A 57,671-nucleotide genomic window follows, 5' to 3' on the forward strand; every position below is an offset into this window, starting at 1 on the left:
ATAACAAATTAAGACCTCATCTAGCATTAAAAATGAAAACGCCTGATGAAGTACATAAGAAAAAATCCCGATCACCTGAGGCAATCGGGATTATTTAAAATCCGTCAACTTATTTTAGGACGTTACATAACTATTGAATAATCAATCTTTGTACGCCTCTCTTTTCTTTGCTTTCAACCATTATTAAGTAAACACCAGGTGTTAAGTAGTCGGTTTTTATTTGCTTCGATTGGTCTGAGATGGTTTGTGTTAAAACGACTTGTCCCATCAGATTGGTAATCTGTAGTTTTTTCGAGTCTCTAGAATTGTCTTTTTGTATTACTACTATATAATCGTTTGCCGGGTTAGGATACACATCAAAAAACAAGGTTTTCGGTAATGACAATGTATTTACGCCTAGACCTGAGTCTGCCACAAAAACAGGAAGTGAGCTAGATGTTCCTAAATTCCACATCCACCAGCTTTCTGATGTAATAGCGGGAATATTTGATGTTCCGTTTTTTGCAATGGTAGTGTTTGTTGTTCCTATAAGTCCGCCTTTATACGCTTCTATGTTTTGATTTTCGGAAAGGCGGGAATCAAAGCAAACCCATTGTTTTAAGCCTTTATCCCAAATTTGCACATCATCTCCACTTGTATTGTTTGCAACCGATGGTTGGTTGTAGTTTGTTTCCAACTCTCCCGTAATGAATATACTATCACCAATGCTGGTTATGTCTCTCAAATAAGTTCCATAATTATCTACATTTATACCTCCACCAAGGGGTTTTGCTTTAGCGCTATCTTGACTATAATAAGCAATATTGTTTATTCCTCCTGCTCCTGAGTAGGTACCACCAAAATCGCCACCGAAATATACATCCCCATCATTAGCCACATGTACCGATCTAATTTTATTGCCGCTTCCAAAGCCATGAATAACTGTAGCGTTTGTTCCATCGTATTTATAAAGGCTTTGTAAATTGGTAAAGTATAACGAACTATCTATGGAAGACACATCAAACGCATTATACAATTGATATGTGAACGATGTATAAACTAGAGGATTTCCTGAAAAGGTTTTATTTATCCAGTTTGTACCATCAAATTCATACAAATCTTCGGCTAATACGAAATACTTTCCTCTTATAAAACCACAACCCCAAGCATCTTTGTTACTGCTGGAGCTAGGTATTCCTGAACCAATTTGAGTAAATGTGTTTGTAGTTTCATTGTACTCAAATAAAAAATTAAAATAATTATTTCCGCTTATCGTTTTTGCCTGAAATACCGCAAGTAGCGATTGGTTGTTTTTGTGTCCTATTGCAGCCGGAATAACATTTGTATGCGATGCAATAGAAGGTATTTTAAAGGCAGTATCTATTAATCCGGTTTGTAAATTAAACTTTGCCAATTTTGCATTAAAGCTTTGTGAATAGTTAAAATATATTTTATCATTTATTGGCCTTACTTGTCTAAAATTTTCTGCTGCATTCGAAAAACTAGGCTTTATTCCATGATATAGCCTATCTGCAATATTCGATTTTTTAGATTCAATTAGAAGTGCATCTGTCGTTTGTAAAACATATATATCCCCATTTTTTGCGTCTGCTGTCATTCCAATAATTGAAAAACTCGATGCTGTAGTTGGATTGTTAATTGTAGCCCATTTTCCGGAATTATATCTGGCTATTTTTTTTGCATTTACTTGTTGGTTTAATGTGTTGTCCCAAAAATATAAGTCAGCAGAAGAAGTAGAGCCTACAAAAATTCCAGTAGAGGCTACTGATATGGCAGAAACCGCTGCATTGGAAGTAGATGAAGAAAATCGTGTGGTAGCTGTATCCCAAGCAGCTCCGTTATACATTAAAATACCATAATAATTTTGACCATTGTATTGAGAAAAGGTGCCTCCCACATAAATTATATTATTATACACATCTATACATGAAATAGTTGTGTTGTTTGAACCATACGTAATTGGCACACCGGAGGCCCCCAATTGACTTATGCTACCGTTGTGGTATTTGGCTATGCTCTTTATATTTTGTGCACTAGGCTGGGAGGTAAGTTTAATGGTCGTAAATGCACCAACAAGATATAGGCTGTCTAAATTTTTCTTTATTTTTTTTACTTCAGCATTAGTGGTAATATAGTTTGTTATTGCCGTTGCAGTAGCTTTGTATGTTATATAATTTCCGCTTGAATTTGCTGAAGTAGAAAAATAAATATCGCCATTTAAAACAGCTATAGATTTTACTTCAGCATTTGATGGAGATAATGATGGAAATGCAGCTGTTGTAACTGAGCTCCACTGTTGTGTAGTAAAATCATATGCCGCCAATTTATCAAACGATGTGGCTCCTATTTTAGTAAAAGTACCCACTATATATAACTTATTTTGGTCTATAACCGCTGCTTTTACTTCTCCATTGGGCTCATCTGCCAATCTATACCATCTTCTTGTATTTTTCTCATATAAAGAAATATTCTTTGCAGTATCGCCATATGCGTTTCTAAACTTACCTACAACCACAACGTAATTACCCGTGTTTACAATTTCTTTTACAGCTACAGCGGGGGAGGAAAAATTGGGATCGGAAAAGCCTGAACCTAGGTGTTGATAATAAGAACCTCCACTATAGCAAGATGTTTGTGCAAAATAACTTAAGGAGAAAATACAGGATAATAACAGTAAGGTTTTTTTCATATTTTATGTTTTTATTTATAACACAATATATTAAAAAATTTATTTTTAGAAACTGATTATTATTACATTGAATAAATATTTTCAATGCACTCTATATTAAAGTTATTTGTTCTAGACTTCTTTCAAATCGACACTGTTTCAATATCTATTTAAGTATGAGTAAAACGGACTACATGTTATCTGTGCCACTTCTTTGGGGGCTAATACACGGCTACAGAAAAGGATTTATTATACAAATAGCGTCTTTGCTGGCATTGTGTATAGGTGTATTGGGAGCTAGGTATGTAGGCGATTTAATAGCACCACAAATTATAAACACTCTTGGTGTTGATTTAAAAAGTGGAAAATTAATTGGATTTGTTTTCGGTTTTTCCATTATTACTATTTCTATTTTATTACTTGCAAAGCTACTCGAGCTTCTTATTAAAATTGCCATGTTGGGGATCATTAACAGGCTGATTGGTGCTTTGTTTGGGCTACTAAAGTGGTATTTGATTGTAAGTGTTTTTGTTGCAGTGTATGAGCGATTGCATGTTTATAAGCATCAAGAAACAAGTAAGAATGATGATAAATCGTATCTATATCCGCTCTGCTTTAATACTGGTAATTATATAATTAGTTTAGGGGATAAGTAACACACAAAGAAAAACGATAAAATTCTTGACAAACTAAACACTGTTTATTATATTTGCGGTGTAATTATTTTTCAAATGGGAATTAGCGAACGTAAGGAACGAGAAAAAATAGAGATGAAAAGCCTTATTTTAAAGGCAGCCCAAAGGCAGTTCCTAGAATTGGGGTATGACAAAACAAGTATTCGCTCGATTGCAAAGGAGATAGAATTTAGTCCTGCTACGCTTTATTTGTACTATAAAGATAAAAACGAACTGCTGTACGATTTGCATACAGAAGGGTTTAAACTGCTTTTTGCGAGAATGGTTCCGTTAGCAAATATAAAAGACCCTATGCAACGGATATACAAAACCGGGCTTGCATACTTGAATTTTGCTTTTGAAAATCCGGAATACTACGAGTTAATGTTTATGATGACAGCTCCTATGGAGTGCATGACTGATAAAGATTGGAAAGAGGGTGATCAAGCGTTTGGGTTTTTAGTGTCTTCTATAGAAGAATGCAAACAAAAAGGACATTTTAAAAAGCACGAATCGGGTAGCTTAGCTTATTTGCTGTGGAGCAATGTTCATGGATTAGCTAGTTTGAAAATAAAAGATAGAATGCGTGTGTGTGACGAAACAGGCAATAAGGCTGATGTTTACACAGCTTACGAATATTTTTTTAATATGATAAAGAAGAACTAAAAAAATTTATCTCAACACTAAACACTGTTTATAATAATTACATATAAAACAAAAATATGAAACACTCTATTAAGCTTCATCTAATCACAATTTTTATGCTAGTTGCTAGAACGCTATTGGCGCAAGAACAAGCAAGTACGCAAACTATAAAAGGGCAAATTACAGATAAGGTAACGCATGCGCCTATACCTGGGGTAACAATTGTATTGCAAAAGCACACTCCGCTTAAGGGCACCACAACTGATATTGATGGATATTATAAATTGACGGGCGTTCCGCTTGGACGACAAGAAATTAAAATTTCTTTTATTGGTTACAATGAACTGGTTATTCCGAATATATTGGTAACAGCGGGAAAGGAAGTGGTTATTAATGTAGAGTTGGAAGAAAATATTAATCAGATGAATGAAGTTGTGATAAGTGCAAATTCGAAAGATAAAACGCTTAATGAGATGACTAGTGTATCGGCACGCACATTCAGTATGGAAGATGTTACACGCTATTCTGGTTCTAGAAACGACCCCGCTCGCATGGCATCAAACTTTGCAGGTGTAAGTAATTCGGATGATTCGCGCAACGACATTGTTATTCGAGGTAATTCACCTACCGGTATTTTATTTAGAATAGATGGTGTTACAGTATCTAATCCAAATCACTTTTCTACATTGGGCACTACTGGTGGACCAGTAAGTGCATTGAACACAAATGTTTTAAAGAGTTCGGATTTTATGACATCGGCTTTTCCTGCAGAATATGGTAATGCCACAGCCGGAGTATTTGATTTGGGTTTTAGAACCGGCAATACGGAACGTCATGAATTTACTGCACAAATAGGGGCTTTTACAGGATTGGAACTTTTAGCAGAAGGACCAATTTCTAAAAAAAATGGTTCTTCTTACTTGATTGGCTATCGTTATTCTTTTGTCGATTTTGCTCGTAAAGCGGGTATTCCGGTGGGAACGAATGCTACTCCTCAATACCAAGATGTGTCTTTTAAAGTGTCATCAGGTGCAGGAAAGCTAGGTAGAGTTTCTTTGTTTGGTTTGGTTGGATTAAGTAAAATAGATTTTTTAGCAAATGAAATTGATAGCAATGATTTGTTTGCAGACCCATCTCAAAACTCTTATTTCTATTCGAATATGGGAATGGTGGGTATTAATCATTCGATAAATATTGGTAGCAAAACATTTTTAAAAACAACTGTTGCCACAACAATTAATGAAGCACAATATATTCAAGAAGCAATACTCACAGATGGTAGTACCGCCAGAAACATTGAAAACAAAGACACATACACAAATTATTTTTTCTCGTCAATTCTTACACATAAAATAAACTCTCGTTTTAATTTAAAAGGAGGGGTGTATGCACAACAACAGAATATGAATTTATTTTTACGAAGCAGACAAAATAAGCCAGACTGGATTGTTATGAGAGATTTTGGCGATGGGGCTTTGCTTGCAGAAGCTTTTGTTCAAGGACAATATAAATTTACAGATCAATTAAAAGCAAACGTGGGTTTACACACACAAAGCTTTTCCCTAAATAATACCAGCGCTATAGAACCTAGAGCAGGATTGGTGTATCAACTGAACGAAAAAAATTCTATCAATCTTGGTTACGGCATGCACAACCAAATTCAACCACTGCCAATATATTTTTTTGAAACTACTTATGCCGATGGAAGCCGCAATGCAACCAACAAAGATTTAGGCTTTACGCGCAGTCAACATTTTGTGTTAGCATATAATACTACCCCTATAAAGGATTACAGAATACGCGTTGAAACGTATTATCAATTAATTGACAATGTACCTGTAGAACCTACTAACAGTAGTTTCTCGATGCTTAATACCGGAGCTTATTTTATTTTTCCGGATAACGATTCGTTGGTAAATACGGGAACAGGAAATAACTATGGAGTAGAACTCACTCTTGAAAAATTTTTTAGTAACGGCTTTTATGGTTTAATTACTGGCTCTTTGTACGATTCAAAATATAAAGGCAGTGATGGTGTTGAACGAAATACAGCATTTAATAATAAATATGTGTTGAATGTATTGGGTGGTAAGGAATTCATTGTGGGAAAATCGAAACAAAACGCTATAACGGTTGATTTTAAAGTAACTACAGCGGGCGGACGTTTTTATACGCCAATTGATTTGCAAAAATCTAAACTAGCAAATGAAGAAGTGTTGGCGGGAGACGATTATGCATTTACCAAACAAAACACCCCTTATTTTAGAGCTGATTTAAAATTTGGATATAGGTTTAATAGCAACAAAAGAAAAGTGTCGTATCAATTCTTTTTTGATATGCAGAATTTAACCAATAACAAGAATGTGTTTGTACAGCGCTATAATAGGCTTAATCAGAAGGTAAACACACTATACCAAAGTGGATTTTTTCCAGATTTAATGTTTAGAGTGCAGTTTTAATATTAAATAGACAGTTGAAAAGACAACTGACTAAACTAAAAACTATACCTTTATGCCTATATTTTAGACAGATGCAACCACTAGTAAAGTACAATTTGCAAATAATTGCTGATAAGATTTATAACCCAAACGACCTTGTTCGTGCTATAGCTGCTTGGCGTTTAAAAGACAAGAAAATTGTGTTTACCAATGGCTGCTTTGATCTGTTGCATCTTGGGCACATTGATTATTTGAGTAAAGCTGCGGATTTAGGTGATGTATTAATTGTAGGTGTAAATTCAGACGATAGTGTAAGGCGATTACAGAAAGCTCCATCTAGACCTATTCAAGATGAAAAAAGCAGAAGCACAATTATTGCAGCATTACATTTTGTAACTGCTGTAGTAGTTTTTAACGAAGACACTCCCTATGAATTAATAAAACATATTCAGCCGGATGTTTTAGTAAAGGGAGCTGACTACACTCTAGATAAAGTAGTGGGTAGAGATATTGTTGAAACAAGAGGCGGAAGGGTAGAGTTGATAAACTATTTGGAGGGTTATTCAACAACAAGAATTGAGAATAAAATAAAACTAACTAACTAATGTTATTTCACCCAATCACTTGATTTGAAAAACATCTATAGAGTATTCTGTTGTAAAAAGTGATTACAGCCCTCGTTCTTTATCTGAATGCGATTGTACAACGTCATTTTTGCGAATAGATTTTAGATGTATAGACTACAAACTACATTAATAAATGTAGAAAGAGGTTTTGGGAGAAACCTTCATCTTTTAAAAATCAATCTCAATCAGCATTGGACAATGATCGGAATGTTTAGCTTCTGGAAGGATTACAGCTCGTTTCAACTTGCTTTTAAGCGACTCACTTACCAATTGATAATCGATACGCCAACCTAAATTTTTTGCACGTGCATTAGCCCGGAATGTCCACCATGTATAGTGATGTGGATCTTGATTAAAAACACGAAAGGAATCTACAAAACCACTCTTCATAAAAGTATCAATCCATTCGCGCTCTTCAGGCAAAAATCCGGATGAGTTGGCATTGCTAATCGGATTGTGAATATCAATTGGCTTGTGACAAATATTATAATCTCCGGCTATAATTAAATTAGGGCGAGTCTTTTTAAGTTTGTCAATGTATTTTTGAAAGTCATCTAGCCACACCATTTTAAATGCTTGTCGCTCATCACCACTAGAGCCGGATGGCATGTACACACTCATTACCGATACATCGCCATAATCAACGCGCAACACGCGACCTTCGGCATCATACTTTTGTATGCCACATCCAACTTCTACATGCGTAGGTTTTTGTTTGCTGAATATGGCAACACCGCTATAGCCCTTTTTTTCGGCCGAATGCCAGTAGTGTGCGTACCCTAGGTCTTCTAATACTTTGGTATCAATCTGTTCTACATTTGCTTTAATCTCTTGCAAACAAACAATATCGGGATTTACTGATTTCAACCAATCAATCCAACCTTTGCTCATAGCGGAGCGTATGCCATTTACGTTGTATGTAATTATTTTTTTCATCGCGTGTAAAAATATAAATTAATCTTCCGACTTGTACATTTTCTTGTATATATCAAACATCGGTTTGTTGTCAATTTTACTTTTAATCCAAACCAAAATATCAAACTCGTAAAAGAAATACGACTCGTATCTGTCTTGCCTTTGTTTAGATAAATCTCTATATAAATTTCGGAAAGCATTTTTCGTTAAATCTCCGTTTCTACCTGCACCATGCCACATAAACTTCAGAATAATTTGTGGACTCGTTTTCTCATTCAACTTTTTCCTATATAGCCACATATAAATTGATTTGGCAAGTGAGCTTATGTAAAATACATCCTTCTCTTCATACCTAATAATTAGTGTAATTATTTTTGCATACAACCCTAAATTAACAGATGAATATTGATGACTATTTTTATTTATTAACCCAATCAACTCTTTTACTTTTTTAAATTTGTTTAAATAGAAATAGGACACAAGTAGGGTTAAAAAGAAGTTAGATATAGTTGCCGAATCAATTTTAGCAGAATGTGTTTTAAGAAAAGCTTTGGCATAGATAATCTGCCTATAACAACTTACCCTACTTTTAAGAGACAGATAGCAAATAAGTTCCTCCGATAAGCACCTAAGCATATACCCTTCAAAAGATAAAATATTAAAAGATTCGTTTACATAACAAAGCTGTTTTGTATTCTCTATTATTTGCAACGCTTCGTTTACTCGTTTGTTTTTAGCTGCAATCTTTGCTAAATTTAACATGCTGGCAATCCGATTTTCCGCCCGGAAGAATGGCGACTCTCCCATTTCAGCATAAACATCAATTTTCTTTTTCAAATTTATATATGCATTCACAAAATCAAATTTTGCAAACGAAATTGTATACAACAATTGATAATAAACTTCTTTGCTTCTTAAACTGGCGGGTACTTTATTTATTTTATAACGAGCCGTAAGCTCGTCAATTTCTTTTGACAATAAATAACTTGGGATTTTGTCGTGAGCAGCATGTGTATCTTGAATTCGAATAGAAAGATTAAAATAACTATTGATTTCTTGTAGCTCTTGATTAATTGCTTCTGAGGCAGTTAAGACTTCTGCTATTTCATGTGCATATTCCTTATGGCTTCGATGAGATAACAGTAAATTTTTTTTGATTCGCGTAGAATATGCTAAAAACTCCATAATTGACGATTCCCTACTTCTCTTAATAATTCTATCGCATTGTATTAATGCCTCTTCCGGCAGGGACTTAGATTTAAGTATCTCAATATTTTGAAATCCATTTGTAACTTCAAACAAAATACTTTTCTCTGAATTATAATTTCTTAAGGCTTTTAGAATAAGGTTAGTTAAATACTGTTTTGTTTGAGAAAAATTTTCTTTCTTGATTATTTTAGACAACAACAACTTAAGTTTTTTCTCATCATATTCATTTTGTTGCTCAATGGCATCCATTAATTTAATGTAGGTAGGATTATCAGATTGCAGCTTAGCGAATTGCTTTATGTAGCGCTTTTCGCCCTTGTTTAATGTTTTAATAATATAGAATAGGTATTTATTATTAAAGTTGGAAACCATATTTTTAATATTATAATAATCTAATTTACAATTATTTATATTTAAATAATACGTATATAATACATATAATTTAAAACAAATGTTAACCAGTATGATGTCAAATTATTACTAGATTCGGCAATGATTTATTTTGCAAAATATTACATCAAACTATTCTGTCTATTTTTCTTTCTATCACTCTGTACGAATGTATATGCGCAACCTCCTTATTTTTCTTGGGGTAAATCAGGAGCTGGAGCCGGATCGAACGACCCTAGCTGGGATGTATCAATAAACAGTAAAGGAAGCATATTCTTCGTTGCTAATTACCTTGACGCAAGCACAGATTTCGACTCCGGAGCTGGCACTGCAACACTTACAGCTGTTGGGGGGAATGATATTGCCGTTGTGAAATACAGCAGTGGCGGTAGCTATACATCTATGTGGGGTATTGGCTCAACAGGAGAAGATACAGCCAAAAGCATAACGATAGATGGAAACGACAATTTACTAATTGCGGGTACATTTAGTGCTACAGCAGATTTTGACCCAAGCGGCAGCACAGCCAATCTTACATCTAATGGTAATTTAGACATTTTCTTTGCAAAGTACGATAGCTCTAGTACCTATTCCTGGGCTTATAATATTGGGTCAACAAGCAAAGATGCTGCTACTGCAATTGCTGTAGACGGAAGCAGTAACGTTTATGTAGCAGGGTATTTCCAAGGAACGATGGATCTTGATCCGGGAGCAGGAACATCTACCGTGAGTTGTGCGGGGGGCACAGATGCATTTGTTGCTAAATACAATAGCAGTGGGGTTTATCAATGGGGGTTTGCAATTGGCGGAACAAGTGGAGACAACATTCTTAGTTTAGAAATTGATGGTAGCAGCAATGTTCTGGTAAGTGGATATTTTAATGGCACTATCGATTTAGATCCGGGGGTGGGTACTGCAACAGTAACCTCTGCGGGAGGCGCAGACGCATTCTTGGCCAAATACAATAGCTCCGGAACATATCAATGGGGTGGGAAAATAGGCGGAACCGGTAAAGATGTTGCTCCCGCAATAGACCACGATGGTTCAGATAATGTTTATATAACAGGAGAATATACCGGTACAGCCATTGATTTTGATATCGGGGCAGGGTCTTACACATTAACTGCGGCAACCATAGGGCAAAGCATGTTTGTAGCAAAATACAACAGTAGCGGAACCATACAATTTGCAAATAGTTTCGGCTGCTCTTCCACTGCATGTACAGCATTTGGATCTGCTTTGTGTTTAGACGCTAGTGACAATGTATATCTTGGTGGGTCTTTTTCCGGCAGCATTGATTGGGATCCGGGCGCAGGTACAGCGAGCTTAACTGGATGTGGATTCATGTGCGGATCCTATGATGGATTAATTGCAAAGTATAATAGCAGCGGAACTTATCAGTGGGCGGCAAAGTTCGGATACAACCCCACAGAGTCTGTTGTTGCTATGAAAATAGACCTTTCCGGCAATCCCGTTTTTACAGGTAATTTTACTGGAGGAATGGATATTGACCCTACTACAGGATCTACTACTATAGTAACGGGTGCGCCCGGTCACCTAGTCGCTAAATGGACAACAGGAAATCCTTTACCTATAGAGCTTTTAGAATTTAACGCTCGATCCGTTGAAAACAAAGAGGTTGAGCTTACCTGGACCACAACATCCGAAACAAACAACAGTTACTTTACAATTGAGCGCAGCAAAGATGCCGAGGCTTTCGAATCTATAGCAACGATAGTAGGTGCAGGAAACTCAAACTCTCTAAAAAACTATCAATTCACCGACAAAAGCCCTTACAAAGGGGTTTCCTACTACCGCTTAAAACAAACCGATTTTGATGGCAAAGAAGAAAGCTTTGAAATAAAAAGCGTAGAGCTGTTCGAAACCGATTTTTCCATTACCTGCAATAACCCTGTAAACATTGAAGAATTTGACTGTACAACAAGTATAGAAAAAGGAAAAAAAATGGAAATTACTTTTACAGACATGTATGGTCGAATTGTTTATTCATCTATCAAGAAATATGAAGAGATACAAGATGCTTGGCAAGAGATTAAACAATCTAAAGTAACTTCTGGAATATACTTGCTTTCTGTAAATTCAGATACGAGAACAAATTCTTTAAAAATTGTAATTACAGCTAATTAATTTTTTCTGTATTGCTAATCAAACATCGCATTTTATAAACTTCATAAGTAATTCTGCTTTGTGAACATATACCTTTTGTTGCTAATTTCCTTTTAGCTACCAATCCTTTTAACCCTAAATAGACAGTTGGAAAATACAACTGCCTACAACTAAATATTAGTAAGGCTTTTAGGGGTTTGAATAAGTAAGGGAGCCTTACTTATACTAAGTTGGGGTTACCCGTACTAAGACAGATAGTGCGCTTTTTTCAAAAGCTTCTACTGTCTAAATACGGTTTAATTATTACCAGCCAAAACAACAATAAAACGAACATGCTATTTACTGCACAAATAGTATCTTTGGCTCAACTATTAAGAAAGTGCCTACCAACCAATTGTTCATGAACACAAAGGAAACGAACATTTTGCTATTTGACGGGGTTTGCAATTTTTGTAATAAATCGGTTCAGTTTATTATTAAAAGAGATTCATCCGAAAAATTTAAATTTGCTTCACTGCAATCTGAAATAGGACAAACATTGTTAAAAAAATTCGGATTAGAAACTTCTAATTTGGATTCATTTGTCTATATAAAAAATGATTCCTATTTCGTAAAATCGTCTGCTGCTTTGCACGTACTAAAGGAACTGGGCGGAATATGGCAACTGTTTTATTTTCTATTAATTATCCCCAAACCACTACGGGATTTTGTATATAACTTCATTTCAAAAAGGCGCTACCAACTATTTGGGAAGAGAGACTCCTGCATGATTCCAACCGATGCAACGAAACACCTATTTTTAGATTAAAGTAAACTAAAGAACAGTCGTTTCCCTTGATTTAATTTTTTAAAAGGGGTTGTATAGTCCACTCTTATTGGCTTTAATAAAAACACAGTAAAGAACAATTTTGTACCATTACCTACAAGACCTTTATTTGGTATATTTTCTTATTTTTACCTACAACCGATTTTAAAAAGATGGCAAAGAAAACTATAACTACTCCTAAAACCGCTAAACAAACCATAGCAGATGCACACTCGTGGTGGATAGGCAAAGCTTCTTTTTTTGAGCTAAAGAATTCGATGTACACGTTTATATATCAGGCGGTACTTATTTCCATTATTGGATATGTGTTTTATCAAAATTCGTTTGAAAACGAATACGCACTAGATGATGGTATTGTGATTGTACAAAATGAATTTGTGCAAGGTGGAGCCGATTCTATTTGGGGAATTTTTACGAACGATGCCTATACTAGTTTTTATAGACAAATGGGGTCCTCTCAACAGCTATCCGGTGGTCGTTATCGTCCGCTTTCTATTGTAACTTTTGCCATTGAGCAAGAGTTGTTTACCGACTCCATGTCTTTAGACGAAACACCGTATGCCCCGGTAAAGAAGGGTTTTAAGATACCTAGCAAAAAATTACAAGCATCTATTGGTGTAGATGAAAATGGCAAGCCGAAAGATTATAACATGCATTTGGCGCACATACGGCACAAAGTAAATGTGTTTTTGTACATATTTTGTGCGGTATTGTTATTGTATTTTTTGCGATTCTTTTTGTTTCAAAAAGTGCCGGATATCGCATTTTTATCGGCACTGCTTTTTTTAACGCATCCTATACATACTGAGGCAATATCTAATGTAAAAAGTAGGGATGAAATAATGTCTTTGATATTTATTACACTCACATTTATGAGTGTTTTCAAGTATTTTGACACGAAGAAAATACTATATATACTGTTAGGTGGTATATCGTTTTTCTTGGCATTGCTGTCGAAAGAATATGCTGTAACGCTTATTGCGCTTATTCCTATTGCGTTGTATGTATTTAGAAAAGCAACTTGGACCAATGCAATTATTACCATGTTGCCATATTTTGCGGTGCTTATTATGTACATGAGTATTCGTGTAAATATAGTGGGAGCGTCAACCATTGAAAATCCAGAAGTACTTAATAACCCATATTTATATGCAAAAAAGAGTCAGAAATTGCCTACAAAAATTTCTACGGCAAGCAACTATTTTAAGCTACTAGTGTTTCCACATCCGCTGTCTAGCGATTACTCATATAACCAAATTCCTTACAAAAGCTGGAGCCATTGGAGTGTTTGGCTGTCATTGTTATTGCATGGGGCTATTATTTATTACGGATTTAAATACGTACGAATGCGCCATCCGCTTGGCTTTGCAATAATGTTTTATTTGGCATTTTTGGCCATGATTGCCAATATACTTATGGACATAGGTGCTACCATGGGCGAACGTTTGATATTTCACTCTTCATTAGGCTTTGTAATTGCAGCATCTTATCTACTAATTTATTTAATACACAAAATAAGTTCTGCGGGCAAGGTTGTTCAAACAATTGTTCTTTCGGCATTTTTATTGTGTGTAACCTCACTTTATGCAATTAAATCATGGGAAAGAAATTTTGATTGGAAAAACGATAAAACTCTTTTCATAAAAGATGTGGAAATTGTTCCAAACAGTGTACTTGTGAATGGTAATGCCGGTGCACGTTGCATCGATTTGGCCGATACTGCCAAAGTAGAGAAAAACCGCTTAGATCTTTTATACAAAGGCATTAGTTACTTAGATAAAGCTACACGTATCCATCCAAAATATGTAAATGGATTTTTAAATTTAGGATTAGCAAACTATAAATTGAAAAATTTAGAAGCTAGTGATGCTGCCTGGGCTCGAGCAAGACAACTGTTTCCTACAAATCCATATCTGCGAAAATTTACACCACTGTTGGCGCAAGAGTTTTTAAATCGTGCATTCAAAAAAGCTGAGAAAGGCGATTTAAAGGGGGCTTTGGCAGATATGCAAAAAGCTGTACAAAATGACAGTGGCAATCCAAATCATTGGTATCATTTAGGAGGCGCTCATTATAGTTTAGGTGAGATTGATAAAGCTCGTGAAGCTTGGACGCAGTGCTTGAAGATAGATCCTAAAAATGTAGAGGCTCAAAAAGGGTTGGCCGCATTACCGGTTAGGTAAAAACAGCCTTTGCTTTTTTCTTAACTAGTTTACTACAACAATCTTTTGAAATGCCCCAACATTTGAGCCGCTTTCTAGGCGATAATAATATACACCACTTCCTACAGTAGAAATATCTAATTTAGGATGGTTTTTATCTATCGCTAAACTGGTTACCAGCTCTCCTCTAACATTATAAAGTGTAAACAGAAATCCATTCTCACTTCTCAACATATTAGGATCAAATGCTAGCAAACCTGTTGTAGGATTGGGAAACGCTTGTAGCGTTCCAAACAATGGATTTATATTGTCGATAGCCGATGGCCCACCGGCAGCAACAACAAACGATTTAGAAATAGAATCAGAATGTAAAATATTACACGTTGTTGGGTCTGTAAATGGATCTGTAGTATTGATAAAATAGTTCAGCGAATAATTACCCGGAGCTAAAAATCCTAACGATACAGTATCTGTGCTGTGGCAAATTACAGTCAACATACCAACATTGTGGCATGCATCAATGGTAATTGTTGTGCCGGTTCCAATTCCTGCTACCGAACTATCTATCATAGCGCAACTACCACTCGTAAACATAGTATATGCAACTACTTTTATGTAGTCGTTAGTAGTTGGGTTGGGAGGAATAATTTTTAGACTGTCTATTGAATGCGCTTTTGCTAAAATAGATATGCAAAGGATTATAAAAATAGTAGTTATCTTTTTCATCTTTTCTAATGGTTTGTGGTTATTCTCAAATATCGAACTAAAAAACCAAAATATACAATCTAAGAAAATTAAAGAATTGTAATTTTGTTTTGAAAAGATTAGTTTAACTTTAATTAAAACATTGTCAATTTTATGGAAACACTAACAAAAACAACAGATATACAAGCAATATTAAAGCAGTTAGGTATAAATGCAATTAATAGTGGAGCTTGTACCGGAACAAATTGGATAGATACAAAAGGCGAAGAACTTTCTTCCTTCTCGCCTATTAACGGAGAACTGATTGCCAAGGTAAAACAAGCTACAGCTGCAGATTACGAAGCAGTTGTTAAAAAAGCACAAGAAGCTTTTGTTACATGGCGTATGATGCCTGCACCCAAAAGAGGGGAAATCGTGCGTCAAATAGGCGATGAATTGCGCAAATACAAAGAGCCATTGGGTAAACTGGTTACCTACGAAATGGGGAAAATATACCAAGAAGGATTGGGGGAAGTGCAAGAAATGATTGACATCTGCGACTTTGCAGTTGGTTTGTCCCGTCAGTTGCATGGTTTAACCATGCATTCAGAACGCTTTAAGCATCGCATGTATGAGCAATACCATCCACTGGGAATTGTTGGAGTAATTTCTGCATTTAATTTTCCTGTGGCTGTATGGTCTTGGAATGCTAAATTGGCAATGGTTTGTGGAGATGTTGTAATTTGGAAACCATCTGAAAAAACTCCTTTGACTGCAGTTGCTTGTCATAACATCATTTCAAGTGTATTGAAGAAGAATAATGTACCGGAAGGTGTTTGTTCGTTAGTTATTGGAGGTGCTGATATTGGAGAGTTGATGTCGAACGATACAAGAGTACCTTTAGTTTCTGCCACAGGATCTACCCGTATGGGTAAAGCTGTAGGTGTAGCTGTTGCTAAACGTTTAGGAAGAAGCTTGCTTGAGTTAGGAGGAAATAATGCCATTGTAATAACTGAAAATGCTGATTTGGACATGGCTCTAAGAGCAACGTTATTTGGAGCGGCAGGAACCGCAGGTCAGCGTTGTACTACCACTCGCAGATTAATTATTCACTCTTCTGTGTACGAAACATTTAAACAAAAATTAATTAGCGGTTACAAACAAATTACAATCGGAAATCCACTAGAAGCGGGAACGCTTGTTGGTCCGTTGATTGACACACTTGCAGTAAAAAATTACGAACACGCCATTGCAGAGGTTCAGAAACAAGGAGGAAAAATTGTTTGTGGTGCTGAAGTTTTAAAAGGGGATAAGTACAAATCAGGATGTTATGTAACGCCAACAGTTGTTGAGGTTCCTGGTAATGTTCAAATGGTAAAGGATGAAACGTTTGCTCCTATTTTATATTTGTTGAAGTATACTACATTAGACGAGGCTATTGCCCTACACAACGATGTGCCGCAAGGGTTATCGTCAGCTATATTTTCAAGAAACATGTTGGAAACAGAAAAATTCTTGTCACACGAAGGTTCAGATTGCGGAATTGCCAACGTAAACATTGGTACTTCTGGAGCCGAGATAGGTGGTGCATTTGGTGGCGAAAAAGAAACCGGTGGTGGGCGCGAATCTGGCTCAGATGCATGGAAAGTGTATATGAGAAGACAAACCAACACAATTAATTATAGCACAGAGTTACCATTGGCGCAAGGGATAAAGTTTGGAAACTAGTTCATATAAAAACAGTATTTTTGTGTTATGAATTTACCTGTAAAAACAAAGCAAGAGCTTATTGATAGACTGCTTTCCAACCAAGAACACATAACGAGTTATGGTGTTAAACGGTTAGGTATTTTCGGCTCTTTTGTTAGGGATGCAGCCAAAGAAACAAGTGATATAGATTTTTATGTTGATATAGCTCCCGAGTACAAAACCTTGAAAAACTTTATAGGTTTAGGGGATTATTTAGAACAACTTACCGGAAGAAAGATAGAGCTCGTTACCCCCCAATCATTAAGTAAATATATTGGACCATACATATTAAAAGAAGTAGAATATGTTCCCCTCGCAGCTTGAGTTTTTAAGACATATACTTGATGAGTGTGCTTATATTCAAAAGGCAATAAAGGGAAAAACACAGGAGGAGATTCTCGATGATGAAACACAGACAAAGGCGATTATACGCAGTCTTGAAATAATAGGAGAGGCTTCCAAGCGTGTTGATGAAGTGATAAAAGTAAAATATCCTCACATAGATTGGAGGGAAATGGCAGGAATGAGGGATAGACTAATTCATAATTATTTTGGAGTAGATCATGACATTGTATATAACACAATTATAAATGATATCCCGGAGCTTCATCACGAAATAGCACGAGTACTAGAAATTGAATCAGAGTAATTTATATTCGAACGGTGAAAAAAATAGTATATTATTCCCTCTTTATTCTACTTCCTTGTTGCAAAAACAACACTCATCCGATGAAAGAACTGTCAAATGGAACTTATAGAGCAGAATTAATAATTGATTCAAGGAAAAATATCGTTCTTCCCTTTGTACTTGTTGTTCAAAAGAATGATAGTTTATCACAATTGACTATCCTAAACGGAGAAGAGAAAATTACTGTTGATGAAATTGTTGTAAAGAACAAAACATACATTATACAGCTTCCTGTTTTTGATTCCGAGATAATTGCCAAAGTAGATAGCGATGGTGTTTTCAGAGGTACGTGGATTAATCATGCGCGTAAAGACATGAATGTTATTGCTTTTGAAGCCGAGGCCCAAAAAGAGTATCGTTTCTTTCCTGTTGAAGATAACTACAAGGGATTTGATTTTAGTGGCAAATGGGAAGTTGCTTTTAGTCAAGGAGCAGAAGATGAATACAAAGCATTGGGAGTTTTTTCTCAAAAGGGAAATCGTGCTTATGGCACGTTCTTAACAGAAACTGGCGATTATCGCTATTTAGAGGGAAACGTGAAAAACGACTCTTTGTATTTATCATGCTTTGATGGCTCACATGCATTTTTATTTAAAGCTGTGAAACAAGCTGATGGAAGCTTGCAAGGTGAATTCTGGAGCGGCATACACCATTATGAGAAATGGATAGCGAAAAGGAACGATACGTTTGAATTGGCTAAGCCGGATACGCTGATTAAATCAATCACTACAAATGAAATAGATTTTTCATTTCCCAATCTAGATAGTGTAATAACTACACTAAGTGATGAAAAGTATAAGAATAAAGCAGTAGTTGTGCAATTAATGGGTTCTTGGTGTCCTAATTGTATGGATGAAACAGCCTATTTATCGGAATTATATAAGAAATTGGATAAAAGTAAAATCGAGATTATTGCGTTGTGTTTCGAGCGAACTACCGAATTTTCTGTTGCAAAAAGAAATATCGAACGACTGAAGAACAAATACAATTCCAGCTACCAATTTTTAGTGGCGGGTACTGCTTCAAAAAAAGAGGCTGCCGAAAAACTACCATGGTTGAGCCATGTAGCCTCTTTTCCAACTACCATTCTATTAAACAAAAAGCACGAAGTGGTGAAAATTTACTCAGGTTTTAATGGTCCTGCAACGGGTAAATATTTTGCGGAATTTAAAATAGAATTTGAAAGGGAAGTAGAATTGCTTTAAAATTCTGACTTATGCTACACGGCACACTAATAGTTATTTAATTCCTTCACTTTTTACTTGCATCTAAGCTATAGTGTATTATTCAACCGGTTTACACAAGGGCTATTTATATTCGTTGCGGTACCTCCAGTATTGTTGCCAGTACCCGTATTACTTATATCACAATTGCCAAAATGACTAGCCAACCCGCACTGCAATCCATCGGTCAAATTACAATTATAACCAGTATAACAAATTAAACCATCAACAGTAAATCCCTGACCCGTGCAATGATCTGATGCCGGACATTTCCATACAGCTGTTTCCACACCATTTACGCCAGCTTCAACACCCTGTGCCATCCCTGTCCCCCCCCCAATTGTAATTTTTTCATTAGAGCTCAAATTTGTTACAAAACTTTCTACTTTAATTTCGTTTAGGCTAAGTTTTTTAGTTGATTTCATGTTTTTAGTTTTTATTGTTTTTTATGATTCAAAGTTACCCGCCAATTTTTTCTTTGCCCATTTTAAAAAGATACATATTATATCAAAATATGATATTGTTTGTAATAAGTATCGATTAGTAATATAATTAAATGAACTCATATGATGTTAAATTTACAGCTTAAAATAGAAATTGCCGGGTTTAAATACAGCCAACTAACAATTAAATGCTTCACTTAAACAAGCTATGGTAACATGAGTTCCGCATCCACGAACAGTTTGGCAAAAAAGGTTGTTGCTATCTGTACATAGCAATTGAGATGCGCCATGACCAATTGTAAAAGTGTCATTTTGTTCCATTAGAGTTGCAACTGCACATGAAGCACCTAGTCCCGGTGTTGCAGGTTGTGCTGTTGGAACAGCTGTGAGCGTACCCACAAGCGCACTTGCATATTGACCCATCATTGGCTTGGCTTCTCCACCATTTATAGTTTCTTTCTCTTTTACATTAATACTTGTAACAAAACTCTCTACTTTAATTTCGTTTAGGCTAAGTTTTTTAGTTGATTTCATGTTTTTTAGTTTTTATTTGTTTAGTAATTTTTCTTTGTACTTAGTACTTGATACTTTGTACTTTTTTGTTTGATGATTCAAAGTTACCCCGATTGCCAACCCGCCTTCCAACAAAAAAATGTGTATTATATAAAACTGATAGCAATAAAAAGAGATTAAGGTGTTGATAATCAAATAGCTAAATAAAATTCACATTGCTTAATTTTGGGCGCTTTCTAACTATGTACATGGTTTATTTTACCACATTTACGTGCCCCACAAAGGAGTGTCGTCCACCTTTTTTATCGAATAATTTAATAAGCCAAACGTATGTATCTTGCTGTGCTAGCTCTTTTCCATCATTTGCTCTACCCTCCCAGCCGTAATTTACATCATTAGATTTAAATATTTCATCGCCCCATCTATCAAAAATTAAGAGTGTGTATTTGTCAACATCTATTAAGCCCATAGGAACAAACACATCGTTTATACCATCGCCATTGGGTGTAAATGTATTGGGTGTAAAAAACATAAACTCCGTATCTACATACAATTGCTTGCTAATGGTGTCTTTGCATCCGAACGAATTTTGAACAATTTGCTGAACCTGAAAATATCCGGTATCGGAATAAATGAAAAAGGGATTTTCTTCTGTACTAAGTGAATTAGTAGCATCTCCAAAACTCCAAAACCAGTTGCTGGCACTTGTTGATTGATTGGTAAAATTTACTATTGTATTAATTTCTGCAGGTTCTGGATTTATTATAAAATCGGCCTTAGGACCTGGGTATATTGTAATATGGTTTGTGGCCAAAACGGTATCTGAACAACCTAACGTATTTGTAACAACAAGTTCTACCGAAAAGGTTCCATCTTGTGTATAACAATGTAATGGAGTATTGTGAGTAGAATATGTTCCATCTCCAAAGTCCCAATATTGAATGGTGCTAGAAGATGTGTTAGTGAAATTAACACACAATGAAGTACAACCGAATGTTGTATCTACGGAAAAAGAAGCCTGTGGAGATTGTTTAATAACAATATTTTTAGAGCTAGTTGCGGTACATCCGTTTGCATCCGTTAATTGAACCCAAAACAACGTTGTGTTTGTGGGACTTATTAGCAAAGTATCTAGAATAGAACCGGTGTTCCAAGAATAAGTATAGTTCGGGGTTCCCCCGGTTGGTAGGGCTTGAAATAACAGCTTTTCCCCCTCACATATCGAATCGCTCAAGCTAGCTAAAGTAACGGAAAGCAAAGGCGGGTCAATTATTTGTACGCTTGCTGTAGCTTTACATCCACTACTATCTGTAACTTCAACACTATATGTACCCGCCCCAATTGCAGATATTATAGCACCTGTACCTGCATTGCTCCAATTGTATATATAAGGGCTTGTTCCTTGCGCATTTGCAACGATAATTCCTGTTGTTTGTCCATTACACAAAGGGTTTGTTGCTAATAGGTTTATAGAAAGAGGTGCGATACTCAAAACAGTATCCACTCCTGTTATACTGCAACCGTTTGCATCTGTAACCGATACACTGTACGTGCCTGCAGATAAGGCCGATATTATATTAGAAGAAGCACCGGTATTCCAAGCATAGGTGTAGGCTCCTGTTCCGCCAGAAGGAGTAACAGAAATACTTCCGATAGATTGTAAACAATTATCGGAAGAGCTGGCAAACAAAAGATTTAATAGAGGGGGCTCTGTAATCAGTACACTATTCGTTATAGAACAATTGTTTGAATCGTATACCGTTACCGAGTAATTGCCTGCGGAAAGATTGGCAATAGAGCTTGTGGTAGCACCATTACTCCAAGCATAAGTACTACCGCCCAAAACCGAAACATTACCACTGTTGTTGGCATTGCAAAGCAAATCTATTGGGGTAATAGTTATGGAAAATGGTGGTGGTTCTGTAAGTACAATCGAAGCAGATGACGAACAGAACCCATCGGAAACCGTTATTGTGTAAGTGCCTGCGGCCACATTGGTCAATTGTGAATTTGTATGTCCATTGCTCCATAAATAATTGAATGGGCCTAAGCCTCCCGTTACGCTACTCACAGCACCGCCCGTAGCACTACCATTGCATGTTGCATTGGTAAACGAGGCGATGTTAGCCGTGAAAGATGCTGCTCCTCCAATGGTAATTGTTGCTGTTTTAATCAATGGATTGCACGATGCATCCGTTACGGTAACTGTATATACTCCAGCTGTTAGACCTGTAGCAACATTAGAACTGTTGCTACTTACCGACCAAACATAAACAAATGGAGCTGTTCCTCCAACAGTAGTTACCGTTGCTGTTCCATTAGATTGCCCACAGCTGGCTGCGGAAGTGGATGTAGTTAGGGTTAGTGTACTTTGTACACAATTAACAACTAGTCCAGAAACAGAAGCCACAAATGTATTTCCAACAGCATAGATTTCTTGGTTAGGCGCAAACACCATATCATACACAGCCCCCGATGTAGCAGCCGAGGTAACAAATGCTAAATTGCTATCGTATTTTCTTATTCCTGTTGTGGTGCCCACATATACATTATCACAACTATCTACCAACACACCCGAACACGATCCGGCAGTAGCGTTGGTTATTTTAATTTGCGCCACCAGTGCTCCGTTCGTAATGCTTCGCTTTTTTAGTGTATCGCCATTGTAGGTGTACACAAAACAGTTGGATGCAGCAATACAATTTTGTGGACCCGGATTGGAAAATTGGTAGTTGGGTGTAATATAACCATGGTTAGCGAAAGTATAGCCCGAATATATACTCCACAAAGGGGTAAGTGTTGGTGTGAACCCAAAAACCTTTCCAACAAAATTTCCCCCATTATGAATAGATATTCCATAAAAATTACCATTGGGCGACAAGCACATTCCCCTTATTTCTGTGTAGGGTGAAACACCAAACCCACCAACTGGTGCACTGGGGTTAAGGTTGGTAAGATTTACATTTACTACGGCACCAAAATTACCACTTGGCGGAATTGATGTTCCGCCAACTAATTGTGTTTGTGTAGCATTAAAGCACAATACAAAATATTCCCACCCTCCAGTTCCAAAACCGGTTGTATTGGTAACAAGGGTTAAACCATTGGGGTCAATTTTTTGAATTTCTCCATTTCCCTGACCATTACTAACATACGATACACCACTATTTGTTGTAACCAAATCGCCAAACCAATTGGTACTGCTGGGTATGGTGTTTGATGTCCACTGTGGTACACCGGCAGAATTGTATTTTCGTAGCTTAAATGGCAATAGTCCTCCATATACATAAACATTTCCTGCTGCGTCCCTATCTACATCTAGTGCCTTGTTTTGTGAGGTAAAAACGGGGTTTGTGGTCCAAGGATCAATAACGAGTGTTTTTGATTTATCGTATCCATTTGGAAAATGAAATGAAACAACATTATTGTCTAGCTTGAACGATGACTCAACGACTTTTCCAGGTGTCTCGTAAAACGAATATGGTGCGTGGTCTATAATATCCCCGAAAAGGGTTGGTATGTTAATATTTCCCGTAACGGTATCCACATAACATATGCTTCCACTATATTTCATTTTTATTACCGCAACATTGGCTCCAGGATGTACAATAAAAGCATATTTAATACCAGGTCTATTTTCCGGAAACGAATACACTAAATCTATGCCCGGATATAAATTTTTGTATATTATTTTTTTATATGACTTTGCGTGATTGATGCTTTCCGTCAAAGATATATTATAATGAAACCGTTCTGAAGTTTGCTCATCTGCAATTATATATGGTTTTGGATTTGCTCCCATCCATTCTATATTTACCAAACTTGTATTTACAATATCCAGCAACTTCATTTTTTCTCGGTTGCCATTTTTTCTTTGCTCCTCTTTGTATTCCCTGGTTCCGCTTTCCCATTGTTCTAACATTTTATTTTTTTCATCACTTTTACCCCACTCGTCCATTCTGTATGTTAAGCCCTTTTCGGTAAAATATATTTGAAATCCCATATTTTCCACCCCATATTGAATCTTATTTTCAGGCATTTTATCTTTACCATCAAATTGCCCTAAATTCTCTACAAAAACTTTGTACTCAAATGGAGATTTTTCCCAGGTAGAAACTTGGCTGTAGGATTTGAATGAGCAAAGAAAGGTTATAACCCCAAGTATAAATGCGAGTTTCAAAAAAAAACATATATCCATTATATTTTTTTTCATCATTGCACTATTGTTGTTTGCCTATTAGAATAAGTTTAATGTACCTCATTTTTTTATTATTGTTCCAACAAGAAAATAAACATTATGAGGAACCGATTATGAACTATAATTTGCAAAAGAATAAAAATCAAATGTATATTGTCTTTTTCTAGGCGTTCAATTTACTATTGTTAGCTTCAAACAAGCCTCAAATTTTTTTTCACAATTATTATACGTTCATAAATAGGCCGCTATTGAACTATTATCAAGTAAAAAGTTATTTGTGTTTAAAATAGATGAATATGTGCATTATTTATAACAAGTTGATAATACGCGGTTGGCATTCTAATTGCGTGTTCAAAACACAATTATTTCAATTTTTTTGTTTGGTATTGTTTATTGGTTGGTATAAATTTCAAAGCAGCAACAATAACCTAAAAGAAGAAAGTGTCTAATAAAGGAGCTATCAAATTTTTACAGTACGTTCAAGTGCTTTTAATTATTAGCATTCGTTTAAATGCCCAAGGCGGGATGTGGTCATTTATGAGTGGAGATACGGGCACAACCGCAAACGCTATATTTGGAACAAAAGGCACACCTTCTTCTCAAAACAAACCACCTGGCACTTACGAGGCTTGCGAATGGACAGATCATAACGGAAACTTTTGGCTATACGGAGGTGCAATGAATGGCGGAGGCGTTTCGGGTGATTTATGGAGGTTTACTCCCAGTACAAACGAGTGGACATGGGTGCATGGTTCTGGTGCTGCAAATGCGGTTCCTGTATATGGTACAAAAGGAAGTCCATCTCCCAATAATACTCCTGGCGCAAGGTGTTTAGGGATAATGACTTGGGTAGATAAAAATGGAGACGACTTATGGTTATTTGGAGGAAGTACCCCAAGTAGTGGTGTAATGAATGACTTGTGGCGGTTTACTATTTCTACTGGACAGTGGACCTGGATGAGTGGAAGTAATGGTGGGGGATCTGCTGGAGTATATGGTATAAAGGGGATACCATCTTCTTCAAATTATCCGGGAGCACGCTGCGAAAATAATGCCACCTGGGTAGATAGCATAGGTAACCTATGGCTTTTTGGGGGTGCTGATTTTAATTTTGATTACTACAACGATGTTTGGAAATTCAACCCTTCCTCAAACGAATGGACATGGATGTGGGGAATGCCGGCAGCAACCAACAATTCACCTTTTCATGCAGGCAAAGGTGTTATGGGCACACAGAACGACCCCGGAGGACGCAGTGTTTATGCAAAATTTATAAACAAAAATGAACTATATATTCTTGGTTCTATGCATGCATCTGGTTCTTTTAGGAATGACATGTGGAAGTTTAATATAGACTCTTTGCAGTGGACATTTGTAAATGGTGTAATTACAAAAAACGATACCGGCTCTATGGGGGCATATTGCACGTACGATTCAAGCAATCTACCTTGTGCTAAACTTGAAAACAGGGCATGTTGGAATGATGCACCTTGTGGTTTTTTTGTTTTTGGAGGGTCTTTGGTAAAGCCTGGATCGGTTGGATATTACAACGATTTATGGCGATACGATATATATAATGATGAGTGGGCTATAGTGTCCGGCACTCAACACACATCGCAAATTCACTCTATTGGAACACCTGGTATTGCAAGTATTGCAAACCATCCAGCAAGTAGATCGGGGGCAAATGCCTTTTTCGGAAAAGATGGAAATTTGTGGATGTATGGTGGAGCGACCATATTTCCCAACGGAACTTGGTACACCATAAAATACACCAACGATTTATGGAAGTTTACTTTCGATACTACATGTGTGCAAATTTGCAACGCTGTATTCGATTCCATAAATACAGACTCTACTATTACTATAATTCCAGAACAGCATTTAATTATTCCTAACGTATTTACACCCAACGGAGATGGTATAAACGATGTATTCAAAGTATCCATGAATGGTTACGAAAATTACTCCATCCAAATCTATAATAGATGGGGCGAAATAGTTTTTGAAACCATTGATATACTAAAACACTGGAATGGAAATAAAAATAATGATGGCGATACGATGGCCGATGGAACATATTATTATATAATTTCTGTTATAAATTCATTACGTTCGGAAAACGAAGTTCACAAAGGGTTTATTACGTTACTTAAATAAAATGATGTAAATGAATGCAACAAGAATTAAACTAGTATTTGCTTTTATACTAACAACATTTGGTTGTAATATAAACGCACAAATAAGCAATTATTTGCTTGACAGCACCAATGTAAACATAACAACAATTGTAGACAGCAATAAATGTGATATGCCCTGGGATATCAACTGGGGACCTGATAACCGACTTTGGTTTACAAATAGAAAATATATTGTTGCATACAACTTTTCAACTCAGCAATTAGATACCATTTTTAATAAAGGAAAGGGGAATTACATGGGGCTGGCCTTTCATCCCAATTTTTCTGTAACACCAGAAGTATTTGCAACCTGGGATACCTCTCTCTACTATGGTGGAGGTCAAGAGATACAAGTGTTTAAATATATATATGATGTCACTGGGGACTCACTTAAAAACGAAACATTGTTTGTTAAGTGGTTTCACCCTGGAGAACATTCCGGGGGGAGATTACTTGTTTCGCAAGATTCAAAACTTTTAGTTACCACATCGGAATACGGCTGTCAACAAGATACAGGAAATAATTACCTATCCGGTAAGGTATTGCGAATAAATCTAGATGGTTCTATACCAAGCGATAATCCAATACCCAATAATTTAACCTACAGTTTTGGTCATCGAAATTCACAAGGAATAATACAATTGCCCAATGGCAAAATTTATGCCTCTGAAATGGGCCAAATGATTGACGAATTAAATTTTATTAAGCCTAATAAATATTACGGATGGATGGACTCTGATGGAAATAATATATGGAATACTTCTACTTGTAAGGGTTTACCCATAGAGTTTCCTATTGATGCAGGAACAAATCCACCCTCCGGAATAGATTGGTATAGTCATTCTGCCATTCCAGAATTTAAAGATTGTATTTTAGAATCTGTACTAAGTTTTGGAGGATATATAGGTGGTGTTATTGCTTATAGATTGAATAGTAGCGGAGACTCTGTGGTTTCTAAAAAACATTATTTCATTGGTAGTGGAATGAAACGAATTAGAGATGTTGCTGTAGCCCCCGATGGTAGTGTGTATATTATTAGTAACGACAGAGCTTACGGAAGAATTAGAAAAATAGAAAAAAGCACATTTAATTCTGTTGAAAAAAATGATTATATAAGACCGTCAATTTCTATTTATCCAAATCCTGCTACAGAAAATGTATTTATAAAATCGAATAGTGGTGATTCCTTTTTAGTAGAGATGATAGATGTTTTTGGAAACATAGTCTGCAAAACTATAATTAATGCACAAAACAACGTTATTGGCTTACAAAATATTGCAGCGGGAGTTTATTTTACAAAAATTTATTTCAACAAAACCGTAATAAGTGATTCTAAAATTGTTGTTATTAAATAAAACACATGTACAAACAAAATTTAAAATCCAGCCTTTTTATAATTATCGCTTTTTTTTGCAAATCTGTATATGTGCAAGCACAACCAAGCATTACACCCGATTGGGTAAATAATATTGGTTTAGATAACGGAAGTGATGAGGTGCGTTCGGTAGCAGTAGATGCTTCTGGAAATGTTTATATAACCGGCTCTTTTCAAGGTTTAGCAGTAGATTTTGATCCTGGTGCCGGAACAAATTACTTGGCTTCGTATTCTGGCTCTACTACGAGCGATATTTTTTTGGCTAAATACAATAGCTCAGGTTCTCTCGTGTGGGCTTTTGGCTTAGGTGGATCTGCTGCAGATGTTGGTTATAATGTATCTATCTCCGGAGACTATGTATATTTAACCGGAGTAATTAATGGCACATCTGCCATTGATATGGATCCATCTACTAATACAAATACTATTACCGGAGCGGGCTCTACCGATGCCTTTGTGGCTAAATACACATCTAGCCTTACACCTACAGACGCTTCTTTTTATCAATGGGCTTTCGCTATCGGAGGAACCGGTGCCGATGCAGCATATCAGGTAGTCGTATCCGGAACCGATATTTATTTTTGCGGAAGCATATTTGGCGGTACCGCTATAGACATGGATCCCTCTACTAACACTAATACCATTACCGGTGCAGGTGCAAACAATGATGGTTTTGTTGCAAAGTACAATGGAAACTTCGCACCAAGTAGTACATCCTTTTATACTTGGGCGTTTCGGTTTGGTAGATCAACAGCAAGTGAGATTGTTTACAGTATAGCCGTGGCTTCAAACAATATTTATATTGCAGGACAACTACCCACTTCAGCTGGTAGCGATTTAGACCCCTCTGTAAATACTTATACCTTAGGAGCAAATGGAGCGGCAAGTGATATTGTTATAGCAAAATATGATGCAAGTTTAGATCCTACCAATACCTCTTTTTTTATTTGGGCTTTTAGGGCAGGGGGAACTACAGCAGATATTGGTTATAAATTAGCCAATAGTGGTGACGACCTTTATGTAACTGGGGTAATTAACGGCACCACCGCTATAGATATGGATCCTTCTACTAACACTAACAGTATAACAGGCGCAGGTAGTACTGATATTTTTGTAGCTAAATACGATGGTAGTTTACTGCCGAGTAACACCTCCTTTTATCAGTGGGCTTTTAGAGCAGGCTCTACCGGAGCCGATGTTGGATATGATATTTTTTTAGATGGAACCGATTTGTACATTTCTGGCTCTATAAACGGAACTGCTGCTATAGACATGGATCCATCAACCAACACAAATAACATAACAGGTCAAGGAGCTAACGATGCATTCGTAGCAAAATACGATGCAAGTATAGATCCAAGCAACACCTCTTTTTATCTTTATTCGTTTGCATTAGGTGGCACGGCTAATGATGTAAGTTATGCAGCGGCTTTAGAATCATCTAACTTTTATTTGGTAGGTAGTCTGCTGAGCACTACTATGGATATGGACCCAAGTGGAAGCACTGTAAACATAGGATCTTCATCAAGCACAACCGATGGCTTTATTGGAAAATACTCTACTGCAGGGGCGTATAGTAATGCGTTCTCAGTTGGAGCAGGGGGAGGAAGTGATGCCGGTAGCTCTATAACAGTAGATGCTTCCGGTAATGTGTATGCAGTTGGTACGTTTAGGGGGGAGAATATAGACTTTGACCCATCTGGTTCTACTTCTTTTTTATCTTCTTCCGGTGGCACGGACATTTATGTGGTTAAATACAATAGTTCTGGGGCACTTGAATGGGCGTTTAAAATTGGAGGAACAGGAAGTGATGCTGCTACTAGTATTAAATTATCCGGAACAGATATTTATGTTTCAGGCTCTATTAATGGCACTAGTGCTATTGATATGGATCCATCTACCAATACTAACAACTTAACAGGGGCTGGGAATGACGATATTTTTGTTGTAAAATACGATGGAACTTTTGCACCTAGCAGCACCTCTTTTTATCAGTGGGCGTTTAAAATTGGGAATGCAGAGTTCGAAGGCAAAAGTGATTTTACCATTAACGGCAACGATTTATACTTGGTAGGATGGTCTATATCCACTTCTGTTTTAGATCTTGATCCATCTGGAAATACCAATACAGTTATAAATGGCACCAGCTCTCCTTATGTCTTTTTGGCTAAATACGATTTAGGCGTAGCTCCCAGTAGTGCTGCTTTTTATCAATGGGGGTTTAATACCGAATTAGATAATAATCAGTCGAAGACCATTATAACTATAAACGGAACAGATATTGTTCTTACATCAACAAAGCAGCTGCAATCAAATACAGTAGATATAGACCCTTCTGTAAATACCTATACAATAACAGGCAGAGGTTTAGCTATGGTAAAATACGATGGTAATTTTTTACCTAGCAGCACTAGCTTTTTTAAGTGGGGTTGGTGTAGTGGTAATCTTGATATGGTCAATGGCTCATCTTTTACTGATGCACTTTTGGACGGCAACTATCTATATGTATCAGGGGCAATAGGGTATGATATGGATATAGACCCTTCCTCTAATAGCTACAACATAGGGGGATCTATATGCGGATTTATTGACGCATGTTTAATAAAATATGATATTAGCTTACTTCCTTCAAACACTTCTTTTTATCAATGGGCATTTACTCTTTCTAGTACAAGTGATTGCATTGGAGGTTCAAATGAATCTATCAACTCCATAAAAATAGTTGATGATGACCTATATGTATTCGGCTATATTGATGATACTCCCGTTGATGTAGATCCATCCGCTAATACTAGTAATCTAACCCCTACATCATCAGGACAAGCTTTTTGTTCAGTATATAAGAAAAATCTATCTCCATCAAATACATTTTTTTACCAATGGGGCTTTATTCCAACAGGTGGGGGTGGTTTTGGAAATGAAATGGCGGTTGATGCAATAGGAGATTTATACATTACTGGCTCGTTTTATGGTGAGTCGGTAGATTTTGACCCTACTGCAGGAACATTGGCGCATTCGGCTTGTTTAACCGGAACAACAACAACAAATGCGTTCGTTGGAAAATACGCTTCTGGTGTTCCACTTCCTATTGAGCTTACATATTTTAATGCCGAAGCTGTAAATAACACAATGGTAAATGTTAGCTGGGAAACTGCTTCCGAAAAAAACAACAGTCATTTTGTGGTGGAAAAAACAAAAGATGGAGAACATTTTAGCGTGGTAGGAGTGGTAGAGGCAAGCGGAAATTCATCTTCTAAAATAAATTATTCAACCATCGACTCTTTGCCATACTTAGGAATCTCGTACTATAGGTTGAAGCAGGTTGATTATGACGGAAAATACAGCTACTCCAATTTAGTGGCTGTTGATATAGATTATGCTGGAATTTATGTTTATCCTAATCCAGCAACCAATTCCTTAAACATAAAACTAGAAGAGAAACATATAAATAGTTATTATGAAATAGAGTGTATAGATATGTTAGGAAGGTGCTTTTCGATTAAAAATTACTATACAGAAAATAATACCATTACAATATATAAAATTGATATCCCTGATGGAGTATATACATTAAAAATACTTCAAGGCGATACATCCTTTATTCAAAGGATAATTATATCTCAGTAGTTTACTATTTCTTAAAAATAAAATATACCGCTAAAATCAGGAAAACAAAACCTACAAAGTGATTCCATTTGAATGTTTCTGTTTTAAAGACCAACACAGCAAACAGCATAAATACAGATAAGGAAATTACTTCCTGAATCACCTTTAATTCAACTAAAGAGAACGCTCCTCCGTTTCCACTGTATCCAAGCCTGTTTGCCGGCACCTGAAAACAATATTCAAAAAGAGCAATTAGCCAACTAATCATGATTATTCCGAAAAGGCCAGTGTTTTCGAGTAACTTAATGTCTTTGAATCGTAAGTGTCCATACCAAGCAATTGTCATAAATGCATTTGACAATATGAGTAATGTTATTGGAGTAATGTAATTCATAGTTATTGATTACAAAAAAAATTATGCAAACAATTGTCTAAATACCTCTTCCATCTTGCCAACCTGAATTAGTTGAATTCCATAATCTTTTGCAGAGATACCTTTGTTATAGCGGGATATAAAAATTTGCTCGAATCCTAGTTTTTCTGCTTCTGAAATTCGTTGCTCCACGCGGTTTACTGGACGAATTTCTCCTGACAAACCCACTTCAGCTGCAAAACAGGCTTTGGGGTTTATCGGCAAATCAACATTGGAAGAAAGTACTGCGCATACCACAGCCAAATCAATTGCAGGGTCTTCTACTTTAATTCCGCCTGCAATATTTAAAAAAACATCTTTGGCTGCAAGCCTAAAGCCACAGCGCTTTTCAAGCACAGCGAGCAACATGCTTAGCCTGCGCAAATCAAAACCGGTTGACGAACGCTGCGGGGTTCCATAAGCTGCAGAGCTTACCAATGCTTGTGTTTCAATTAGCATTGGGCGTAAGCCTTCCATGGTAGCAGCAATAGCAATTCCACTTACAGGTTCCTCTCTTGCAGAGATTAATATTTCTGATGGGTTTGATACTTGACGCAATCCCACACCTTGCATTTCGTATATACCTAATTCGTTGGTAGAGCCAAAACGATTTTTTGTGGTTCGCAATAACCTATATACATGGTTTCTATCTCCTTCAAATTGCAATACCGTATCTACCATGTGTTCCAAAACCTTCGGTCCTGCTAGGCTTCCGTCTTTTGTGATGTGGCCAATTAAAAAAACGGGGGTGCTGCTTTCCTTTGCAAAGCGCATCAATTCATTGGTACACTCACGTATTTGAGATACACTTCCAGGGGAAGATTCTATACGCGCTGTATGCAGTGTTTGTATAGAATCTATAATAATTAAGTTAGGCTCTAACTGCTCAATTTGCTTAAAAATATTTTGAGTTGCAGTTTCGTTTAGTATATAACACCCCGGATTGTCAATTCCAATGCGTTCCGAACGCATACGTATTTGTTGTTCACTTTCCTCTCCCGATACGTATAGAATTTTAAGTTTTTTTAATTGCAGTGCCAACTGTAGCATCAGTGTTGATTTTCCAATGCCCGGCTCTCCGCCAAATAATACCAATGAACCTGGAACGATACCGCCTCCCAAAACTCTGCTTAGTTCTTTATCATAGATCGGAATTCTGTGTTCTTGTGAAAGGCTTATCTCGTCTATCTTTTGAGGCTTTGCCACTTTTTTTAATCCACTTGGTAATGTATTTGCAACAGAATTGGTGTCTGCTTTTTCTAGTACTTCTTCTACGAAAGTGTTCCATTCACCACACGAGTTGCACTTACCAACCCACTTAGGAGATTGTGCCCCACAATTTTGACAAAAAAATGCTGTTTTTACTTTAGCCACTTAAAAAAATTTTGAATGTTGTCCCGATAGCTATCGGGATGTGAATGTTAAATAATAAAGCTGATATAAATATAATTATTAATTGTGTCTTGTTTTGCATATACCAAGAACTATCAAAATTACTCTTATACTGGAAGTGTAACTGTTTTGAAATAAGGAGTGATTTTTTAAACGCCAACCTTGACTCTTCAGCAGGTTCGGGCTAACAATTCTGGTTTGGACTTAACTTATCCTTTGCTAAGGTTAACTGGATTTTGTTTGCTGTCGTGCTGAGGAACGAAGTACTGACATTCAAATTATTTCTCTACTTTTTTTTAATGAATCTAAGTACGAATGCAGCAATCGATAGAATGCTTGTAAACACTAAACATACTGCAGCAATAGCATCTCCAAATCGCGTATAAAAAGTTTTTTCTAAGTGTAAATTAATTGTTGTTTTAAACGCTGTTGGTTGCCACCATTCAGTTTTATTTTCAACATCTCCTCGTTCGTTTATTGTACATGAAATACCAGTATTAGCAGAACGTGCAATTTCCCTGCGTGTTTCAATAGCTCTTAGTCTGCCGTAAATTAAATGTTGCTTATAGCCGTGAGTATCGCCCCACCAGCCATCGTTGGTAATTATAAAAATAGCATTCGCTCCATTTTTTACATAGTCTGAAACATATTCTCCATAAATAGATTCATAGCAAATTACTGGCGCTACCCCTATAGAATCTTTGGAATACAAAACTGTTCTTTCCTTTTGTACACCAAGGCTTCCTGCGGTGCCCCCCAAGTCAATGGCAAATTTTTCGATATGTTTAAAAATCCAAGGGAACGGCATTTTCTCAACACCGGGAACTAGTTTAGACTTGTGATAAATTTGAACATGTTTCGAAGAATCAATTAGTAACGCTGTATTGTAGGAATCATAATACTTATCTACATCACTGAATTTGCGAGCCGTCTCTGATACTTTTTCTCCATCCTCAAACGCGCGTAGCGTAGATGCTCCGGTAACTATGGATAATTTACCAAACTTTTTTGCAAACAATTGGAGTTGTGTAATGCTCTCTGTTTCGTTTATATTGTTTTCCCAAATGTTTTCTATCAAGGCTGTTTCCGGCAAAACCAAAAAATCGGTAGTGCTGTCTACCAATGTTTCTGCGAGTGCCAACATTTTTTCAATTTGTACGGATTGTGGATCAACAAATTTTTCGTTATACGGATCAATGTTGGGTTGAATAACAACCACATTTGCCTTATTACTTAGTGTAGTTTGTACACTATTGTATAGTAACACCGAAAAAAAGATGGGGATAATGATTAAGAAAAGCGCAATAATCAATTGTTTAATACTGAGTTTTTTGTTTTGTAGTTCGTAGTGTAGTATAAACTCAAAAAGCAATATGTTAACTAGTAATATCCACAGTGACCCGCCAAACACACCGGTAAACTCATACCACTGAATCCAAGTATGTTGCGCAGCAAATATGTTTCCGAGTGTTAACCATGGCCAGGTTAAATCCCAATCAAGATGTAAGTATTCAAACGAGATCCAAATGGGAATTAAGAAAAATGTTGAATGCTGAATGTTGAATGTTGAAATTCGTTTTTTAATAATATGAAATGCCTGAAATGTAAATGACATTAAGAGCGAGTTGGCTAGTATGGCCATGGCGGCTCCTCCAAAGGAAGCATTCTTTATCCACCAGGTGGTTAGGATGTTCCACAGCAAGAAAGTAAGGTAGGAGAACCCTAATAATTTAAGTCCTCCTTTATTTTGTTTACTAAGTGTATTTTCTACACTAAGCAATGGAATCCATGCAACAAATATCAATAGGGTAAATCCATTTATCGGCCAAGCAAATGATAGGAGTAGAGCTGAAAGTAGGCTATATGCTAAAAGTCGTAACATGTTATTTTATCCAATCATTCAACGCAATATCCTTCGCATGATACGTAATAATCAAATCGGCCCCCGCACGAGCAAACGCGTGCATATTTTCTAATACGATAGAACGCTCGTCAATTAAGTTGTGTGCAGCAGCATTTTTTACCATGCTGTACTCCGCAGACACATTGTAACACGCTACCGGTAAGTTGGTGTGGTTGCGTAAATTCTGTATTACATCTAAATAAGCCAGTGCTGGTTTTACCATCAAAATATCTGCTCCCTCATCTTCGTCCAACATAGCTTCTTTCATGGCTTCTCTGCCGTTTCTGAAGTCCATTTGGTAACTCTTTCTATCTCCAAATTGTGGAGTAGAATCGGCAGCCTCTCTAAATGGTCCGTAGTAAGCCGAGGAGAATTTTACTGCGTACGACATGATGGCCGTGTTGCTCAACTTGTTTTCATCCAGTACAGTACGAATAGCGCCAACTCTGCCATCCATCATATCCGATGGAGCTACCATATCAGCCCCTGCTTCAGCATGGCGCAATGCCATTTGCGATAGTACATTCACCGATTTATCATTTACCACATATTTATCTTCAATTATTCCACAATGTCCATGCGTAGTGTAGGCGCACACGCACACATCGGTGATTATATAAGCTTCAGAGCCAAACTGTTTTTTTAGTTCTTTTACTGCTTGCGCTACTATCGTATTTTTGCTGTAAGAAGAAGATGCATCTTCTGTTTTATCTTCTCCAACTCCGAACAATAAAAATTTGTTTACTCCTTTTTTTAAAAGCTGTTCTGTTTCTTTTAAAATTAAATCAACCGACAAGTGGCTCACTCCAGGCATCGCACCAATTGGGTTGTTTACATTGCTGCCCTTTTTTGCAAAAAAAGGATAAATAAGCATATTTTTTGAAATACGAGTTTCTGCTACTGCTTCGCGAATAACAGAGTTGATGCGCAATCTACGAGGACGATTAATCATATTAAATCAAATTTTTTCTAGATTAAAGATAATACAAAACAAAGCAACGATGTAATCTTATTTGGGTTTTAAGGAAGCATCCAGTTGATAGGCTTTTTGTAGGTTTTCCGTTTCTTTTACTTTGTTGCCTTTGTACCCATAAGTCATTCCTAAGAAATAAAATGCTCGTGCATTGGTAGGCGACAATTGTACCGCTCTTTCGAACCAATAAATAGCTTTATCAAAATTTTGCACCGTGCCATAACAGCTCGCTAGGTTTACCATGGCATCTACATATCGTGGGTCAATAACTAATATGCGCTCAAAAATTTCTATGCATTCCTTGTACATTCCTTTTGAAAAATATTCTGCAGCTAGGTTGTTAAGTGTAATAGGATCATTGGGCTGTATTTCTAACCCTTTTTTATAACACTCAATTGCTTTTTCCGAATTGCCCATGCGTTTGTACCCAAGCCCCATTTGGCTGTAGGCATCGGCATATCGAGGTGCAATGGCAATTGACTTTTCCATTTCTTTTATACCCCACATAAAAAAATCTTTTTGTTTCCTCGGGTCTTTTTCGTTTGGAGCTATTTCTTTAATAAGCTCTCTACCTAAGTAATAGTGTATTCTACAGCTGTTAGGGGATAAATTTACATCGTTAGAATAAAGTGTAAAATTACTTTTCCAAACACTATTCCTGTCAATAGTTTTGAAAGAGAATAGAAAAAACACAAGCCCCAACAGCCCAATCAGTGGCTTGTTTACAGCTAGTAGTTTTTTGGGCGAATCAATTTTTGTGGTGGTGTCTACTTTTAGTAGTTGTATTAGAAGCAATACAACCGCCAAGCAAAAACCAAATGAAGCAAAGTAAACAAAACGCTCTGCCATGATAGAGCCTATTTTAACTACTATATTCGAAAACAACGCGATAGATGTTAGATAGAATAGAATAGCAAAACTAAGTGGGGTTCTTTTTTTCAATCCAACAAAAGCAATTGCTGCAAGAGCCAAATGAATTACTAATCCTGCAATTGCTCGAATGTTGGAAAACGGCACATTCGGAATTTCGTTAAATGATCGGTCGCACACCAAGTGGGTGGGTACAAATAAAAGCTGAATGTACTCATACAAAACCGAGAATGCAGTGGCAAGTTGCACTATTGTATCTTTTGTTGCAAATAAAGAGTTGTCTATATACGACACGCTCTCCAGTCCTTTAGCGGAGCCCAATACAGCGCTTCTAATAAAAAAGTATAAAACAACCGGCACTGCCAAAGGAATAGCAGATATGGCGGTTTGTTTAACGGTTGTATTTCTGAAAAAATAGAGTAACAAAGGCAATATAGCCAACATGGTTATACCGGTTTCCTTCGATAAAAGTGCCAAAAAGAAATAGACACTGACAAGGAGAAAATTACTAGTCGATTTTTTTTCAGAATAAGAGAGTAGCGCATTTCCTGCTAACAGACAAAATAAAAAACTTAAAATTTCATCCCTACTTTTTATACTTGCTACAATCTCGGTATGAATGGGGTGTACAATAAACAATAGCGTTGTTAAAAGCGGAATTAAAACGTTTTGATGAATGAGTAATCTCCTCAACAATCGATATAAAACAATGGCAGTGAGTATGTACAAAAAAACATTTATCCAATGCGATATGGCAGGTTTGTCGGGAAATAGCCCCCATTCAATAGCGTACGTTACCAATGAAAGTGGCCGGTACAAACCATCGTTTATAGATAAATATCCGTATCGATAAGATGTTTTTAAAATAGTGGGAATTCCCTTAAACCCTTGTACTGTAACAATATTTTCTTTTATAACAGAATAATCATCGAGCGTATAGCCGTGATTAAGTGTATTGAAGTATAAAAGAAACGCAATAGCCGACAGGAAAATAATGATTGATTTGTCTAGTCTAGAGTTTTCTAAAGATAGAGTGGTTGTTTTAGACTGCTTGTTTTTTAATGGTTTAGATGCCATTGCTTAAGAATCTTGAAATGTCGATACAATTTACAATGCTTCCGCAACAACCTCGTTTACGCCAGGTACCATTTTTTTTAACAACCCTTCAATCCCGGCTTTTAGAGTAATGGTTGATGATGGGCAGCCACTGCATGAGCCTTTAAGGGCAACAGTAACAACACCTTCTGAAAACGATTTGAAAGTAATTAATCCTCCATCTTGCTCAACAGCAGGTCTAATGTACTGTTCCAACACTTCAATAATTTTATGCTCTGTTTCGTTTTGCGGAGCAACATGTTCACTATATATTGTTTTTGTTTCCGAAAAGCGATTGTCTGTATGCACCTCTACTTTTGGCAGTTCGGTTACAACAGCACTTCCGGAGTCTAAATACGATTTAATAAATTCGCGCAATTCTAAAATAATATCATCCCAAGCAATACCATCCTTTTTGGTAACAGTTATATAATTGGAGTTAATAAAAATAGACTTTACAAAGGGCAGTTGAAATAGCTTAGCCGCTATGGGCGCACCTTTTGTAGATGCAGGGCTTAGATATTCAGCCGTAGCGCCATCTGCAATCAACAGGCTGTTTGCCACAAATTTCATGGTTGCCGGATTGGGCGTGCTTTCGGCATAAACAATCACCGGTTTTTTAATTGTAGTAGTTTCCATAAAAAATAAGTATGCCCAAAGATAGCTAGAATTGGCAGAAAACAGCCCATCCTTTGTGAATAAATATTCTTTGTGCATCCCAACTTGTTTCCGTATTTTTACGCTCAGCAAAAATGGAAAACTTTGTAGTATCAGCACGTAAGTACAGACCAAGCACCTTTGATACGGTGGTTGGACAAAGTTCTATTACCACAACGTTAAAGAATGCCATTAAGAACAACCATCTTGCGCAAGCGTTTTTATTCTGCGGACCACGTGGTGTTGGAAAAACTACCTGTGCCCGAATTTTAGCAAAAACAATTAATTGCTTCACGAAAACTGCTGCTGTAGAGGCTTGCGATGAATGTGAATCGTGCAAATCGTTTAATAGTGGACATTCGCTAAATGTGTATGAGTTAGATGCTGCATCTAACAACTCTGTTGACGATATTAGAAATTTAGTAGATCAAGTGCGTCTGGCACCACAGTTGGGCACACACAAAGTATATATTATAGATGAGGTGCACATGTTGTCTCAGGCGGCTTTCAATGCATTTCTAAAAACACTGGAAGAGCCGCCAAAGCACGCTATTTTTATTTTAGCTACTACCGAAAAACATAAAATCATACCTACCATTTTATCTCGTTGTCAAATATTTGATTTTAAACGGATACAGGTAGATGATATTTCAAAACACCTGGAGAGTATTGCGCAAAAAGAAGGAATTACCGCAGAGCCTGAAGCGCTTCATATCATTGCACAAAAGGCTGATGGTGGTTTGCGCGATGCACTTTCTATTTTTGATCAAATAGTAAGTTTTGCTGGAAACAATGTAAAATACCAGGCTGTAATCGAAAACCTAAACGTATTAGATTACGATTATTACTTTAAAGCCATTGATTTTGCGCTTGCCAATGATATCTCTGGAAATTTATTGTTGTTGAATGAGGTAATTGGCAAAGGCTTTGATGGGCATCAATTTATAGTTGGATTGGGGGAACACGTAAGAAATATTTTAGTTGGAAAGGACCCTCAAACCATACAGCTGTTAGAGGTTGTAGGAAGTATCCGAGAAAAGTATCAGCAACAATCTGCTAAGTGCGATGTGCCTAGCTTAATTAGATGGTTGGGGGTAATTAATAAAACGGAATTATCGTATAAGTCGAGTAAAAACGCGAGGCTACAGTTAGAGTTGTGTTTAATACAGCTTAGCACTGTCAGTAATAGCAAGGTCGAAATAGCGCCCCAAGATAATGCTGCAACAGTAGTTGTTGCAAAACCTGCTGCTGCTGTTGTTCCTGTTCAACAAGCCGCACCACCGTTACAGAAAACAGAACCACCAGCGGTTTCACCAACCCCACCTGTTGTTTCTGCTACTCCAACTCCACAACCTGCATCTATACTAGAAAAGAAAAGTATTCTTAAAACACCCTCTATCAGCCAATTTATGGGAGGTGCGAAAAAAGATACTAAACAGGAGGTGGAAACAAAAGAACCATCTACACAGAACCTACCTACAACTAATTTTACCGAAGAACAAATGCAAGCTGCATGGGCTGATTTTACTAAAATACAGCAACAATCGGGTAAGGTAAATTTATATACAACTCTTGCATCTCAAAAGCCATTGCTGAAAGAAAATTACCAACTAGAGTTTTCTGTTGAAAATAAAGTGCAGGAGGATGTGTTGGATGAAATAAGGCTCGACTTATTGGAGTTTTTGAGAAAAAAACTAAATAACTATTCCCTTTCTTTACAAGTTGTTGTAAAGAGAGATTTAAGCGAAAAAAAAGCGTACACTTCTTCTGATAGATTTAAAAAAATGGCAGAAAAGAATCCCCTCATCAACAAGCTGAAACAACAGTTTGATTTGGAAGTTGATTTTTAAATTATTCTATTGGCTATCGCGAAACATTCGTCTAGTTAGCAAAGAAATTAAACAGGCGCTATTGTTAATAATTTACCAACTTTCTTTTCTTATACTTTCTTAGCTTTGGATACTCATTTTACCCGATTCATCCTGATTTATTAGGCGAGTAAATGACAACTAAAAAATAACATTATTTACAAATGAACACTACCTATAAAAATTTAACGGCAACAATTATTTTTTTTGTTGTTTGCCTTGTCCATATTGTCGCACAACCCAAAGTAGAATATTGGGACAAAGAGCAAACAAAAAAACGCAGTGAAGAAAATTACAAGAATGGTTTGCAACACGGAAAATCAACCTATTGGTACGAAAATGGGAAAGTAGTTAAAGAAGGAAATTATACAGACGGGAAAGAAGATGGTAAGTGGCGGTTATACTATGATGATGGTAAGCTAAAGGCTGAAGAGATTTATTTAAAGGGAAAGAAAGATGGCTTGTGGCAATACTTTTACAACAGCGGAAACAAAGCACAAGAAATTTTTTACAAAGAGAACAAACCGGATAGCGTATGGAAAGTGTTTCATTCCAACGGAAAAATTAAAAGTATTGAACAGTTTAAGAATGGCGTTAAAGAAGGCTTGTGGCAATATTTTTATGACACCGGAAATTTAGAAAGCGAAGGTGTATTTAAAAATAATTTACAAGAAGGAGCATTTACTGCTTGGTATAAAACCAGCAACAAAAAACTGCAAGGCGAATACAAAGCCGATAAACAAACAGGTAAGTGGACAGAGTGGTACAGCAACGGAAAGCTTAAACAAGAGTCTGAGTACAAGAACGATTTGTTTTACCTAACTACTTATTTTGATGAGCAAGGGAATCAGATTATAAAGAATGGTGAAGGGAAATTTACAATGGTCTATGACAATGGAATTAAGCGTGGAGAGGGTGTTTACAAAGCAGGAAGGCAAAGTGGAGAGTGGATTTTTTGGGATACAGATGGTAGAAGGGAAACCGTAATTACTTATGAAAATGGTTTCAAGAATGGCGTTTATAAATCATGGTTTACAGATGGTAAACTAAAAAGTGAGGGCGAATTTAAAAATGATAAGCGCACAGGCTACTGGAAGTGGTATAGACAGGGAGGCACCTTGGAAATGGAGGGCTCTTTGCTGGATGATAAGCGTACAGGCAAGTGGCAGTATTGGTTTGAGAATGGCAATAAAGAATCAGAAGGACTGTTTGTTGACGATAAGATGAATGGCAAGTGGACGTACTGGTATGCAAACGGAGCCAAGTGGAAAGAAGGCGAGCAGGTAAATGATTTAAAGTCGGGACATTGGATGTATTGGTTTGAAGATGGGAAAAAAATGATGGAGGGTGATTTTTTCACGAATAAAGAGAATGGATTGTGGCTTTCTTGGTACGACAATGGACAAAAGAAAGACGAAGGCAACTATAAACTAGGAATGATGGATGGCGCATGGAAAGGGTGGTTTAAAGAAGGTAAAATTAAATACGAAGGTTTTTATAAAAATGATTTAAAAACAGGTGCATGGACTTTTTGGAAAGTAGATGGAACCATTTGGGAGAAGGGGAGTTATTTAGATGGAAGGAAGGATGGTTTTTGGGAATTCTATTCTGACAAAGGAATTAAGGATAGGGAGGGAAAATATAAAAATGAAAAACCGGTAGGTAAGTGGATGTATTATTACGAAACCGGGCAAAAATTTCAAGAACAAAATTTCGTAGATGGCAAGCTTAATGGCACTTGTACTGCTTGGTATCCGGATGGAAAAGTTAAAAGCATTTCTTCATATAAAGTGATAAAGAACAAAGCCGAAACGGTGGAGTTTGAAAATAAACCTAAGGGAGACAAAGTAGATGTGTATAAAAGTGTTCCGCATGGGGAATGGCTTTTCTACGATGCCAAAGGAAACGAAATGAGTAGAATGAAGTACAAAAAAGGAGTTAAAGTCCAGTAGGCACATGTTTGTTCAATTACACAATGAATAAAAATTTACAGGCCCATCTAGCCCTGCTCTTTGCAAACTTAATTTACAGCGCAAGTTTTACGATTGCCAAAGAAGTAATGCCTGATTTCGTAAAACCATCAGCACTTGTGTTTTTGCGGGTGATAGGTGCTTGTTCACTATTTTGGATATACTCCTTATTCATAAAAGAAAGAGTAGATAAAAAACACATACTGCATTTTTTCTTATTGTCCATATGTGGTGTGTTTTTGAATCAAATGATGTTTTTAAAAGGGTTAAGCATTACTACTCCCATTAATGCAGCCATAATAATGGTTACATCGCCTATTGTGGTAGTTTTATTGGCGTTACTTACTGCACGAGAAAAATTTAATACAAATACACTATTCGGTGTAGTGCTTGGTTTTATTGGAGCAGCGGCATTACTTACACTTAAATCAGATTTGTCGTTCGGTACCGAAACAATGTTGGGAGACTTATTAATATTACTAAATGCGGTATCATGGAGTATTTATATTATTTACGTAAAAAAATATATGTTGCTGTACAACACCGTAACTGTTTTAAAGTGGGTTTTTCTATTTGGTTTAATCTTGGTAACCCCCTTTAGTATTGGGGAAGTGGGAGATATTTCGTTTCACTTGTTTACGCCAAGAATATGGATGTTTGTTCTTTTTATTGTAGTAGTAACAACTTTTTTTGCATACTTATTAAACACCTATGCTCTTAAAACACTTAGTTCATCGGTTGTTAGTGCTTATATATATTTACAACCGCTGTTGGCTACTGCCATCGCATTGTTTGCGGGCAAGGATAGCATAAGCGGAATAAAAATAATTTCAGCATTGCTGATTTTTTTGGGTGTATATTTAACAAGTAAAAAATAGAAAATGATAAAATCGATGACGGGCTTTGGTAAAGCCACTTGCGAATTAAAAGACAAAATAATCACAATTGAACTTCGCTCTTTAAACAGTAAGCAATTAGATATGTCTGTCCGTATTCCGCAATTGTACCGCGAAAAGGAATTTGATATTCGAAACGAGTTTTCTAAAGTGATTGAACGAGGAAAGGCAGATGCTTTGATATTGGTGGAATACACATCGGAAGCTAAAACTTCCAGAATAGATAAAGGGCTTGCCAAAAACTATTACAAAGAAATGAAAGAGCTTGCTTTAGAACTAAACGACAGCTCCAATGATTTGCTAGCTACCATTATGCGCCTGCCCGATATTTTAAAACCCGACAAACAAGAAGTAGGAGAAGAAGAATGGAAAGCTCTTTTTTCCAATATTAACAAGGCCTGCAAGCTATTTTCTGATTTTAGAATCAGTGAGGGAAAATCACTGGAAACAGAATTGATAAACAGAATAACTAAAATAGCGGAAGGCTTGGCTATTGTAGCCGAACAAGATGGCAAACGATTGGAGCAAATAAAAAGTAGAATAAAGAACAATATTGTTGAAACTATTGGGCTAGAAAAGGTTGATGAGAATCGCTTTGAACAAGAGTTGATTTATTATATGGAAAAGATTGATATTACAGAAGAGAAGGTTCGCTTAAAAACACACTGCGATTATTTTTTAAAAACACTAAAAGATCCTTCTAACGGGCGAAAGCTGGGTTTTATATCGCAAGAAATTGGTCGTGAAATAAACACCATAGGCTCTAAAGCCAATGATGCTGCCATACAAAAAGTGGTAGTTGAAATGAAAGATGAGTTAGAGAAGGTAAAAGAGCAACTGCTCAATGTATTGTAAATACAAGGATTAAGAAGCTTTATACCCAAACTGCTTCAGCCTGTTTTCGTTGTTTCGCCAGTCTTTGTCAACTTTTACAAACAACTCTAAAAACACACGTGCATCTAAAAAGTTTTCGATGTCTTTGCGCGACTCAATTCCTACTTTTTTGATAGACTCTCCTTTGTGCCCAATAATAATACCTTTTTGGGTATCTCGCTCTACAATAATAGTAGCTCTAATTTTTGTTATTCTTTCCTCTTCTTTAAACTCATCAATCAATACTTCGGCACTGTAAGGAATTTCTTTGTGGTAGTTAAAAAATATTTTTTCGCGAATTATTTCCGACACAAAAAAGCGTTGTGTTTTATCGGTAAGTTCCTCTTTGTCAAAGTAGGGTGGGCATTCAGGCAATAGCTTTACAACTTTATCTATAACTAAGTGCACATTTAGTTTGTGTAACGCTGCAATGGGAAGCACTTCTGTGTTGGGCATTTTTCTTCTCCATTCTGCAACAAGTTCAAGCATTTTATCTTGCTTTATTAAATCACATTTGTTTAACAAAACCAATTTCGCAATACCTGAGTTTTTAACATTCATTAAAATCTCTTCGTTGAAGGGCTCTCTATCGGTAACATCAATCATTAACAAAAAAACGTCCGCATCAGACAGGGAGCTTTTTACAAAGCCCATCATGTTTTCTTGTAGTTTGTAGTTGGGCTTTAAAATGCCTGGTGTGTCGGAATAGACGATTTGAAAATCATCGCTATTTACAATCCCCATTATTCGGTGCCTTGTAGTTTGTGCTTTAGGGGTAATAATAGATAGCTTTTCCCCAACCAAAGCGTTCATTAGAGTGGATTTTCCGGCATTGGGGTTTCCAATTATATTTACGAATCCTGCCTTATGTTTTGTAGTACTCATGGGATTATAGCTTGATTTTGTCTAATGTTAAGGTAATATGTTTGGTACTAAGGTAATAATATATATATTTGCTCTTTCAAATATAATCGTTCATTAAGGTATTCAAAATATATTGCGGGGTGGAGCAGTTGGTAGCTCGTTGGGCTCATAACCCAAAGGTCATCGGTTCGAGTCCGGTCCCCGCTACCAAAGCGGCATCATCAAGGTTTAAACTTGGTATGCCGCATTTTTTTTGCCCTAATTCTCGCTGTTTATGGGCAATCCACAAAAACACCGAGTTATATTCTTCGGTACGAACTAGCCCTTTTTCCTTGCAGTAGCGAAGCCCTTGTGGAAACAAGTAGTTTTGTAGCTTTTGTCTTTGCATATAATCGGCAGAAAGCCACATTTGGCGCAGGTCTTTGGCGTAGCTTGTAATTAGCTGTGCGCAATCTTCCGGGTTCGAAGCGCTAAGTTCGACATCCTGCAAATCACGTTGAATTTTGACCTGTTCCTCTTTATGTTTCTCAACGTATTTAAGGTACAATTCTTTGGTGATTTCTTCGTCCATAAAGCGCTCCTCCAAACGCTCCAATTTGCGCTTAATATCCTGATATTGCTCTTTAAGTAATCTAACGGCTTCCTCATTATCCCTTGTGCGTTCATTAAACTCGGTTATCAGCAATTCCTGCATTAAGTTTAGGTTCTCTGGATCAAGCACAAAATCCGTCAAAACGTTTTCAAATTGACGGTTTAACGTTTCGGAAGCCTTATTTACGCAGCATCCTTTTGTCCGGCATTTATAATACCATAGCTCTTTCTTTTTTACAACATATCCGGTTAACCCAACACCGCATTTGTCGCACTTTACAAAAACCTTTAAAGGAATATTAATTTGCTCGGGTGTTTGCTTATAACCAAAAGAGTTCTTGTTTTGAATTTCATTTACTGCAAGAAATATTTCTTTTGAAATTAACTTCTCATGCTTGCCTTCAACCAACTGCCCTTCCAAAAGGTTGTGCGAAATCAAACCGCAGTAAAAAGGGTTTCTGAAAATAGTCGACATTCTTTGGTGGGATATTTTTAATCCCATGTTTGCAAGCTTTGCAACACATTGCTCGCTGTTCAGGTTATCGTTTACTTTCCAATAAAATGCTTTGCGTAATAATTTACCCTCATTATTTACAACGAGTCTAGTTTCTCCGTTTACTATAATTTTATCATAACCTATCGGAGTGTGCGCACACCAAATTCCCCTCATTAAAGCTTCTCTTGTTCCTGCCATGCAACGTTCTCTTCGCAACTGATTATCGTAGTGCGAAAAAATCATTTGAATGTTTTGCTGAAAATCACCGCTGGAGGTCGAACCATCAGCTGGCTGTCGCACTGATTGGATGTAAATACCTTGTTGCTTTAATTGCTCTTTTATATAAATGGCGTTTGCACCCGATCTTGAAAATCGGTCGAGCATGTAAACAATTATGTACGACACTTTTTGTTTGCTTCGTTTTATTGACTGAAGCATTTTATTAAACTCCTTACGCTCGTCATTTTTTGCGCTCTCATAAGTACCTCCAAAGTAACCAAGAATGTTTAATCCATTCTTTTCAGCAAATTCTTCGCACTCTCTCTTTTGTGTATCCAAGCTGTAACCTTCTTCCTGTTCCTTGCCGGATACCCTTGTGTAAATGACGCAGTTATTACCTGCACCTTTTGTTTTCTTACTTCCTTTAGCGAATTGTTCAAACACTTGCATTTCGCTTAGCTCATCCTGAATCATTTTTGAATCAGGTTTTTTGATTTTGTTTTCTTTCATGGTTTTCGTTTTTATGGTTATTACTATGCAGCCTCTTTTAATTCTTCAAAAGAATTCTGCGTATTATTTTTTTGTTCTATACTCTGCCTGATTTCAATTACAATCCGGCAAAATGCTCTCAGGTTGTTCATAAGCTTTTTCAAATCTTCATCACTTATGGATTTATTATTCAACAACTCTCTTGCTCTCTCAAGTGTTACTTCCTTCACACTTTCTTTCTTATTTAATTCAATCACTCTCATTTTAAATCCTCCAAACTTATTGCTATTATTGACTTTCAGCCTGTCTAACATAATTCATGCCTTCCATATAAAAAAGTCCCGCCAAAAGCCCCAACGTGTGCGGAACACAGGCGGAGACCTTTTTATACTTTAAGGTATTTGCAAAAACGGGCTAATCTTCCTCTTCTTCCTGCTCCTCCTCCTCTTCTTCGTAGTAATCATCAAGAAGTTCGGTCAAGGCAAATACAGCAGCCCGATCTTCTTTTTCATAACTCACCTCAATCAGGATTTCTCCATCTTCTGTTACTCCGTTGATTTCATTAGTTAATTCGTGTTCTGCTAATGCCTCTGCAAACTCGCAGATAAAATCATTCTGTACTTCAAATTCTTTAGTTCTCATTTATCTTTTGTTTTAAAATTTAATTCGCTGAATTTTACTTTTGATGCAACTGATCTGAGCTCGCAGCGATAAACGATCAGATCAATTTTTACTCTCCGGACGAGTTTGATTTGAACGAAGTCTGAATCTTCGTTTTCTATATAAATGTTTTTCAACTTATCTCTTAAATCCTTTATCAGTTGGTAATAAGGGTAGTGTTCAGATATATTTTTCAGATGTTCAGACTTTAGCAATAATGTAAAGGCATTTGTAATTTCAACTAAGTCAGCTAATGGCAAACTTTTTCTTTCAGAAATTAAAAGCAGAATTTCAATCAAGCATCGTAGGCGAACATTTATCCATGATACACTCTTTGTAAATGCCTTATTGTTCTGTACATATGCTTGAATTGAAACTTCAATACTTCTGCGCTTTAGTTGTGATATAATATCATTAACAAACCTGCTTTCAAGTTCCTTGTATTGCTTTTCAACTGTCTTTTCTTTTTTTATTACAACAGATTCCTCTTCAATTGCAGGAGTAGTTTGATGGATAATAACTTCTTTAGGCTCTTCAATAGATTTGCTCTCATTCCCAAATAAGGTAATAGCCTTCTTCTGCAAATGATTTAATTGCCGGCAAGATGCAGAGCAGAAATGTTTATCCACTCGTCTTGCTTCAAATTCTTTATTACAATATGCACAAGTCTTTATCATCTTAACTGTTTCTCCAATCGGTTTCTTCTTCTTCAAAACGATAGTAGTTATAATCATCTAAAATGCTTTCGATGTTGGCGATTGCTTTTTGATGAAAGCCCAAGCCGTTTTGATACTCTACTTTGATTTCAATAAAAGCCTTATTTTCATTGACTGCTGTTATTTCATTTTTTAATTCCATCTCCAGAATTACTTTGACGATATCCGTCAAAATATCTAATGGAACTGTAAATCTTTTGAATGTGGCGGTTTCCATATTATCTGAGTATTGATGTTTTTTTCTTAGTTGGTTTTACATACTTCTCCTTTTTGTTAAAGGAGATAATCTCATCATCTTCCTCCTCTTCTTTTGAAGCGTTAAAACGTTTTGACGTTTCTCCTTCCAATCCTTTTAAGGCCTGTTCAAGCTTACTATAGAAGTCTCTGTCCACCTGCTTTTGTTTTAGTTTAATTTCTGCGATGTCATCTTTTAAATCTTCTATTTGTTCTGTCATTGCTTTAAAGTTGTCCTGTAATGGTTTTACCCAAAGCATATAGCTACCACCCATACTGCCTAATCCGCTCAGGATTGGGACTAACCATGATGGAATTCCTTTATCCTGATCTCCCTCAAGAATGTTACTTGTTTTGTTTTTCCCTTCTTCTGCCATTGTTATCTGTTTTTATGTTTTGACGTTTTACTGGAGCAAATTAACGGTGGTGTTTTTGGCCACTTTGTCGGTTTGAAAAAACTCTTTCAATGTTTTTTGATCTTTTTCAATGTTTTTCTTTCTGATGATCCCGCTTGATTTTCCTATTGCTTCTGCTGCCATTGCTACCTGTTTTTATGTTTTGACGTTTTACAGGGGCAAAGTAACGGTGATGGTTTTGGGCACTTTCCCGGTTTGGGAGCGAGTTTTCTGTTTTTTCCTTAAAAGGAGTGAAAGGGAGTTATATTTTCTGTTCTTTTTAACTTTTTTAAGGTGGTTAATAAAAAGAATGCTGAAAAGGTTTCAAAAATCAAAACAAAGTATATATTTGACATAGTTTGTCAAGCCAACATAAGTAAAATGAATTCACTCGGAGAAATTTTTCGAAAAGAAAGGGAAAAAAGAAATCTATTATTAAGACAGGTAGCTGGTTCAATCGATATGGATCAGGCAGTACTTAGTAAGATAGAAAGGGATGAAAGAAAACCAACAAAGCAGCAATTGATAGAGTTGGTTAAATTTTATAAGCTAGACGAAAAAGAAATAATGGTTGAGTGGAATAGCCAAAAGCTTGTAAAACAACTTAAAAGCGAAGAGTATGCTATTGAAATTTTAAATCAATCGATTAAAAAATTGAAATCTAAAAAATAAGTAATGACTCAAGAAACTATAAATAAAATACATACTGATCTTACTTTTTTTACCAATGAAGAAGGTCAAACCTTGCTCGACCGTTTTAGAACAACGTTAAAGGATACTCAATATTTTGATGTTTTGGTTGGTTACTTTCGTTCTAGCGGATTTTATCAATTATACGAATCAATAGAGCCAATAGATAAAGTCCGTATTCTAGTGGGACTTGGGGTAGATGAAGATGCCTATAAAACAATAAATCAATATCAAACACAAACTATGTTTGATTTTGAATCCCATCATAATGCAAAAAAAGAATTTCAAAAGAATTTAATAAATGAGATTGAGAACTCTAGAGAGATCGATGAAAGATTGGAAATTGGGTTACGACATTTCATAGATTTTTTGCAAGCGGATTGTTCTAATACTGAACAAGACAAAAAAAATGGTGGCAATGGTAAAAAACTTGAAATTAAAGCTTATCCTTCAAAAAATATTCATGCAAAAGTTTATATCAGTAGATATAAAGAAAATATAAGTCATATCCAATATGGTTCTGTTATTACGGGTTCGAGTAATTTTTCATTAAACGGTCTTGTTGCTAATAGAGAGTTCAATGTTCACTTAAAAGATAGACGTGATATTGAGTATGCCTTGAATCAATTTGAAACATTATGGAAAGACTCCATTGATATTTCTGATGAGTTTGTTGATTCGGTAAAGAACAAAACATGGCTCAACGATTCTATAAAACCTTATGAACTTTATCTAAAGCTTATTTACGAGTACTTACAGGAAGATATTAATCTTCAGGATAAATATGAATCATTTCTACCTGATGGGTTTATGAAACTAGACTATCAAGAACAAGCAGTAATTCAGGCTTTGAAAAAATTGGAAGAGTATAATGGAGTATTTCTTGCTGACGTTGTTGGTCTCGGTAAAACATTTATAACAGCGCAACTCCTACAACAATTGAGGGGTAGAATACTTGTGATCTGCCCTCCTGTTCTACAAGACTATTGGAAAGAGAGTTTACTTGAATTCCGAGTGCCAGCAGAAGTTGAATCACTTGGTAAACTGGAAAGTATAATTCAGAAGGGAATAGAAAAATACGATTATGTAGTTGTTGATGAAGCGCATAGATTTAGAAATGAAGCTACTCAATCTTATGCTGATCTGTTAGATATTTGTAGAGGTAAAAAAGTAGTTTTGGTTACAGCAACACCATTAAATAATACTATTGACGATATTTTTTCTCAGCTAAAACTATTTCAAGCACCAAAGAATTCAACCATTCCGGGTGTTCCTAATTTAGTGTCCTTCTTTAATAAATTAAAAAAGAAGTTGGATGAGTTTAAACCTAAAATCTATAAAGATGATAAGGGAGCTGTTTACAGACTACGTGAGGAGGAAGATGCTTATAAAAAAGCCATCAAAGAGGTTTCTAATGAAATCAAAGATAAAGTTCTAAAACATGTAATGGTTAGAAGGACAAGGAAAGATGTAGTAAATTATTTTAAAAACGATATAAAAAACCAAGGCATTGTATTTCCTGAAGTTCAAGACCCGAGTAAGATTGTTTATTATTTTAAAGGAAAAACGGAAACTGTTTTTAATTCAACAATACAATTACTTCAAAGTTTTAAGTATTCAAGATACATACCCTTGACCTACTATATAGGCAACAAAGGTTTAAGTGCATTTGAACTTCAGCAACAAAGAAACGTTGGAGGCTTTATGAAAGGAATATTGGTAAAGCGTTTAGAAAGTAGTTTTTTCGCTTTTAAACAAAGTGTAGATCGTTTTATTGATTCCTATAATAATTTCATTGCAATGTATAATCAGGGAACTGTATACATTAGTAAGAAAGTAAATGTATATGATTTATTAGACAATGATGATTTTGAAAAATTAGAGAAGTATGTTGAAGAGGAAAAGGCGCATAAATACGATTCTAAAGATTTCAGAAAAGATTTTATTACAGATTTAGAACATGACTTAGAAACACTTAAAGAAATAAAGAAGAATTGGGCGGCAATAAACGATGATCCGAAACTTGAACAGTTTGTTGCTGATTTAAAAAGTAATAAAAGCCTTAAGAAGCAAAAACTTGTTGTATTTACTGAATCAAAAGAAACTGGGGATTATATTTTTGAAAAATTAATCTCTGAATTTCCTGGAGAAGTTATGTTTTATTCAAGTAAGGGAGGACGACATTCGGATAGTAAGTTAGTTTCAAAACATAATATTTCTCGTGAAATAATTAAGAATAATTTCGATCCAACTCAAAAAGATAAATCTGATGATATACGGATTTTGATTACTACAGATGTTTTGGCGGAGGGCATAAACTTACATCGATCAAACTGTTTAATTAACTACGACCTGCCTTGGAATCCAACAAGAGTGTTACAAAGGGTTGGGCGCGTTAACCGTTTGGGAACAAAACATCCTGAAGTGTTTATATACAACTTTTTTCCTACAACACAATCAGATGAACATTTGGGATTAGAACAAAATATCACAAACAAAATTCAAATGTTTCATGACATTTTGGGAGAAGATGCCAAGTATCTTTCTGATGGAGAAGAAATAGGAAGCCAAGAATTATTTGATACTTTAAATAATAAGAAGTCATACACCGGAGAAGATGAAGATGGAGATTCCGAACTTAAATATTTGGAGTTAATTAGAAAAATAAGAGATAAAAATCCGGATCTATTTGAAAAAATTAAAACCCTACCTAAAAAAGCTCGTTCCGGTTTTGAAACAACTAAAATTGAATCTGATCAATTAGTCACATTTTTCAGATTAGGTAAACTAAAAAAGTTTTATTTGAATGTAAATACTGAATCAAATGAAATAACCTTTTTTGATGCTGTAAAAATACTTGAATGTGATCCTAATACTGAAAGAAATAAAATACCGTCAAAACAGTACTTCCAAAAATTAGATATAAATAGAGCTAGGTTTGAATTAGACTCAACTATTTCGGATGACGATGAAGGAAGTGGAGGAAGATCAAATTTAAAATATATAGAGACTAGATTAAAAGATAAAACTTTTAAAAACTGTAAGCAGTTTACCGATAGTGATGAAGAGTTTATTAATGGTGTGAAATTTATGTTATCTCAAGGAAGCTTGGCAAAAAAGACCGCTCAAGCAATTAAAAAGGAATTTGAAAAGGTATTAGACCCCTTGCAAATGCTTGGCATACTGAGGAAACACATTAGAACTATTGTTGCGGAAGAAAATCAGCATGGAGGAAGTTTTACTAAAAGAGAAGTTATTTTATCAGGATATTTGACTAAGGCATAATGGAAAAAAAAGAAGCTACACAACTTATCGAAAAGACCTTTAATGCAAGGTTTGATTTAGAACAATTTACTTTCTTCCTAAAAAACTTGTTAAATGATTACGATGAGCAAAAGGAAAGAGATTGGGCTCAAGGAAATTACATATATGAGTCGTTTAGGGAGCATATCAATCGATTTAAACGATTAGGTATCTACACCGACCCAGAAGGAAACGAAATGGAACTTTTAGTTATTGAAACTAAAGCGACTTCAAAGCTAGAAAAAGCAAGAACTTCATTGAGAAATTTTGTTATAAAAAGACTTAATGATAAAGGCAGAGATTACGCACTTGCCGCCTTTTATAGCAGGGATGATAATGGTGCAGACTGGAGGTTCTCTTTTATTAAGATTGAACATGAAAGCTTTAGAGATCAAAAAGGAAAAATTAAAACAAAAAAGGAACTGACTCCTGCAAAGCGTTACAGTTTTCTCGTTGGTGAACATGAGCAAGCACATACTGCTCAGAAGCAACTATTACCAGTCCTACAAAACACATACAGTAAGCCGTCCCTTGAAGATCTTGAAGGCTGCTTTAGTATAGAAAAAGTTACGGATGAATTCTTTGATCAGTATAAGGATTTATATATTAAGCTATCCGAACATTTCGAGAATGATGAACTTGTACAAAAAGTTATTAAAGATGCCGAAATTGAAACGGCTCGCTTTACAAAGAAACTTTTAGGGCAAATTGTTTTCTTATATTTCTTGCAAAAAAAAGGGTGGCTTGGCGTTCCTAAAAATGAGCCATGGGGAAAAGGTGAGAAAAAGTTTGTTCAGAAATTATTTGATGATGCAAGCAAAAAAGAGAAAAATTTCTTTAATGATTATTTGAAATTTCTTTTTTACGAAGCTCTTGCTAAAGGACGAACAAAAAGTCCAGATCCTGCCTATTATAAAAGATTTGACTGTAAAATTCCATTTTTAAATGGAGGATTATTTGAGGCGGACTATGACTGGGAAAATGTTCAAATCGTTATTCCAAATGAATTATTTAGGAATGAGGAAAAGAATAAAAATGGGGATAAAGGAACGGGGGTTCTGGATGTTTTTGATAGGTATAATTTTACTATTAAAGAGGATGAGCCACTTGAAAAGGAAGTCGCAGTTGACCCTGAAATGCTTGGAAAAGTATTTGAAAATATGTTGGAGATAAAAGAGAGAAAAAGCAAAGGAGCCTTTTATACTCCAAGAGAGATTGTACATTATATGTGTCAAGAAAGCTTGATACAATATCTTTTTAATTCAATAAATGATGATCAGGAAAGCTATCAGGCTTTAGGTGAAGATCAACTTGCAATATTTAGGGGTTCTAATAATAAAAAGGGGCAATCAAAACTTGAGATAGAACATTACGCAAAAAATTTGGTATCAAAAGAAGATATTGAAGTATTCATCCGAAAAGGATTTTTAGCAACAGAAAATGACACTACAATTATTGAAAAAGGCAAAGAAACCAGTAGCTATAAATTTCAATTACCTGAATCAATAAGAGTTAATGCTGATATTATAGACAATAGAATTACAACCATTAAGATTTGTGACCCCTCTATTGGTTCAGGAGCTTTTCCTGTTGGGTTATTACATGAATTAGTTACTGCACAAAAGGTCTTGTTACCATATTTAAGTAAAGATTATTTAGTTTCAAAACTGAGTGAAATAGAACTTGATTATGAAGATTATAAAGAAGACAATTCTAAATATATCTATCGTGTTAAAAGACACACTATTCAAGAAAGTATATATGGAGTTGATATAGATGCGTCAGCAATTGATATTGCTCGTCTGCGCTTGTGGTTAAGTTTAATTGTTGACGAGGATGATTTTTATAGCATTGAGGCTCTTCCAAATTTAGATTATAAAATCATTAAGGGTAATAGTATAATTGGTTTGCCTGAAAAAAATCTTGTAGACGATGATGCAACAAAAAAATTAGAAGTTTTAAAGGATGAATTTTTTGGTTTAACTGATGAAACAAGGAAAAAGCAACTTAGGAAAAACATTAATAATGAAATCAATAGAATATTATCAACGAGTGAAGAATTTACTGGAATAGTGATTGACTTTGATTTCAGGTTATTCTTTTCTGAAGTTTGGCATAAGAAAAATGGTTTTGACATTGTAATTGGTAACCCGCCTTATATCTCGTATTATGGAAATAATGGACAAGAAATTACTGATTTAACAAAGAGTTATTTTAAAAATAATTATGATCATGTTATTAAAACGAATGATAGAATTAACAGCATGAATCTATTGACAGAAAAGGGGCTTAAACTTCTTAATAAAAAGGGGTTCTTATCCTTTATTACAAATAAAACTCTTGCAGTATTGCCTTCCTATATTAACCTTAGAGAATATCTCTTGAAAAATTATTCCATTGATTTTATTGTAACTAATCTAGATCCTTTTGAGGCAATTGTTGATTGTGTTGTGTTTGGCATTAATAAAGAAAAGAAATCAACTAAACTAAAATACTTTAAGGGACAGCTAACAGATTCAAAGTTAATCTCACAAATTGATTTTCAAAAGAATGGTAAACTTGAATTTCATGTAGGTGATAATAAAGAATTAATAGATAAAATAGAAATTCATAAAAATAAATTGGAGGATATCCTCACTGTTAATAGGGGAGTAAATATTGGCGGGTGTTCAGAATACTTTTTGTCAAAAGAAAAGAAAGTTGGTTATTATCCTTATTTGGCTGGAACAAAGAATATTAAAAAATTTTCTTACAAACTAGATCCAGAGGATGGTTATTTTATTTTTGATTTAGAACGAGAAAAGCAATTAAGAGATAGTGGGGCAACAATTGTTTTAGGAAACCCTGAGCGATATATTCAGCCTCATTTATTTATTCCTGAATCCGGTCAAACAATTATGTCAGCTATATGTTTAGATCAAATTTATGGATCATACGGTTTATTAGTAGGCACATCTGATGATTTAAGTAATTTGAAATTATGCTGCGCGATTTTAAATAGTGAAATAATAAGTTATTATGCAATAGAAAAGGAGATTTTAAGAAAAGGAAATAAGGCTACCCCGCATGTCGGAGTTCGAGGACTCAACAGCATACCTATACCTGTTTTCTCTGAGAAGGCAGTTGATATACTAGTTAATTTGGTTGACTATATTGTTTTTCTTAAAAGTGTTGATGAAAGAAAAATAGAAATTTCCTTTTTTGAAGCATTGTTAAATTCAATTATCTACGAATCATATTTCAGTAAAGAAATTGAAATGGTAAATAAACATTTAATTAAACATATACCGAAATTAAATAAAATAGATACCTCTTTGAATGACGAAGGGAATATGAAAATTATCACATCTGTATTTAACAAATTGTACGATCCTAATCATGTAGTAAGAAATAATTTGGAAACATTAGATAGCATAGAAGAAATCAGAATTATTAAAGATTTTTTTAAATGAAAATTAAGACAATAGAAATAAACAATTATAAGGCGTTTTATAAAAAACACTCATTTGACATAGGTAGTAAAAATGTTTTTGTCTATGGTGAAAATGGAAGTGGCAAAAGTTCTTTATATTATGCGCTAAAAGACTTCTTTCAATCTTCAAGAGAAGATATAGATTTTGATGAACTCGAAAATATTTTCATAAATAAGAATGAGCGTGGTAAAGGCTATATTAAGGTCACATTTAATCCGGATAAAGATGGAAATCTTGTTGATAAAGCTTACTTATTTAGCAAAAAGAAAAAGGACACATATTCGCCAACTGATAATAGTATACGTGATGCAATAGGTTTAAAGAGTTTTTTAACTTATAAGCACCTGTTGGGAATACATAATATTAAAAAAGGACAGGAAATTGATCTATTTGATTTGTTGGTAAAGGGGGTTCTAAAACACTTTAGGAGTACAGTTATCACAGGTGGTAGAGAGTTAGGTGAACTTTGGGATAATGTAGAATTTTCATGCAAAAAGGAGCTGGATGGGAACAAATACAAAATGGCCAATAAGAAGAATGATGTTGAAAAAGCAATAGGCTCTTTTAATAAGGCGTTCCGGGAATTATTCAAAGATAGTAGTGCTGATAATATTAATAAGGTAGCTCAACCTATTTTGGATGAGTTTAAACATGGAATAAGATTCAAACTCTTTTATAAAGAAACAAAACCTAATGCCGAATTTAATGGATACTTAAACAACAATGTATCGATAAAACTTTATTATCTCGAAAAGGAAATAAGTGAACCACATTTATTTCTAAATGAAGCTAGACTTTCTGCTATTGCCATTTCTATTTATCTCGGTATGGTTAAAAGACATCCTCAATTAAACATCAAATCAAAAATACTTTTTTTGGATGATATTTTTATTGGATTAGACATAGCTAATCGTTTACCACTTTTTGATATACTTGAGAATCATTTTTCTGATTATCAGAAATTTATTACCACTTATGATAAACCTTGGTATGAATATATGAAGTTTTATTTAGAAAAGAACTCTTCTTGGAAAACAATCGAATTATATAGTAGGCGTACTAGAAAGGGATTTGAACAGCCTGTAATGATTTATGGAAATGACAAGCAAAGCGGGAGTCATATTTCAAGGTTCATCACTCAAGCAGAGGATTACTATAATCAAGGGGATAACAAAGCCGCAGGTGTTTATCTGCGATCTGCATTTGAATTTATTTTAAAAAGATATTGTTTGTCAAAAGCATTGCCTGTTTCCTTTAAGCTTTCCATCTCAGATTTAAATACTGATAATTTTT

General features: G+C 35.7%; 42 protein-coding genes and 1 tRNA gene (1 of these 43 running past the window's edge). 23 read left to right on the top strand and 20 right to left on the bottom strand.

Translation table 11 applies throughout. The annotated features are described in order from the left end of the window. Nucleotides 1-130 precede the first annotated feature (130 nt). Complete coding sequence (locus tag J0M08_02385; protein ID MBN8701882.1) at nt 131-2,689, bottom strand: T9SS type A sorting domain-containing protein; 2,559 nt, start codon at nt 2,687-2,689, stop codon at nt 131-133. A 155-nt stretch (nt 2,690-2,844) separates the two neighbouring features. On the opposite strand from J0M08_02385, the gene J0M08_02390 reads away from it, so the two are divergent. From J0M08_02390 to rfaE2, 4 genes are all read left to right on the top strand, one after another. Continuing rightward, entirely contained in the window at nt 2,845-3,324 is a 480-nt protein-coding gene (locus tag J0M08_02390) for a CvpA family protein (GenBank protein MBN8701883.1), read from the top strand. 75 nt (nt 3,325-3,399) lie between these two features. Next, nucleotides 3,400-4,008, top strand: a complete 609-nt coding sequence (locus tag J0M08_02395) for a TetR/AcrR family transcriptional regulator (GenBank protein ID MBN8701884.1) — start codon at nt 3,400-3,402, stop codon at nt 4,006-4,008. A 56-nt stretch (nt 4,009-4,064) separates the two neighbouring features. Next, complete coding sequence (locus tag J0M08_02400) at nt 4,065-6,446, top strand: TonB-dependent receptor (protein ID MBN8701885.1); 2,382 nt, start codon at nt 4,065-4,067, stop codon at nt 6,444-6,446. Between the two features lie 71 nt (nt 6,447-6,517). Further along, entirely contained in the window at nt 6,518-7,030 is a 513-nt protein-coding gene (rfaE2, locus tag J0M08_02405) for a D-glycero-beta-D-manno-heptose 1-phosphate adenylyltransferase (GenBank protein ID MBN8701886.1), read from the top strand. 189 nt (nt 7,031-7,219) lie between these two features. On the opposite strand, the gene xth is transcribed toward rfaE2, so the two are convergent. Then, complete coding sequence (gene xth / locus J0M08_02410; GenBank protein ID MBN8701887.1) at nt 7,220-7,987, bottom strand: exodeoxyribonuclease III; 768 nt, start codon at nt 7,985-7,987, stop codon at nt 7,220-7,222. Nucleotides 7,988-8,005: 18 nt separating this feature from the next. Next, a complete protein-coding gene (locus J0M08_02415; protein MBN8701888.1) occupies nt 8,006-9,547 on the bottom strand; it encodes a hypothetical protein in 1,542 nt (513 codons plus the stop codon). A gap of 120 nt (nt 9,548-9,667) precedes the next feature. Between J0M08_02415 and J0M08_02420 the strand changes: the two genes are divergently transcribed. From J0M08_02420 to J0M08_02430, 3 genes are all read left to right on the top strand, one after another. Beyond that, complete coding sequence (locus J0M08_02420; protein MBN8701889.1) at nt 9,668-11,713, top strand: T9SS type A sorting domain-containing protein; 2,046 nt, start codon at nt 9,668-9,670, stop codon at nt 11,711-11,713. A 379-nt stretch (nt 11,714-12,092) separates the two neighbouring features. Next, nucleotides 12,093-12,500, top strand: coding sequence for a thiol-disulfide oxidoreductase DCC family protein (locus tag J0M08_02425; GenBank protein MBN8701890.1), 408 nt, complete (start codon nt 12,093-12,095; stop codon nt 12,498-12,500). Nucleotides 12,501-12,670: 170 nt separating this feature from the next. Then, nucleotides 12,671-14,701: a tetratricopeptide repeat protein gene (locus J0M08_02430; GenBank protein MBN8701891.1), complete on the top strand. Its 2,031-nt coding sequence runs from the start codon at nt 12,671-12,673 to the stop codon at nt 14,699-14,701. A 24-nt stretch (nt 14,702-14,725) separates the two neighbouring features. Here J0M08_02430 and J0M08_02435 read toward each other — a convergent pair whose 3' ends face one another. Next, the gene (locus tag J0M08_02435) at nt 14,726-15,406 is read right to left on the bottom strand and encodes a T9SS type A sorting domain-containing protein (GenBank protein ID MBN8701892.1); all 681 of its coding nucleotides are present in this window, start codon (nt 15,404-15,406) and stop codon (nt 14,726-14,728) included. Between the two features lie 132 nt (nt 15,407-15,538). On the opposite strand from J0M08_02435, the gene J0M08_02440 reads away from it, so the two are divergent. The 4 genes from J0M08_02440 (at nt 15,539) to J0M08_02455 (ending at nt 19,006) form a co-directional block, all read left to right on the top strand. Next, nucleotides 15,539-17,092, top strand: a complete 1,554-nt coding sequence (locus J0M08_02440) for an aldehyde dehydrogenase family protein (protein ID MBN8701893.1) — start codon at nt 15,539-15,541, stop codon at nt 17,090-17,092. 27 nt (nt 17,093-17,119) lie between these two features. Beyond that, the gene (locus J0M08_02445) at nt 17,120-17,437 is read left to right on the top strand and encodes a nucleotidyltransferase family protein (protein MBN8701894.1); all 318 of its coding nucleotides are present in this window, start codon (nt 17,120-17,122) and stop codon (nt 17,435-17,437) included. Next, entirely contained in the window at nt 17,418-17,762 is a 345-nt protein-coding gene (locus J0M08_02450; GenBank protein MBN8701895.1) for a DUF86 domain-containing protein, read from the top strand. Before J0M08_02445 ends, J0M08_02450 begins: the two co-directional genes overlap by 20 nt. A gap of 80 nt (nt 17,763-17,842) precedes the next feature. Continuing rightward, on the top strand, nt 17,843-19,006 hold the full coding sequence (locus J0M08_02455; GenBank protein MBN8701896.1) for a TlpA family protein disulfide reductase: 1,164 nt from the start codon (nt 17,843-17,845) through the stop codon (nt 19,004-19,006). Between the two features lie 68 nt (nt 19,007-19,074). Here the strand turns inward: J0M08_02455 and J0M08_02460 are convergent, their stop codons facing one another. The 3 genes from J0M08_02460 to J0M08_02470 all read right to left on the bottom strand — a co-directional run bounded on the left by J0M08_02460 (nt 19,075) and on the right by J0M08_02470 (nt 24,196). After that, nucleotides 19,075-19,449: a pinensin family lanthipeptide gene (locus J0M08_02460; GenBank protein MBN8701897.1), complete on the bottom strand. Its 375-nt coding sequence runs from the start codon at nt 19,447-19,449 to the stop codon at nt 19,075-19,077. Between the two features lie 195 nt (nt 19,450-19,644). Next, nucleotides 19,645-20,001 (bottom strand): pinensin family lanthipeptide, encoded by a 357-nt coding sequence (locus J0M08_02465; protein ID MBN8701898.1) that lies wholly within the window; start codon nt 19,999-20,001, stop codon nt 19,645-19,647. Nucleotides 20,002-20,233: 232 nt separating this feature from the next. Continuing rightward, a complete protein-coding gene (locus tag J0M08_02470) occupies nt 20,234-24,196 on the bottom strand; it encodes a gliding motility-associated C-terminal domain-containing protein (protein ID MBN8701899.1) in 3,963 nt (1,320 codons plus the stop codon). Nucleotides 24,197-24,619: 423 nt separating this feature from the next. On the opposite strand from J0M08_02470, the gene J0M08_02475 reads away from it, so the two are divergent. The 3 genes from J0M08_02475 (at nt 24,620) to J0M08_02485 (ending at nt 31,360) form a co-directional block, all read left to right on the top strand. Then, nucleotides 24,620-26,338: a gliding motility-associated C-terminal domain-containing protein gene (locus J0M08_02475; protein ID MBN8701900.1), complete on the top strand. Its 1,719-nt coding sequence runs from the start codon at nt 24,620-24,622 to the stop codon at nt 26,336-26,338. A gap of 10 nt (nt 26,339-26,348) precedes the next feature. Beyond that, entirely contained in the window at nt 26,349-27,713 is a 1,365-nt protein-coding gene (locus J0M08_02480) for a PQQ-dependent sugar dehydrogenase (protein MBN8701901.1), read from the top strand. A gap of 71 nt (nt 27,714-27,784) precedes the next feature. After that, nucleotides 27,785-31,360 carry a T9SS type A sorting domain-containing protein gene (locus J0M08_02485; protein MBN8701902.1) on the top strand — a complete coding sequence of 1,192 codons (3,576 nt, stop codon included), beginning with the start codon at nt 27,785-27,787 and terminating at the stop codon, nt 31,358-31,360. Between the two features lie 4 nt (nt 31,361-31,364). On the opposite strand, the gene J0M08_02490 is transcribed toward J0M08_02485, so the two are convergent. From J0M08_02490 to J0M08_02515, 6 genes are all read right to left on the bottom strand, one after another. Continuing rightward, nucleotides 31,365-31,733, bottom strand: a complete 369-nt coding sequence (locus J0M08_02490) for a DMT family protein (GenBank protein ID MBN8701903.1) — start codon at nt 31,731-31,733, stop codon at nt 31,365-31,367. 21 nt (nt 31,734-31,754) lie between these two features. Beyond that, nucleotides 31,755-33,125: a DNA repair protein RadA gene (radA, locus tag J0M08_02495; protein MBN8701904.1), complete on the bottom strand. Its 1,371-nt coding sequence runs from the start codon at nt 33,123-33,125 to the stop codon at nt 31,755-31,757. A gap of 304 nt (nt 33,126-33,429) precedes the next feature. Further along, the gene (gene lnt, locus J0M08_02500; GenBank protein ID MBN8701905.1) at nt 33,430-35,025 is read right to left on the bottom strand and encodes an apolipoprotein N-acyltransferase; all 1,596 of its coding nucleotides are present in this window, start codon (nt 35,023-35,025) and stop codon (nt 33,430-33,432) included. Between the two features lies 1 nt (nt 35,026). Further along, nucleotides 35,027-35,998, bottom strand: a complete 972-nt coding sequence (gene hemB, locus J0M08_02505; protein MBN8701906.1) for a porphobilinogen synthase — start codon at nt 35,996-35,998, stop codon at nt 35,027-35,029. 57 nt (nt 35,999-36,055) lie between these two features. Further along, complete coding sequence (locus J0M08_02510) at nt 36,056-37,966, bottom strand: tetratricopeptide repeat protein (protein ID MBN8701907.1); 1,911 nt, start codon at nt 37,964-37,966, stop codon at nt 36,056-36,058. Nucleotides 37,967-37,996: 30 nt separating this feature from the next. After that, nucleotides 37,997-38,623, bottom strand: a complete 627-nt coding sequence (locus J0M08_02515) for a NifU family protein (protein ID MBN8701908.1) — start codon at nt 38,621-38,623, stop codon at nt 37,997-37,999. Nucleotides 38,624-38,736: 113 nt separating this feature from the next. Here J0M08_02515 and J0M08_02520 point away from each other — a divergent pair, with 113 nt between their 5' ends. The 4 genes from J0M08_02520 (at nt 38,737) to J0M08_02535 (ending at nt 44,230) form a co-directional block, all read left to right on the top strand. Continuing rightward, nucleotides 38,737-40,491 (top strand): DNA polymerase III subunit gamma/tau, encoded by a 1,755-nt coding sequence (locus tag J0M08_02520; protein MBN8701909.1) that lies wholly within the window; start codon nt 38,737-38,739, stop codon nt 40,489-40,491. Nucleotides 40,492-40,673: 182 nt separating this feature from the next. Then, nucleotides 40,674-42,461: a hypothetical protein gene (locus J0M08_02525; protein ID MBN8701910.1), complete on the top strand. Its 1,788-nt coding sequence runs from the start codon at nt 40,674-40,676 to the stop codon at nt 42,459-42,461. Between the two features lie 23 nt (nt 42,462-42,484). Further along, nucleotides 42,485-43,357: a DMT family transporter gene (locus tag J0M08_02530; GenBank protein MBN8701911.1), complete on the top strand. Its 873-nt coding sequence runs from the start codon at nt 42,485-42,487 to the stop codon at nt 43,355-43,357. A gap of 3 nt (nt 43,358-43,360) precedes the next feature. Beyond that, entirely contained in the window at nt 43,361-44,230 is an 870-nt protein-coding gene (locus J0M08_02535; GenBank protein ID MBN8701912.1) for a YicC family protein, read from the top strand. Between the two features lie 9 nt (nt 44,231-44,239). Here J0M08_02535 and era read toward each other — a convergent pair whose 3' ends face one another. After that, nucleotides 44,240-45,133, bottom strand: a complete 894-nt coding sequence (gene era, locus J0M08_02540; GenBank protein MBN8701913.1) for a GTPase Era — start codon at nt 45,131-45,133, stop codon at nt 44,240-44,242. Between the two features lie 113 nt (nt 45,134-45,246). Here era and J0M08_02545 point away from each other — a divergent pair. Beyond that, nucleotides 45,247-45,322 (top strand) — tRNA-Met (locus J0M08_02545). Here J0M08_02545 and J0M08_02550 read toward each other — a convergent pair. The 6 genes from J0M08_02550 to J0M08_02575 all read right to left on the bottom strand — a co-directional run bounded on the left by J0M08_02550 (nt 45,279) and on the right by J0M08_02575 (nt 48,894). Next, the gene (locus J0M08_02550) at nt 45,279-46,442 is read right to left on the bottom strand and encodes a recombinase family protein (GenBank protein MBN8701914.1); all 1,164 of its coding nucleotides are present in this window, start codon (nt 46,440-46,442) and stop codon (nt 45,279-45,281) included. The two genes, J0M08_02545 and J0M08_02550, sit on opposite strands and share 44 nt — an antisense overlap. Nucleotides 46,443-46,951: 509 nt before the next feature. Then, a complete protein-coding gene (locus J0M08_02555; protein MBN8701915.1) occupies nt 46,952-47,170 on the bottom strand; it encodes a hypothetical protein in 219 nt (72 codons plus the stop codon). A gap of 151 nt (nt 47,171-47,321) precedes the next feature. Continuing rightward, complete coding sequence (locus J0M08_02560) at nt 47,322-47,549, bottom strand: hypothetical protein (protein ID MBN8701916.1); 228 nt, start codon at nt 47,547-47,549, stop codon at nt 47,322-47,324. Beyond that, nucleotides 47,546-48,280 carry a hypothetical protein gene (locus J0M08_02565; GenBank protein MBN8701917.1) on the bottom strand — a complete coding sequence of 245 codons (735 nt, stop codon included), beginning with the start codon at nt 48,278-48,280 and terminating at the stop codon, nt 47,546-47,548. Before J0M08_02565 ends, J0M08_02560 begins: the two co-directional genes overlap by 4 nt. Then, nucleotides 48,246-48,500, bottom strand: a complete 255-nt coding sequence (locus J0M08_02570; protein ID MBN8701918.1) for a hypothetical protein — start codon at nt 48,498-48,500, stop codon at nt 48,246-48,248. The genes J0M08_02565 and J0M08_02570 overlap by 35 nt, the downstream gene beginning before the upstream one ends. Before the next feature lies 1 nt (nt 48,501). Continuing rightward, complete coding sequence (locus J0M08_02575; GenBank protein MBN8701919.1) at nt 48,502-48,894, bottom strand: hypothetical protein; 393 nt, start codon at nt 48,892-48,894, stop codon at nt 48,502-48,504. A gap of 312 nt (nt 48,895-49,206) precedes the next feature. Between J0M08_02575 and J0M08_02580 the strand changes: the two genes are divergently transcribed. The 4 genes in view from J0M08_02580 to J0M08_02595 are tightly spaced (at most 18 nt apart) and all read left to right on the top strand, a layout consistent with a single transcriptional unit that may run on beyond the window. Further along, nucleotides 49,207-49,584 (top strand): helix-turn-helix transcriptional regulator, encoded by a 378-nt coding sequence (locus J0M08_02580; GenBank protein ID MBN8701920.1) that lies wholly within the window; start codon nt 49,207-49,209, stop codon nt 49,582-49,584. 18 nt (nt 49,585-49,602) lie between these two features. Further along, entirely contained in the window at nt 49,603-52,887 is a 3,285-nt protein-coding gene (locus J0M08_02585; GenBank protein ID MBN8701921.1) for a helicase, read from the top strand. Further along, nucleotides 52,887-56,357 (top strand): class I SAM-dependent DNA methyltransferase, encoded by a 3,471-nt coding sequence (locus J0M08_02590; protein ID MBN8701922.1) that lies wholly within the window; start codon nt 52,887-52,889, stop codon nt 56,355-56,357. Before J0M08_02585 ends, J0M08_02590 begins: the two co-directional genes overlap by 1 nt. Beyond that, nucleotides 56,354-57,671, top strand: partial view of an AAA family ATPase gene (locus J0M08_02595; GenBank protein ID MBN8701923.1) — the 5' portion only. The gene runs 200 nt beyond the window's last position; only the first 1,318 of its 1,518 coding nucleotides appear in the window; its start codon is at nt 56,354-56,356; its stop codon lies beyond the right edge, outside the window. Before J0M08_02590 ends, J0M08_02595 begins: the two co-directional genes overlap by 4 nt.

The sequence above is a fragment of the Bacteroidota bacterium genome, assembly GCA_017303975.1.
In the GTDB taxonomy this organism is placed as follows: domain Bacteria; phylum Bacteroidota; class Bacteroidia; order JAFLBG01; family JAFLBG01; genus JAFLBG01.

Coding starts and splice junctions, on each gene's coding strand:
- J0M08_02385 (MBN8701882.1), bottom strand. CDS start 2,689: ATGAAAAAAACCTTACTGTTATTATCCTGTATTTTCTCCTTAAGTTAT.
- J0M08_02390 (MBN8701883.1), top strand. CDS start 2,845: ATGAGTAAAACGGACTACATGTTATCTGTGCCACTTCTTTGGGGGCTA.
- J0M08_02395 (MBN8701884.1), top strand. CDS start 3,400: ATGGGAATTAGCGAACGTAAGGAACGAGAAAAAATAGAGATGAAAAGC.
- J0M08_02400 (MBN8701885.1), top strand. CDS start 4,065: ATGAAACACTCTATTAAGCTTCATCTAATCACAATTTTTATGCTAGTT.
- rfaE2 (MBN8701886.1), top strand. CDS start 6,518: ATGCAACCACTAGTAAAGTACAATTTGCAAATAATTGCTGATAAGATT.
- xth (MBN8701887.1), bottom strand. CDS start 7,987: ATGAAAAAAATAATTACATACAACGTAAATGGCATACGCTCCGCTATG.
- J0M08_02415 (MBN8701888.1), bottom strand. CDS start 9,547: ATGGTTTCCAACTTTAATAATAAATACCTATTCTATATTATTAAAACA.
- J0M08_02420 (MBN8701889.1), top strand. CDS start 9,668: ATGATTTATTTTGCAAAATATTACATCAAACTATTCTGTCTATTTTTC.
- J0M08_02425 (MBN8701890.1), top strand. CDS start 12,093: ATGAACACAAAGGAAACGAACATTTTGCTATTTGACGGGGTTTGCAAT.
- J0M08_02430 (MBN8701891.1), top strand. CDS start 12,671: ATGGCAAAGAAAACTATAACTACTCCTAAAACCGCTAAACAAACCATA.
- J0M08_02435 (MBN8701892.1), bottom strand. CDS start 15,406: ATGAAAAAGATAACTACTATTTTTATAATCCTTTGCATATCTATTTTA.
- J0M08_02440 (MBN8701893.1), top strand. CDS start 15,539: ATGGAAACACTAACAAAAACAACAGATATACAAGCAATATTAAAGCAG.
- J0M08_02445 (MBN8701894.1), top strand. CDS start 17,120: ATGAATTTACCTGTAAAAACAAAGCAAGAGCTTATTGATAGACTGCTT.
- J0M08_02450 (MBN8701895.1), top strand. CDS start 17,418: ATGTTCCCCTCGCAGCTTGAGTTTTTAAGACATATACTTGATGAGTGT.
- J0M08_02455 (MBN8701896.1), top strand. CDS start 17,843: ATGAAAGAACTGTCAAATGGAACTTATAGAGCAGAATTAATAATTGAT.
- J0M08_02460 (MBN8701897.1), bottom strand. CDS start 19,449: ATGAAATCAACTAAAAAACTTAGCCTAAACGAAATTAAAGTAGAAAGT.
- J0M08_02465 (MBN8701898.1), bottom strand. CDS start 20,001: ATGAAATCAACTAAAAAACTTAGCCTAAACGAAATTAAAGTAGAGAGT.
- J0M08_02470 (MBN8701899.1), bottom strand. CDS start 24,196: ATGATGAAAAAAAATATAATGGATATATGTTTTTTTTTGAAACTCGCA.
- J0M08_02480 (MBN8701901.1), top strand. CDS start 26,349: ATGAATGCAACAAGAATTAAACTAGTATTTGCTTTTATACTAACAACA.
- J0M08_02490 (MBN8701903.1), bottom strand. CDS start 31,733: ATGAATTACATTACTCCAATAACATTACTCATATTGTCAAATGCATTT.
- lnt (MBN8701905.1), bottom strand. CDS start 35,025: ATGTTACGACTTTTAGCATATAGCCTACTTTCAGCTCTACTCCTATCA.
- hemB (MBN8701906.1), bottom strand. CDS start 35,998: ATGATTAATCGTCCTCGTAGATTGCGCATCAACTCTGTTATTCGCGAA.
- J0M08_02510 (MBN8701907.1), bottom strand. CDS start 37,966: ATGGCATCTAAACCATTAAAAAACAAGCAGTCTAAAACAACCACTCTA.
- J0M08_02515 (MBN8701908.1), bottom strand. CDS start 38,623: ATGGAAACTACTACAATTAAAAAACCGGTGATTGTTTATGCCGAAAGC.
- J0M08_02520 (MBN8701909.1), top strand. CDS start 38,737: ATGGAAAACTTTGTAGTATCAGCACGTAAGTACAGACCAAGCACCTTT.
- J0M08_02525 (MBN8701910.1), top strand. CDS start 40,674: ATGAACACTACCTATAAAAATTTAACGGCAACAATTATTTTTTTTGTT.
- J0M08_02530 (MBN8701911.1), top strand. CDS start 42,485: ATGAATAAAAATTTACAGGCCCATCTAGCCCTGCTCTTTGCAAACTTA.
- J0M08_02535 (MBN8701912.1), top strand. CDS start 43,361: ATGATAAAATCGATGACGGGCTTTGGTAAAGCCACTTGCGAATTAAAA.
- era (MBN8701913.1), bottom strand. CDS start 45,133: ATGAGTACTACAAAACATAAGGCAGGATTCGTAAATATAATTGGAAAC.
- J0M08_02550 (MBN8701914.1), bottom strand. CDS start 46,442: ATGATTTTTTCGCACTACGATAATCAGTTGCGAAGAGAACGTTGCATG.
- J0M08_02555 (MBN8701915.1), bottom strand. CDS start 47,170: ATGAGAGTGATTGAATTAAATAAGAAAGAAAGTGTGAAGGAAGTAACA.
- J0M08_02560 (MBN8701916.1), bottom strand. CDS start 47,549: ATGAGAACTAAAGAATTTGAAGTACAGAATGATTTTATCTGCGAGTTT.
- J0M08_02570 (MBN8701918.1), bottom strand. CDS start 48,500: ATGGAAACCGCCACATTCAAAAGATTTACAGTTCCATTAGATATTTTG.
- J0M08_02575 (MBN8701919.1), bottom strand. CDS start 48,894: ATGGCAGAAGAAGGGAAAAACAAAACAAGTAACATTCTTGAGGGAGAT.
- J0M08_02590 (MBN8701922.1), top strand. CDS start 52,887: ATGGAAAAAAAAGAAGCTACACAACTTATCGAAAAGACCTTTAATGCA.